The organism is Kocuria rhizosphaerae, from assembly GCF_044462265.1.
In the GTDB taxonomy this organism is placed as follows: Bacteria; Actinomycetota; Actinomycetes; order Actinomycetales; family Micrococcaceae; genus Kocuria; species Kocuria rhizosphaerae.
Genome location: NZ_JBISWL010000044.1, coordinates 57,672 through 111,622, shown reverse-complemented (window position 1 = coordinate 111,622; position 53,951 = coordinate 57,672). Strand labels below are relative to the sequence as shown.

Sequence of the window (53,951 nt, the reverse complement as noted above, 5' to 3'; positions counted from 1 at the left end):
TTCGCGGCTCCGCGCGGGGACGCGGGCGGCGGGGTGGCGGTCTGGTCAGCGGTTCCGGTCATCGGCTCACTCTCACGGCGGGTCGTCATCGGGTCGTCATCGGGTCGGTGCGGGGCCGTCCGGGGTCCCGGGCGGGGGCTCGTCCGCGGGTCCGGGCCACGGGTGCGGGGCTGCTCCCCATTCTGTCACCGTGTCCGCCGTGGTGCCCGCCATGGTGTCCGCCCCGGTGCCGGCCACGGCGCCGGGGCGGCGCCCCCGGTACCCCGTGGGACCCGCCGCTCACCGTGCTGGATGCGGCCCCGGCAGCCGGTCAGCCGGCGAGGCGGCGCTCGAGCACCGCGGTGCTCAGCACGCCCACGGGGCGCCCGTCGGCCGCGGTGACGACGTAGTAGGGGTGCTCCCGGCGGGCCACCGCCCGCAGGAGCTGCTCCTCCCTCAGGTCCGCGTCGAGCACCGCGTCCTCGGGCAGGCCGCGGAGCACGGCCGTGAGCGGGGTGGCCGCGCGCCGGTCGGCAGGCACGGCGTCCGCGGCGCCGGGGTCGAGCAGCCCGGCCGGGCGGCGGCCGCGGTGCAGGATCACGACGTGCGGCACCGGGCCCGGCGGGTGAGCGGCCAGGTGGTCCAGCACGACCCGGTCGGCGTCGGCGAGGGACGCCTCCGCGGGCAGCACCACGGCGGGCTCGGCGAGCGAGGCGGCGGTGAGGCCGCGAACCCTCGCCTGGACGGCGGCGTGGCGCAACGACGCGCCGGCGCCCTGCCACATGAAGCCGGCGACCAGCACCGTGAGCACGACCGCGGCGGTCTCCCGCCACAGCCCGGCCACGGCGACGGCCACGATCAGGCCCGCCGCGAGGGCCCGTCCGGCCCACGCGGCGACCACCGTGCCGCGGCTCTCGCGGCCGGTGGCGGCCCAGACGAGAGCTTCCACCACGCGGCCGCCGTCGAGGGGCAGGCCGGGCAGCAGGTTGAACAGTCCCACGATGAGGTTCGCCCAGGCGGTCAGGTCCAGCAGCACCCAGCCGAGCGACGGCTCGGGCTGAGCCGCGCGCAGCACGGCCCAGCCGGCCGCGCCGAGGGCCAGGTTGACGGCCGGTCCGGCGAGGGACACCGCGGCCGAGGCCAGCGGGGTGCCGCGAACGTCGCCGAAGTGGGTGTGCCCGCCCAGCAGGCTCAGCACGATCCGCCCGGTCGGCCAGCCGAACGCGCGCCCGGTCCAGGCGTGGGCCAGCTCGTGCAGGAGCACGGACAGGGCGAGGGTCACGGCGAAGCCCAGGGACGCCGCGTAGGCCTGGGCGCCGAGCCGCGGGTACTGCGCGGCCAGCACGGGCGTGTAGAGGACCACGGTGGCCGCCGCGATGACGAACCAGGACCAGGACAGGGTGACGGGCACTCCGCCGATGCGACCGAGGGGGATCCCGCGCGGGGCCGGGCTCACGCGGGCACCCCGGCCACGAGCCGGCCGAGGTCGTCGGGAGTCACGCCGGCCAGGCTCGGCAGCAGGTGGTCGGCGCCGGCGCCGTCGAGGGGGACGACGGAGGGCACCCCGACCGTGAAGATCCCGGCGGCGGTGGCCGAGCGGACCCCGGTGCGGGAGTCCTCGACCGCGACCATGCCGCGGGGGTCGGGCCGGCGGCCGTCGTGCGCGGGCAGCCGGGCGGCGCAGAGCAGGTACGGGTCGGGGGCGGGCTTGGCCGGGTGGCCGAGGTCCCCGGTGACCACGACGTCGAACACCCCCGGCCCGCCGAAGGCGTCGACGACGACCTCCGCGAGGGGCGCCTCGCTGCTGGTCACGAGGGCCAGCGGCACGCCGCGATCGCGCAGCGCGGCGACCAGCTCGAGCGCGCCGTCCCGGTGGACCGTGCGCTCGCGGGTGCGGGCCACGACCCGGGCGAGCAGGTGGTCGACGATCTCCCGCACGCCCAGGTCGGCGCCCGCGCGTTGGAGCACCGCGGCGCAGTCCTCGAGGCCGGAGCCCACCATGGCGAGGGCGTCCGCCTCGGTCCAGGCGCCCCCGAAGGAGCGCACGAGCTCGATCTCCGCCTCGATCCAGTACGGCTCCGTGTCCACGAGGGTGCCGTCCATGTCGAACAGGACAGCGGTGGGCAGGAGGGCGCGGGAGGGCGCGGAGGGGAGGACGGGCATGGCACCATCGTAGTGGCCGCAACACGGCCCAGGGCCCCGGCCGGACCTTGCTGTGGATGCGCCTGCGCGTAGTGTTGGCCTCGTGAGCAACTTCGACGAGACGTTCCCCCGACCCCAGCCCGGTCCGTTCGGGGTGGTCCGCGAGAGCGGAGACCACGAGCGCGTGACCGTGCTGGTGGCCGCGTTCGAGGGGTGGAACGACGCCGGGGACGCCGCCACGGACGCGGTGCAGTTCCTCGCCGAGCACTACGGGGCCAAGGACGTCTTCGAAGTGACCTCGGACGACTACTACGACTACCAGTTCTCCCGGCCGGTGGTGCGCCGCTCCGCCACCGGGGAGATGAAGATCGCCTGGCCCACCACGCGGCTGTCGACCGCCTCGGTGCCGGACACGAACCTCGATCTCGTCCTGCTGCACGGGTGGGAGCCGTCCTACCGCTGGCGGTCCTTCACCGCGGAGCTGCTCGAGCAGGCGACCCTGCTCGACGTCGACTTCGTGGTCATGGTCGGCTCGCTGCTCGCCGACGTCCCGCACACGCGGCCGATCCCGGTGACCAAGACCTCGGACACGGCGGAGCTGCAGGAGGAGCTGGGCATCGACCCGTCCCAGTACGAGGGGCCCACGGGGATCGTGGGCGTGCTCTCCCACATGGCGTCCCTCGGCGGGTTCCCCACGCTGAGCCTGTGGGCGGCGGTGCCCCACTACGTGGCGCAGTCCCCGTCCCCCAAGGCGGAGCTCGCGCTGCTGCGCGAGCTCGAGGAGCTGCTGCACATCACCCTGCCGCTGGACACCATCGCCGAGGACGCGGAGGCGTGGGAGCGCGGGGTCAACGAGCTCGCCGCCGACGACCCCGAGATCGCCGCCTATGTGCAGCAGCTCGAGGAGGCCAAGGACACGACCGACCTCCCCGAGGCCACCGGCGACGCGATCGCCAAGGAGTTCGAGCGCTACCTGCGCCGCCGCCGCGACGACAAGTGAGCCGTGCGGCGCGCCGGCCCCCGCGTCCCCGGCGGGGCCCGTACCGCGCCCGCCCGTCCCGGCGGGGGTCCGTGATCGGAGGACGAGTCAGAGGACGACGCCGAGGCGCGCCTCCACGAGGTCCCGGACGAGCCGGCCGTCCTCGGCGGAGGTCCGCCCGGTCCCGCCGGTGAGGGCTCCGGCGGCCCAGTCGTCCAGGGCCGACAGGGCGGCAGGTGTGTCGAGATCGTCGGCCAGGGCCGCGCGCACCTGCTGCAGCACCGGTGCCGCGCTGTCCTCGGGGGCGACCTGTGCCGCGCGCCGCCAGGCGTCCACGCGCGCGGCGGCGGCCGCCAGCCCCGGGGCCGTCCAGGACCAGTCCTCGGAGTAGCGGTGGGCGAGGATCGCGGCGCGGATCACGGCCGGGTCCACGCCCTCGGCCCGCAGCGCGGAGACGAGCACGAGGTTGCCCTTCGACTTGGACATCTTCTCGCCGTCCAGACCCACCATCCCCGTGTGCAGGAAGTGCTGGGCCATGGGCCGGCCGGTCAGCGCCCAGCAGTGCCCCGCGCCCATCTCGTGGTGCGGGAACACGAGGTCGGAGCCGCCGCCCTGGACGGTGAACGGCGCGGGCAGGTGCTGGAGGGCGATGAGCGAGCACTCGATGTGCCAGCCGGGCCGCCCCTCCCCGAGCGAGGCGCCGTCCCAGAACGGCTCGTCCGGTCGCCGGACGCGCCACAGGAGGGGGTCCAGCCGGTTCCGCTTGCCGGGCCGGTCGGGGTCGCCGCCGCGCTCGGCGAACAGCGGCAGCATCTGCTCCGGGGTGAGGTGGGAGACGTCGCCGAGCACCCACGCGTCGCCGTCGTCGGCGGGCAGGGTGCCGGCCGCCTCGACGTCGAAGTACACGTCGCCGTCGGGCTCGCCGTCCGTCCCGGGCACCGGGTAGGCGAGCCCGCGCGCCACCAGCCCCTCGACGGCGGGCACGATCCACGCCACGGACTCGGTGGCGCCCACGTAGTGCTGGGGCGGGAGGACGTTGAGCGCGCTCATGTCGGTGCGGAACAGGTCGGTCTGCTCCTCGGCCAGCACCCGCCAGTCGACGCCGGTGGCCGTCGCGCGCTCGAGCAGCGGGTCGTCGACGTCCGTGACGTTCTGCACGTAGTCCACGGGGGTGCCGGCGTCCAGCCAGGCGCGGTGCAGCAGGTCGAAGGCCACGTACGTCGCGGCGTGGCCCATGTGCGTCGCATCGTACGGGGTGATGCCGCAGACGTAGAGACTCGCCCGGTCCTGCCGCGGCAGCTCCGCCCGCCGTCGCAGCCGGGTGTCCTGCACCACCGGCAGGGGCGCCTCGCCGGGCAGGACGGGGACGGGACGGGCGGACCAGGCTTTCATGCTCACCTCGGCGGGGTCGTGGATCGGGCGCGTAGTCATCGGGGCGGAACCTTCGGGTCGGGGACACGGGGCCGGGAACACCGGGTCGGGGCGGCGCGGGGCTGCCTCCAACCTACCGGTCCGGCCGCGCCGCGCCCGACGGCCCGGCTCAGGCGCTGATCAGCCCGAGGCCCAACAGCACGAAGATGGTCAGGCCCAGCGCGATCCGGTACCAGACGAACAGGGTGTAGCTGCGGTTGGAGATGTAGTGCATGAACCAGCCGATGATCACGTAGGCCACGCTGAACGCGATGCCGGTGGCCACGAGGGTCTCGGCCATGCCGTAGGGGCCCGCCTGGGGTTCGCCCACGGTCTTCACGAGCTTGTAGAGACCCGAGGCGAACACCGCCGGGATCGCCAGGAGGAAGGCGTAGCGGGCGGCGGACTCGCGCGTGTAGCCCATCAGCAGGCCGGCCGTGATCGTGCCGCCCGAGCGGGAGACCCCGGGGATGAGCGCCAGCGCCTGGGCGAGCCCGTAGAGGATGCCGTGCCGGACCGTGAGGTCGTCGAGGTGCCGCGCCTGCCGCCCGACCCGGTCGGCGACGGCCAGGATCACGCCGAAGACGACCAGCATCGTGGCGGTGATCCACAGGGAGCGGAACTCCGTGTCGATGTAGTCCTCCAGGAGCAGGCCCAGCACGGCGATGGGCAGGGAGCCGAGGATGATCAGCCAGCCCATCCGGGCGTCGGGGTCCGAGCGCTCGACACGCCCCACCAGGGACTGGCTCCACCGCGCGATGATCCGTGCGATGTCGCGCCAGAAGTAGATGACCACGGCGGTCTCGGTGCCCAGCTGGGTGATCGCGGTGAACGCCGCCCCCGGGTCCGCCCCGTGGGGGAGGAACTCGCCCACGATGCGCAGGTGCGCCGAGGAGGACACCGGCAGGAACTCCGTCAGGCCCTGCACCAGGCCCAGGATGATGCTCTCGATCCAATTCACCCGGCCACCCTACGGCACCCGTCCCGCGCCCACGGAGCCCTCGGTGCACGGATGCCGGCCCGCGCCGCGGGCCGTGCGGGTGGCGGGCCCGGTCTCAGCGGGCCGCGCGCGCCCCGTCGGTGTCCTCGAGGTCCTCGTAGTCCTCGTCGTCCACGAGATCCTCGTCGAGCATCTCGTTGTCCTCCAGCAGCTCCCCCTCGTCGTCCTCGTCCTCGTCGGTGTCGTCGTCCTCGGCGAAGACGGTGAGCGGGGTCACCTCGTCGTAGGCCTCGTAGAGAGCCTCCTCGTAGGCGTCGAACGCGTCGGCGATCGCGATGTACGCCCCGTCGACGGCGGGATCGTCCTCACCACGACGGTTGGAGGCCGCGACGAGGTGTTCTTCGAAGGCGCTCACGAGCGCCTGCAGGGCGGAACGAGGATCGTTGCTCATGCTGTAGACGTTAGCGTCAATCCGTGCAGAATGGGGACCGATGAGAGAACAAGTCCGGACCAGTGGGGCGACCGTCACCCGGGACGCCGACCAGCGCTACGAGTACCTGCTGCTGACCGTCGCGCCGCACGAGCGGGTCAGCGAGGCCCGGGCTCGCCTGAGCGAGCACGCCGAGTACGGCAAGTGGGAGCTCACCCGCTCCGTGCTGCTGTACGGCGGCACCCGCAAGTACTGGATGCGCCGCCGTGTCATGCGGGTCGAGCGCACCATCTGAGCGCGGCGGGCGGCGCCGGACCTCAGTAGGCGCTCAGGAGCCGGTGCAGCACCCGCGAGCCGAACTCCAGGGACGCGGTGGGCACCCGTTCGTCCACCCCGTGGAACATGGCCGGGAAGTCCAGCTCGTCCGGCAGCCGCAGCGGCACGAACCCGTACCCGGTGATCCCCAGGGGGTCCAGGGACTTGTTGTCCGTGCCGCCGGAGAGCATGTAGGGCAGCACGACCGCCTCCGGGTCCTCGGCGTGCAGGGCCGAGACCATGGCGTCGACCACGTTGCCGGAGAACGGGACCTCGAGGGCGATGTCGTCGGACTCGAACTCGAAGCCCACCCCGTCCCCGGCCAGCTCCTTCAGCTTCTCGAGGACGATCTCGCGCTGGCCGGGAAGGTAGCGCACGTCCAGCCCCGCCTGCGCCGAGCCGGGAATGACGTTGACCTTGTACCCGGCCTCGAGCATGGTCGGGTTGGCGGTGGTCTGGAGGGTGGCGCCCACGAACCGGGCCACGGAGCCCAGCTCGGCCAGCAGCTTCTGCGGGTTCTCGGGGTCGAACTCCACACCGGTGAGCTCCGTGACCGAGTCGAGGAAGGCGCGGGTGGTCTTGGTCAGCTCGACCGGCCACCGGTGCTCGCCGATGTTGGCCAGGGCCCTGGACAGCCGTGTCACGGGGTTGTCGTCGTTGATCTGGGAGCCGTGTCCGGCCGTGCCCTGGGCGTTGAGCCTCAGCCACATGAGCCCCTTCTCGGCGGTCTGCAGCAGGTAGGCGCGGCGGCCGCCGATGGTCGCCGAGTACCCGCCGACCTCGCTGATGGCGTCCGTGACGCCGTCGAAGAGGTGCCGGTGGTGCTGGGCGATCCAGTGGGAGCCGTAGACCATCCCCGCCTCCTCGTCCGCGAAGAAGCCGAAGACGATGTCCCGCCGCGGACGCGTCCCGGTGCGCACCATGTGGCGCAGCACCGAGATCATCATGGCGTCCATGTCCTTCATGTCCACGGCGCCGCGGCCCCAGATCATGCCGTCCTCGACCACCCCCGCGAACGGGTCCACGGACCAGTCGGCGGCGATCGCGGGCACCACGTCCAGGTGACCGTGCACGAGCAGGGCGTCGGCGGAGGGGTCCGTGCCCTCGAGCCGCGCGAAGACGTTGGCGCGCCCGGGAGCCGACTCCAGTACCGTCGTCGGCAGTCCGACCTCCTCGATCAGGCCCGCCACGTACTCGGCGGCGCGCCGCTCCCCCTTGGCGTCCCCGCTGCCGTAGTTCGAGGTGTCGATCCGGATGAGGTTGCGGCAGATCTCGACGGTCTCGCCCTCCGGCGACGACGCGGCCGGCGCGGTGGGGACGGTCTGCGGGTCGGTCATGGCGGGTCCTTCCTGGGAGCCTGCGAGGTCTGTGCGGGTGGGGGCTCAGCGGAGGGCGGAGCGGCGGCCGGCGGGGACGCGCGCGGCGTGCCGGCGCAGCGGTCTCCTCTCCGGGCGGGCTCGTCCCAGCCTAACGGCACTCGTGGCCGGGGCGGTGCGGCCACCCGGGGACGGCCGGCGAGCACCACGCCGAGCGGGTAGGGGCTGCGCATCCGCACGACCGGCAGGGGCACCACGACGCTGAGCGGCAGTCCGGTCGTCGAGTGGACGAAGAGCGCGAAGCCGGCGTCGGCCGCCGGGAGGCCCTGGTCGGTGAGCTGAGGGGGCAGGCGCGCGAACATGGCGAGGGTGGTGGAGGACGTGCCCGTGGACACGAGCACCGGGCCCCACGCGATCGGGGAGCGCCACGGGCGCAGCCCGCCGACCGGGCGGGCGGGCGGGCGAGCGCGGCGCCGGGACCGCGGCAGGACGCCCCGGTCGCGATCCCCCGGCGGAGACGCGGTCGGGCCCGGCAGTGACGGGGGAAACGTCGTCGGGCGGCCCCCGCCCTGACGTGGGGCGTCGCGGGCGCACCACCCCACCCTCGCCATTTCGTAACAATTTCATATACTTCGCTTTCGTGATCGAAATTTCCTAAAGTAATGACAGGCCGCTCCGGCGGCCTACCCACCCCCCTCGGGCGCCTTCCCCAGCCCGTTCTGTCTCGCTGTCCACCCGGACGGCGTCAGCCCCCCGCCGCGCGGCCCCCCCTGATGTGCCGCGCGTGCAGACAGACCAGGAAGCAGAAGCACCCATGGCGAAACACCGCTGCGCGCCCGCACGTCGTCCCGGCCGGATGGCGGCCCTTGCTCTCTCCGCCGGCATCGGGTTCACCACCCTCGCCGGCACGGCCCTCGTCTCGGCCCCGGCCCACGCCGCGGCGCAGGACATCGTCACCATGGACTCCACGACGCGGCAGTCCGACGCCCAGCTGATCCTCGACGAGATCAATCGGTACCGGTCCTCCCTCGGCCTCAAGCCCCTGAAGTACTCCGCCACGCTCTCGCAGGTCGTGCAGAAGGAGTCGGACCGCCAGGTGACCGAGGAGAAGTTCTCGCACAGCACCAACTTCCTCACCGACCCCCGGACCGGCCCCTGGACCAGCGCCAACGAGGTGATCGCGCTCGAGCACCACCGCGACGTCCGGGCGCTCGTGACGTGGTGGAAGAACTCGCCCGCCCACGACAAGGCCCTCAAGGACCCCCGGCACGAGGTCATCGGCATCGGCCTGACCTACGCCGACGGCAAGCTCACGAACACCGGTCAGGCCTGGCAGGTGCTGTCCACCGTGAACCTCTACGGCTACGCCAACGGCGGCGCGCCGGCCGACGCCTCCACCCGGGTGGGAACCCCCCCGGCCAGCTACAGCTACGAGACCTCGGGCCCCGTCACCCCGGTGGAGTCCCCCGGCGGCTACGGCGTCGCCGGCGCCATCGGTGCCAAGTACCGGGCCCTGGGCGGGGCCTCCGTCGTCGGACAGCCCGTCACCCCCGAGTACGGGGGGCTGCGCTCCGGCGGCGTCTACCAGGAGTTCGAGCTCAACGGCCGCAAGACCACCATGTACTGGAGCCCCGCCACCGGGGCGAACTGGGTGGAGAACCCTACCTCGATCGGCAGCAAGTTCGTCGCGGCCGGGCGTGAGAACGGCTACGGCTACCCGACCACGGACGAGCGACGCCTGGCCGACGGCTCCTCCTACCAGGTGTTCTCCCGCGACGGTGTCATCACCAAGGTGCTGTGGACCCGGGCGCACGGCACCCGAGCGGTCCAGGAGTCCGGGGCCATCGGACGCGCTTGGAAGGCCGCCGGCTTCGAGCGCGGCTACGGCTACCCCGTCACCGACGAGATCCGCAGCGGCACCACCGTCTACCAGCGCTTCTCCAACGGCTACAAGGTCAACTGGTCCTCGGTCACCGGGCAGGTGTGGGTCTCCGGCTGGTGACCCGGTGAGGGGTCCCCTCCCCCGGGCCCGCATGCCGGACGTCGGCGCTCAGTGCGCCCCGACGGAACGGGCGCGCCGGACCGCGGCCTCGGCGCCCCGGGTCCACCGGTCACCGTGGTCCGGCAGCACCGTGCGTGCACCGGTCGCGGCGACCGCGTCCAGCGACGCGAGGGCCAGGGATGTGTCCCGGGTGCCGGTCACCGGCGCGGCCACGGCACGGCGGCGGGCCGGCCGGTCACTGCGCGAGGGCCTCCACGACGACCTGGGCCACGGCCTCGCTCGACTGCGGGTTCTGGCCGGTGACCAGGTTCGCGTCGCGGATCACGTGGCTGGACCACGCCGGGCCGGACTCCACGACGGCGCCCTGCTCGCGCAGCACGGTCTCCAGGAACCAGGGGGTGTTCTCGCCGGTCCCGCCGCTCAGTTCTTCCTCGTTGGTGAACGCGGTCATCCGGCGTCCCGCGAAGTGGAACCCGTCGCCGTCGCGGGCGCTGAGCAGCCCGGCGGGCCCGTGGCAGAACGGTGCGACGATCCGACCGGACCGGTCCGCGGCGACGAGGATCCGGCCGAGATCCGGGTCGCGGTGGAGGTCGGCCATCGGCGCGTGGCCGCCGGGCAGGACCAGTGCGTCGTAGTCGCTCCCGTCCACCTCGGCCAGCACCCGCGGCACGGAGAGCTCCGGGTCGATCCGCGCCAGGTAGGCCCGGAGCCGCTCCGCCCGGTCCGGGCCTCCGGTCTGCTCCGGCACGAGGCTGGCCGGGTCCACGGTGGGCCGGCGACCGCCCGGGGTCGCGACGTCCACGGAGTGCCCGGCCTCCCGGAGCGTGCGGTGGGCGACGACGAGCTCCTCGGCCCAGAAGCCGGTGGGGTGGGCGGTGCCGTCGCGCATCGTGAGGGAGTCGGCGGCGGAGACGATCATCAGGACACGGGCCATGGCGGTTTGCTCCTCGGCAGTGCTTCGGGACGGGGCTGCGGGACGGGGCGCCACGGCCGTGGCCGGGGCATCGTGGCGGCGGTGGGCGGTGCGGCGGGTCAGCCGGCGGCGGTGAGCTCGTCGTAGGTCGCGTCGTCGAGATCGAGGCGGGTGGCACCCATGTTCTCCTCGAGGTGCTCCAGCGAGGCCGTGCCCGGGATCGGCAGCATCACCGGGGAGTGCCGGAGCAGCCACGCCAGGGCGAGCTGCGACGTCGTCGCCCCGAGCCGCCGCGCGGCCCGGTCGAGGGGCCCACCGGGTCGTGCGAGCTCCCCCGCGGCGATCGGCGCCCAGGGCAGGAAGCCGATGCCGTGACGGGTCGCGTGGTCCAGGACGTCCTGGGACTTCCGGTCGGTGAGGTTGAAGCGGTTCTGCACCGTCGAGACGGTGAAGTGCCGCCCCGCGGCGGCGATCTGCTCCACGGTGACCTCGGACAGGCCGAGGGCCCTGACCTTGCCCTCCTGCTGCAGCTCCCGCAGCGCACCGAACTGCTCCTCGGCCGGCACGGCCGGGTCTATCCGGTGCAGCTGGAGCAGGTCCAGGGTGTCGACCTTCAGCTTGCGCAGGCTCAGCTCGGCCTGCTGGCGCAGGTACTCCGGGCGGCCCAGGGGAACCCACTGGCGCGGGCCCGTGCGGGCGAAGCCGACCTTGGTGGCGATCCGCAGCTCCGCCGGATACGGGTGCAGGGCCTCGGCGATGATCCGCTCGCTGACGTCGGGACCGTAGGAGTCCGCCGTGTCGATGAGGTCCACGCCGAGCTCCACGGCGCGGCGCACCACGCGAACGGCGAGATCGCGGTCGGCGGGCTCGCCCCACACGCCCTCACCGACGATCCGCATGGCGCCGAAGCCGAGGCGGTGGACCGTGCCGAGGTCCTTCAGGTCGATGGTCCGGGGCGCCGGTCGGGCGCCGGGTCGAGTGTCGTCGGTCATGCCCGCCGCAACCAGGCCGCACCCGGGGTTATTCCGGGACCCTGTCAGACCGCGGGAAGCGGGCCCGGCTGTGCGACGTCATCGACGCCGTCGTGATCGCCGAGGGCCCCGGACCCCCGCATCCCGCCGACCCGGAGGCGGGCGCTCCACCGTCCGGCGGGCCTCACCCGGGTGGGGCCCCGGCGGCCACCAGCGCGTCCACCTTCGCCCAGAGCTGCTCGACCGTCCCGTCGTTCACGATCGTGGCGCTGATCCAGCGCGGGTCGATGCCTGCCTCCGAGGCGTGCGGATCGGCTCCGGCGGCGGTGCCGGGGCGCAGGACGTGCACGACCCGCCCGCCCGCCGCCGCCACGGCGGCGGCCTCGACGTCGAAGCGCACGTCGGTGATCACGACGCGGCCGCCGAGACGCCGGGCGGTCTCCAGGCCGCGGTCGGCCCACACGGTCTCGCCGAACACGGCCTTGCCCGCCTCGTTGCCGACCTTCTGCAGGAGGGTGCGGATCTCGCGGTGCACCGGGTCGCGGCTCTCGTCCTTGAGCCGGTCCCAGTCGCCGCCGACCTCGGCCAGGACCGTGGACAGCCGCAGCCCCGCCCCGTCGCGCACGCCCACGAGCGGGTCGAGTGCGGTGAGGAAGACCCGCAGCGGGTCCGCGAACGCCACGCGGGCGTAGCCGTGGGCCGCGGCGAGGCGAGCGCCGCACGTGTCCTTGCCCGCCTGCTTCCGCCCGTGCAGGCCGATCAGGTCAGTGAGGGCGGCGTCGTCCTGATTTCTGGGCATGCGCTCCTCCGCAGGTCGTGGTACCGGCGCTCCCAGGGTACGGAGGGTTCGGCCAGGTGTCCCACAGACCCGGGAGGGTGCGGCGCCGGCGCAGCACGGGGACCACGCGGCGCAGGGAGCGGATGCCCTGCAGGGGCTCGCCGTGAACAGGAACAGGGCTCGAAGTGCGGGGACAATGGTGGAGAGTTTCCGGCGGGGCCTGCTCTCCACCCCGAACGCGGGGTGGGAACAGCGGTGCTGGAATGGCACCGTCCAGGGCTCCGCCCACCCACCGCTGGACGAGGTGTTCGAGCGGACGACGTCCTCCTCCGTCGCGGCACGGTGCGGATTCGCCGTCCCGAGGCAATGCGCCGCCGGCTGACGGGCCCACCACGGGCCGTCCCCGACGCCCGCTCTCAGCGCCGGGGCCGGTGTGCGAGGGTCTCGTCGTCAGGCGCCCTATGAGCGTCCCCTGCCGCTGTGGATCCGTTCACGCCGGGGACGTCGCACGCGGGCCGATCACGGCGCCGGCCCGCCGGCTCCTCAATGCTGTGTTGGTGTCGTGCCGTGCAGAACCCTGAGATGGCGCCAGCCGTGCCGGGCCCAGGCCACCGGGATCAGCGCGAGGAGCAGCAGGAGGACGGCGGTCCCCGCCCACCAGGAGGTCAGACGGACGGACGAGGTGGCGATCATGCCCGTGACGGCCGCCGGCATCAGCACCACCGCCCCCGGCTGTCCGCACGTCAGCGCCCGGCGGCGGTCCGGACGCGTGGAGCCTCCGGATGTGGCCGGGAGTCGGACGTGACGCCCAGACACCGTGGCAGTGCCTTGAGGTCCGCAAGGCGGTCGAGTCGGGGCCGCGGCGCCTGCACCAGATGCCACGGGACCAGCACCGAGCCCATCAGTAGGGCGGGGGCGAGCGGAAGCCACCCTCCGCGAGCGTCACCCTGCCTTCCAGACCCCAGGACGTCAGGAACGGCACGCCTGCCGCCAGCACGGCGGCCGACGGCAGGGTGCGAGTGAGCACGTGGTTGCCGGGGGCACCGGGGGTGTGCTAGGACGGTGCGTCGTCGTCACCGGGGCGGTGTGGGGACCGAGTCCATGCTCGTACAGTCCCGGCCGGGTCGTGGGAGCACCTGGAGTCGTCACCCGGCCGCAGGGCTCACAACGACGATCTGGAGATCTCGGTGACCCAGTACGTCGACTGGTTCAACTGTGAGACTGCACGGCGAGATCGAGCTGGTGCTCCCGGCCGGGTACGAGGACACTTACGGTCGTGACACCACCGCCTCGGCAACCGCCGAAGCGGCATTACCCAGCCACCATGAAGCCCGGCACGAGACGTCAGAGACGCCATGGGGTGCGCCGGGCAGGAAGATCCCACAGGTTTGCGAGGACATCACCATGAACCTGCTCAGCCAGATCATCACCGGCATATACGCCCTCGTCCTCATCGCCGTTTTCGTCATGGAGGCGTTCTTCTACCACCGCCAAGAGCTCTACAAGTTCACCCGCATCGAACCCGAGAATGTGGACGCGTTGCGGGTGTCGGCGATCAACATCGGGTTCTACAACCTCACCTACGCCCTGGGCCTGATCACCGGCCTGGTGCTGCTGCAGACCGAATGGACCGAAGCCGGCCGGGCGCTGGTCCTGTTCGGCTGCGCAGCCCACGTCCTTCTCGGCATCGTGCTCTACATCTCCGAACGCCGCCTGTGGCCCGGCGCCCTGCTGCAGTCCCTTCCGCCCATGATCGTGCTGGTGGCCTACTGGACGTGGGGATGACCGCCGCGACACACCACCAACTCTCCGGGAACCGGCCCGTGGAGCGGATAGGAGTTCTTGCCGTACGACTGCCGTACGACTGCCGCTGGGGCATGCCGATGGGCCGGGTTGCCATGCCCTACGGCAGGTCCTGCGGCAACCAGCCCGGTCCCATGACGGCCGTGACGGCGGCCGGCACCGCGGCCGCCGCAGTCATCCAGGTGACCCGGGGAATCCCGGGCCTCAAGCGGCGGGGACCGACCTTTCAGCCGGGTACTCCAGGGCCATCACCGCTCCCAGTTGGCCGAGGACCCGAGACGCTCGTCCGCGCGGGTGCACCGCCAGTTGGGCCGTGCATATGCCGTGCACCAGTCCCGTTCAGGCTCTCGCGAGCACGATCGGCTGGTGGTAGCCGTTCACGTCGGGCATGAGCCATTCGACGGCCGTGAACCCGGCCGACATCAGCAGGCTATTGAGCTTCTCGCGCGACAGGGCCCGGTAGCGCGTCGTACCCGAGCGCGCCCGCCATGATCCAGCCGCGTCTTCGGTGAAGGTGAACAGCTCGATGTCCACGTACTCCGCGTCCGCCGACCACTGCCAAGCCTGACCCGATCCATGTCGCGACCCGAATTCCCCATGGACCGAGATCGGCACCCCGTCAGGGCGAGTACGTCGCAACGCGTCGTAGTCACGAAGGGAGACGAGCAGCACCCCAGCCGGTCGAAGGCACGCATGGACACTGCGCAAGGCACGTTGCAGGTGCTCGTCGGTGAGTAGGTGCGGAAGTGCGTTGTCGCAGGAGACGACCACGTCGAAGGTCCCTTCGACGTGGTCGCGGATCTCGCGGACGTCGCAGACCCTGAAGTCAACGTCGATCCCTCTCGCGGCCGCCTCCACCCGGGCCCGCTCAACTGCCGCAGGGCTCACGTCGGCGGCTGTCACGCGGTATCCAAGCATCGCCAGCGGTAGACACTGGGTTCCGATGCCACACGTGCAGTCCAACAGGCGCCCCTCGGTGATCCCCCGCTGCGCCACGATGTCGGCGATGACCCGCCCATGCCACTGGGCAGCTGACCACCAGTGACCGAAGAGCAGATGATACTCGGACGCGAGGGCGTCATAGAACTCTGCCGGGGTATCCATACCTGTGAGACATCGGATTTTCGGCCTGCCGGACCCAGTTCCGCAGCGTCTCCGGGTTCAACCCGGACTGCTGGGCCACCCGGGCCAGTACGCCGGGCCTGGAGGACTGACCACGACGGGCCTCCACCGCCATGCGGGTCGCGTGCTCAAGCAACTCGTGGGGGCAGTTCTTCGGTGCGAACATGACTCTCATCCTTCCGTGGCACAAGAGCTTTTACCAGACCCGTCACGGGACACACCTCCGGCGGGACCCGCGCGTGCCCTTCCCCGTACCGTCCCTGTCACTCGGAGCAACCCGCCTCCCCGGCCCGGGCAACCCGGTGCCCCGGCAGGAGCTCGACTGTCGCCGTCGATCTCCTGCCGCCCGTCACGGCCCTGAGGAGGCGATCATTCCTGGCGTGCGGCGACGAAGCGGACCGCGACGGTCGTGCACAGCAGATAGACGAGCGTGGCGGCCAGCACGACGAGCAACGATGCCGACCAGGACGCCGTGCGCTCGTGCACGAACCCGAGGACGGTCGGGGCCAGCGCGCCGGAGCCGTACCCGACCGCCTGCACCGCCGCGGAGATCCGCCCGGCCGACGGCCCGTCGTGGGCCAGGCGCATGATGGCGATGAAGATGACGGTGATGCCGGCGCCCTGGGCCACTCCGCCGACGGCCGTCCAGACCCACCACTGGGCCGGGGCCAGGAGCATGCCCACCGGAAGGAACAGCCACATCACCCCGACCGAGGCCGCCACGGTGACCGTGCTCAGGCCGCGGGCCGCCAGCGGCACGCCCAGCGCGCCGGCGATCGCGAAGACGTGGAAGAACGACGACGCGGCGCCGGCCTCGACCAGCGACATCCGCACGACGTCGACCAGGAGCGTGGGAAGCCACGCGGTCATCCCGTAGAAGGCGAAGGCCTGCCCCGCGAAGCCCGCGGCCAGCCCGGCAGCCACCCACCGGCCGCCCGCGGGCGCGCCCCCGGTCCGGGCGGGGACTGGCGCGGGATCCGGCAGGAGGGATCGGCGGACCCCCACGGTCAGCAGCCAGACCACGAACCCGGCGACGACCGCGACGCTCGAGGAGGCCAGGGCCACCCGCCATCCGGCCAGCTCGGCGACCGGCGCCGTCAGGAGCGCCGCCAGGGTCGAGCCGATGTTCAGCGCCGCCGTGTAGATGCCCGTGGCCGCCGCCTGCCGGTGCGGCCGGAAGTCCCGGCGGATGAGGAGGGGCACCGCGATGTTCCCGAGCGTGATCGCGACGCCGACGACGACGGTCCCCAGCATCGTGGCCGAGGTGCCGCCGGCCGAGCGCACGCACATCCCGGCGAGCACGCCGAGCAGGGTCAGGGTGATCGACAGCTCGACCCCGAAGCGGCGGATGACGAGGGACGCAAGGGGTGACGCCACGGCGAAGCACAGCACCGGGATGGTGGTCAGCAGGCCGGCCCCGGCGGCGGAGATCCCCAGGTCCTGCTGCAGCTGTCCCAGGACGGGCCCGATCGCGACGAGGGGGCTGCGCAGCACGAGCGCCACCAGGGCGATGCAGGCCAGCAGCAGCCAGCCGCCGGGCACCCGTCCTCGGAGACCTCGGGCGGTCGGTGGTTCGGCACGGTGCATGGTCGTGGCACTCCGGCGGTCGTGGGCGGGGACGAGGCCCGCCGAGCGGAACGGGGGCACGCGGTCCATCATCACCCATCCAGGGGACGACCACCGCCGCGCGGCATAGCATGGAGGCAGGCGAGGACGGGAGGCACGGCGATGGGCCACCACAACCCCGGCGGCCGCACGGAGGTCGGCACGCGAGCGGTCGTCGTGCGGGGCGGCCCGGACCGCGGTCTCGAACGCCGTACCGTCGTCGACGAGGACGCCCGCACCGTCACCGTCGACGACGGCACCCGCTTCGACCGGGACTCCGGCCTGGTGTGGGCGCCGCCGGGGAACGACGGGCCCGAGGCCGGCCACGCGCCGACACGGCTGGTCACCGAGGGCAACCCGGAGTTCGAGCAGCTGTGGGCCGGCGCCGCGCTCTCGGCGTTCACGTCCACGGACCGGGCCGCCTGGGTGGAGGGGGTCATCGCGGCCGGCCGCCTCGCGCGCCGCGGCGACGTGCACGACCACTACGACGTCGCCGCCATCGTCGACGAGCTGGCCGCCGTGCACCCCGACCTGCAGACGATCCCGGCCGAGCTCGTGTGGGCGGTCGTCGACCGGCACGCGCGCCCGGACGACCGGGACGCGACGCCGTGACCGGCCGGGACCCCCGCCCGTGCGGAGCGCGGAGATGATCCCGGCCGTCGAGACCTGCGGGCTCGTGAAGGACTACGGGCGGACGCGGGCCCTGCGGGGCGTGGACCTCCGGGTCCTGCCGGGCGAGGTGTTCGGCTTCCTCGGGCCCAACGGCGCCGGGAAGTCGACGACGATCCGGCTGATCATGGACCTGCTGCGCCCGACGGCGGGCACCGTGGAGGTCTTCGGGGTGGCTCCTGCCGCGGGAGGCCCGCGCCTGCGGGCCCGCATCGGCTACCTGCCCGGTGAGCTCTCCTTCCCGGCGCGGACCACCGCCAGGGACCACCTGCGGTACCTCGCGGCGCTGCGCGGCGGCCGGGGGGTGGAGCGGGCGGCCGAGCTCGCCGAGCGCTTCTCCCTGGACCTCTCCCGCCCGCTGCGGTCGCTGTCCAAGGGCAACAAGCAGAAGGTCGGACTGGTCCAGGCGTTCATGCACGAACCCGAGCTGCTGGTCCTCGACGAGCCGACCGGCGGGCTCGACCCGCTGCTGCAGCGCGAGTTCCGGGCGCTGGCCCGCGAGTCCGTCGCCGGCGGCGCCACGATCTTCCTCTCCAGCCACGTGCTGGGCGAGGTGGAGGAGGTCGCCGGCCGGGTGGCGATCATCCGGGACGGACGCGTGGTCGACGTCGACGACGTGCGGGCGCTGCGCGCTCGAGCCGGCCAGGAGGTCCTGCTGCGCTTCGCCGACCCCGTGGCGCTCCAGGAGTTCGCCGGTCTCCCGGGCGTCCACGACGCCGCCGTCGACCCCGCCGACGGCAGGACGCTCACCTGCCTGCTCCGTGGCGATCCCATGCCTCTGCTCGGGGCCGCGACCCGACACCGGGTCGTGCGGTGGCAGGCGCAGGACCGCGAGCTCGAGGACCTCTTCATCGACTTCTACCGCGACCCCGAGCGGTCCGCGGCCACGACCGCGGTCCCGCCCGGTCCCCCGGCGGGCCCCCGGCACCGGGCTCCGGAGACACGGCGATGACCTCCCAGGGCGGGACGATCCCGACGGCGCGGGGCGGGACGATCCTGACCGCCGTGTTGCGCTCCCACCGGCGCTCCCTGCTGCTGTGGGCGCTGGCGGTCTCGGCGGTCGCGGCGCTCTACACGCTGTTCTACCCCAGCATCGGCGCCGAGAAGATGGAGGTGCTGCTGGAGTCGATGCCGCCCGAGCTCGTCACCGCCATGGGCTTCGACAGCCTCGCCACCGCGGAGGGCTACGTCACCGCCACCGTGTACTCGCTGCTCGGCGCCGTGCTCACCCTGGTGCTGGCCATCGGCCTGGGCGCGAGGCTCGTGGCAGGGCAGGAGGAGGACGGGACCCTCGAGCTGGAGCTCGGCGCCCCGGTCTCGCGCGCCAGGATCTACGCGGAACGACTGGCCGCGCTGTGGCTGGGGGTGCTCGTGCTCGCCCTGGTTCTCAGCACGGCACTCGTCCTCCTCTCGACGACACTCGAGCTCGGCCTGGACCCCCTCGACGTGCTGGCGGCGAGCACGGGGCTCCTGTTCTTCGGCGGGGCCCTGGGCACGGTGGCCTTCTCGGTGGGCGCCGCGAGCGGAAGGCGCGGTCCGGCGCTGGGGACGGCGGCGGCCCTTGCGGTGGTCTCCTACGTACTCAGCTACCTGGGGCCTCTGGTGAAGGCACCGTGGATGGAACGGCTCTCACCGTTCCACTGGTACATCGGCGCCGAACCGCTGGAGACCGGCTTCGACCTCCCGGGCCTGGCTTTGCTGGCCGCCCTGGCGACCGCTGCCGCGATGGGCGGGGCACTCGCCTTCGTGCGGCGCGACGTCATGGTCTGAGGCAGGCGCCCGCGGGCCCGCCGGTCGTCATGGTGCCGGCCACGCGGGTTCAGTCGATCTCCTCCCCGGCCGGTGCCCGTGCGGCCGGCCGCTCCTCCCCCGCCGTCTTCCCGCCACGTCCGTCGCGGCACCAGGATCGAGCATGACGATGAACGCCCCGAGCACCAGGTCCGGCCGGCGGCCGGTGCCGGCACGAGGATGACCACGGCCAGGTCGTGCCCGGCCAGGGCCTGCCGGTGCGGCGACCAGCTCAGGGCGACGGTGAGCTCGACGATGAAGCAGACCGGATTCAGCCCCGCCAGCAGCAGGACGGTGCGCCTCAGGGTCCGGCGGAGCATCGACGTCCCGGGCTCCTAGGGTGTCGGGGGTGACGCCGAGAATGGAGTCATGGCAAGGAGGGCGTCATGACGGCACGGGAGTGGCGGCGAGCGGTGGAGCCGGTGGCGTCCGACGATCTGGCGGCCCCCTTCCTGCCTCTGGGCCAGGAGCCGGCCGGAGGCCGGCGGGCGGAGATCCGGGCAGCGGCCGCCGACCTGGCCGAGGCAGCGGCCGCTGAGGCGCGGGCGGTGGGCGCGCAGGTGCGGGCGATCCACCGCCTGTGGGCGGCCGGCCTGGCCGCGCGCACCACCGCCCGCGTCGAGGCGATGGCCGAGATGGAGGCCGCGGGCGGGGCGGTGCGCCCTGACCCGTGCGGACCGTTCGCCGAGCCGGCCTACCAGCTGGTGGTGGACGTGGCCGCCGAGGTCGGTCCTGCCCTGTGTGTTCCCGCCGGGACCGCCCGGCGGCGGGTCGAGGAGGCGGTGGTCCTCGCCGAGGAGCTGCCCGAGGTCCTGGCCGCCCTGGAGGCCGGGCGCATCGGTCCGGCCCAGGCGGGCGTGATGGTGGAGCAGTGGCGCGAACTCGTCGTGGAGGCGGCGACCTGGACCTCGTCGCAACGCGTCCCCCCGCCCGTCGAGGCCGTGTGCCGCCTGATCGCGGAGCTTCTGGAACGCGCCCCTGGCTCCACGGCCGCCCAGCTGCGGGCACTGGCCCGCGCCCGGCGGGCGGTGCTGGTTGCCGACGCGGAGGAACGCGCCCGGCGGTACGCGCGGAAGAACCGCTCGGTGTGGGTGGAACCGGCCCCGAACGGCATGGCCTACCTGCACGCCCTGCTGGACGCCCCGGTGGCGGTGTCCGTCCACGACCGGCTCGAGGCCCTGGCCGGGGAGCTGGGCGAGGACGTGCCGGCCCCGGGTCACCCCTGCCTGGCCCTCCTGCCGCAGCTCGACCGAGCCGAGGACGTGGAGGACCGCTCGGCCGCAGAACTGCGCGCCGACGTGCTGGCCGACCTCCTGCTGGACGGGGTGCTGCCGGAGGAGCCTGGTTTCCCGCGCGGGGTCCGGGGACGGGTGAGCGTCATGGTGCCCGTGGGGCTGCTCACCGTCGAGCGCGTGGAGGGGACCGGCGCGGCGGTGACCGCCGGTGGGAGCGTGGTCGCCGGGGGCGCCGGGTGCGGTGCGGCAGTGCTCTCGGGCTACGGGCCGATCAGCACCGAGGTCGCCCGGCAGCTGGCGGCCGGGGCCGGGGCCTGGCACCGGCTGCTGACCCATCCGGTGAGCGGGGTGGTGCTGGACCACGACCGCACGGTCTACACGGTGCCGGCGGATCTGCGGCGGCTGGTGGAGCTGCGCGACGCCACCTGCCGGTTCCCCGGGTGCCGGCGGCGGGCCGATGCCTGCGACCTCGACCACACCGTGGCCTGGGCCGAGGATGGACCGACATCGGAGCAGAACCTCGCCGCCCTGTGCCGGCGTCATCATCGGGTCAAGCACCGGGATGGGCACCTCGGGCGCTGGACGGTGCGCCGCGTCACCACCCGGGAGGGCCCGCCGGCGACCGCGTCCGGCACCGGTGCCGGTTCCTGCGCCGGTGCACGAGGAGACGGCGGAGCAGGCGCCGGGGACGGGGCGGTCCTGGAGTGGACCTCCCCGGGAGGTCTCGTCCACCGCACGGTCCCCGAGCACCACCACCCCGCCGCCGTCGCGCCGGCCGAGAATCCACCGCCCTTCTGGCAGGACGACGATCCGGCCGGTGCCCCGCGACCCTACGATCCCGACCACGACCCGGCACCGTTCTAGGGGACGGTTCCACGTCCGCATCGGCAGACGTTCGGCGCGCCCCGACGGCCTGCCGTGAGCTCCCGCGTGGTCCCGGCGCCGGTCAGCCGTGGCCCCGGCCGCATGGCCGCCCGGCCTCCCGGGAACGCGGTTGCGGGATCGGTGGGCGGACCGGTGGCCACCGGCATCGGCCTGGCCGCCGTCGGCTCAGCGGCAGCAGCGTTCCTCCAGCTGCCGGTCGACCCCCTGCGCCCCGGCCTCGACCTCGGCCGCGAGGGACATCGCGCCGGCGAGGAGCCGATAGTCTGTGGGCCACGCCCCGGGGGTGCCCTGCGGCGCATGGCCACCGAGGAGGAGCGCCCGTGGAACCGACCGGGGAGTCCGTGCCGTCCTTCCTGGAGCGCGTCGCGCCCCGGAAGCGACGGACCGACGCCGTGACCATGCTCGACCTGATGTCCCGGGCCACCGGACAGCCTCCCCTGATGTGGGGGACGGTGATCGGCTTCGGCCGGTACCACTACCGGTACGCGTCCGGCCGCGAGGGCGACGCTCCCGCCGCCGGGTTCGCCCCGCGCCGTGCCGCGACGACCGTCTACCTGCCGGACGGCGTCGGCGCCCACGAGGGAGCCCTGCACCGGCTCGGACCCCACACGACGGGAGTCGGCTGCCTCTACCTCAAGGACCTCGGCGACGTCGATCTGGAGGTCCTCGAGGGCGTCGTCGCCGCGTCGTACCGGACGGTCACCGCCGGCACGTATCCGTGGCGTGCCCGGGAGGGCCGACCCTGACGGACGCCCGGCAGCCCCGGGGGACACGAGCTCAGGACACGAGCTCAGGGCACCGGGGCGGGCGAGCGGTGCCCGGCCGCCTCCGGAGCGCGCTCTCCCCCGGCGGGGCCGGGGGGACACTGGGCCGCCGGCAGGCGCAGCAGCACGTCGTCGGCACGGCGCTGCTCGGCGTGGTGGGTGACGAGCACGACGATCCGGTCCGACAGACCCGCCCGCAGGTCGGCGAGCAGGGCGTCGGCCGCGGGACCGTCCAGGTGGGCGGTGGGCTCGTCGAGCAGCACGACGTCGGCACGGGTGAGCAGCGTCCGGGCCACGGCGAGCCGCTGGCGCTGACCGCCCGAGAGCCGGCCGCCGCCCGGTCCCACGGGGGTGTCGAGCCCCTCGGGCAGCTCATCGAGCAGGGGCGCCAGACCGACGCTCGCCAGGACGTCGCGCATCTCCGCCTCGGTGGGCCGGTCCTCCCGCCCGCGCGCGAGCAGGAGGTTGCCGCGGACGGTGGAGTCGAACAGGTGCGCCTCCTGCGGGCACCACGCGATCCGGCGCCGCAGCGCTCGGGCGTCGAGGTCGCGGCTGTCGATGCCGTTCACCCGCCATGCGCCCTCCGTGACGGGCAGGTGGCCCAGCAGTGCGGTGAGCAGCGTCGACTTCCCGGCACCCGAGGGTCCCTCGACCACGAGCCACTGGCCCCGCCGCACGACCGCCCGGAGGCCCCGGAACGCGGTCGCGGAAGCATCGGGCCAGGCGACGCCCAGCCCGTCCAGGGCGAGCTCGCGGATCTCCGCCGGCACGGGACGGCGCGCTGGGGAGGACGACGTCGCGCGAGCGGGCGGCTCCGCGACGGCCCGGATCCGGCGCAGGGAGGCGCTGAGCGCGGGCCACTGCTGGAGCGCGTCCACCACGCCGAGCATCGGGTCGACCAGGGCCAGTGGCAGCAGCACCAGTGCCGCGACCACGGGCGGTGGGATCGTCCCGTCCGCCACCGCGGGGGCGGACACCGGGAGCATCAGTGCGGAGGCCACGGAGCAGGTCAGGACCACGAGGCCCTCGCCCATCCCCTGCGCCCGGGCGCTGCGGCGGCTCGCCGCGTCGGCACGGTCCTCCAGGGCGTCGAGGCGGGCCAGCACGGCGGCGGTCCGGCCGTTGGCGCGCAGCTGCCCGGCCGCGGCGACCGTGGCCGCGAACCGGCGCAGCACCCGCGAGCGCACCAGGACCGTGGTGCGCGCGGCGGACCGGTCGGCGAGCAGCGCCACGACGGGCCCGGCGCACAGGCCGCCGGCCAGCGCGACGGCCAGGGCCGGTAGCGCCTCGGGGAGCAGGAGGAGGACGGCGGCGAGGGCGCCCAGTGCGGTGCCGGCCCCGACCAGGGGCGGCAGGAGGACGCGGGGCACGAGGTCGCGGACCCGGTCCGCGCCGGCGACCAGGTGGTCGAGGGCCGCGCCGCCGGTGGCCAGGCCGCGGGAGCCCGGCCCCCGGGCGGCGAGGCCCGTCCACAGCCGGTCCCGGAGCCCCGTGGTGGCGGCGAGGACGGCGTCGTGGGTGGCCAGCCGCTCGGCGTAGCGGAGGACGGCGCGGCCGATCCCGAAGAACCGGACGCCGACGATGGCGACCATCAGGTACATGATGTTCGGCTGCTCGGCGGCCCGGACGATGAGCCAGCCCGAGAGCATGGTGAGAGCGGCGGCGAACAGGGCCGCGGCGGTGCCCAGGGCCGCGGCCCCGGCGATGCGCCAGGGGTGCCGGCGCAGGAACGCGGCCAGCTCGCGCAGGACGGGGGCGGCCGCCCCGCCCGGGTCCCGCTGCGCGGGGGGCCCGCCGGGCGGGGCCGGCTCCGGGGACGGCGCCTCGTCGGCCGAGCGGCGGGTGGCCGGGGCGCCGAGGAGCAGGCGCCGGTCCGCGAGCGCGGCCACCGCGGCCTCGTGCGAGGCGAGGACGACCGTGACCGTGCCGCGCAGCCCGGCGACGAGCTGCTCGACGCGCCGGGCATTGGCCGGGTCGAGGTGAGCGGTCGGCTCGTCGAGCAGCAGCACGCGAGCCCCGGCGTCCACCCGGGCGAGGCCGCGGGCCAGACCGACGCGGCGCAGCTCGCCGGGGCTCAGCTCGGCGGGGTCGCCGGCGGCGAGCGCGGTGAGGCCGACCTGGTCGAGGATGCGGCGCGCGGCGGCCGGGCCGGTGGCGTGCAGCAGCACCTCGTCGAGGACGGTCTCCCCCACAGTGTGCACGTGCTGGGGGACCCAGGCGAGCGCGGCGGGATCGATCCCGGACACGGTCCCCTCCTGGGCCTCGACGGTGCCCGCGAGGACGCCCAGGAGTGTGGACTTGCCGCAGCCGCTGGGTCCCTCGACGCTGAGCACGGAGCCGGCCGGGACCTCGACGTCGACTCCGGAGAGCGCGCTCACGGACCGTCCGGGGTGGCGCACCACGAGTCCGTGGACGTGCACCGCGGGAGCCGTCGTCGACGCGGTGGCGGGGCGGCGGACGTCGGCGGGCAGCGGCTCGGCGACGATCTCGTGGGAGCGGCGCAGCGCCGCCACGCCGTCCTGGGAGGCGTGGAAGGCGGCGCCGAGGTCCCGGAAGGGGGTGAAGCACTCGGGGGCGAGCACGAGGGCGACCAGGCCCACCACCAGGTCGAGCTCGCCGTGGACGAGCCGGACGCCGACGAACACCGCCACCACGGCGACGGAGAGGGTGGAGATGAGCTCGAGCACGAGGGAGGAGAGGAACGCGGTGCGCAGCGTCGTCATCGTGGTCGCCCGGTGCTGCTCGGAGACCTCGCGCAGCGCCGCTGCCTGCTCCTCGACGCGCCCGAGTCCGACGAGCACGGGCAGTCCGCGCGCGAGCTCGACCAGGTGGTGCGAGAGCCGCTGGAGGGCGGCCGAGGACTCGTCGGCCTGCGCCCGGGTGTGCAGTCCCACGAGGACCATGAACACGGGGACCAGCGGCACGGTGAGCACCACGACGAGGGCGCTGACCCAGTCCGCCGAGAGGACGCGGAGCCCCACCAGCAGCGGCACCACGGCGGTTGTCACGGCGGCGGGCAGCACGCGCGCGTAGTAGTCGTCCAGGGCGTCGAGCCCGACGGTGCCCACGGCGCTGGTGGCCCCGACGTCGTGGGTGCCGCCGGCGAGCACTCGCGTGGCGAGCTCCCGGCGCAGCCCCCGCTTGGCCCGGGTCGCGGCGCGGGCGGCCACGACCTGGACGGCCCACGTGGCGAGCGCGCGGAGGACCCCGGCGCCGATCCCCAGCAGGAGGGCCGGCCGCCAGGCGGAGGGGTCTCCGGCGATCACGCCGACGATCCCGCGGGCGACCGCCTCGGCCATGCCGACGAGGGCCAGGGCCTTGAGCGCTCCCAGGAGTCCGAGGGCGAACAGGGCGGGGCCGCCGCCCGGTCCCAGTGGTGGGCCGCTCATGCCCCGGGCGTCCCGTCGTCGCCGTGGGGGGCCGCCTCGGGCGGTGCCTGACCGGCGTCCGGCCGGGTGCCGGTGGCCGTGGCGCGGGCCGCGACGGCGGGCAGGACGGCGTGCGGCTCCGGCAGGTGGTCGGTCGACAGCCGCCGGCGGAACACCCAGTAGCTCCAGCCCTGGTAGAGCAGCACCAGCGGCAGGCCGAAGGCGGCGACGACGGTCATGACGCCCAGCGTGTAGTCGCTGTTGGACGAGTTCGTGACCGTCAGGTCGTGGGCGGCGTCGATCGTGGAGGGCAGCACCACCGGGTAGACGTCGGCGAAGACGGCCCCGAAGCCCAGGAGCAGGAACGCGGCGGTGCCGCCGAAGGAGCGGGCCTCGTGCCCGGCCCGTGCGCTGGTCCACGCGAAGAGTGCGGCCAGCACCGCCGCGACCAGCAGCGGCCACGTCCACGGCCGTCCCGTCATCAGGTGCACCGCCAGCACCCACACCGCCAGCGGGAGCAGCGCGACGGGGATCCAGCGGACGAGGATCCGCCGGGCCCGTGCCCGCACCTGGCCCTCGGCCTTCAGGCCCAGGAACGCCGCGCCGTGCGCGAGGCTGAAGCCGACCACGGCCAGCCCGCCCAGCAGGGCGTAGGGGCTCAGCCAGGCGAACGCGCCCCCGACCCGGTCACCGTTGGCGTCCAGCGGCAGGCCCGTGGTGGTCACGGCCAGCGTGGCTCCGAGTCCGAAGGCGGCGAGGAAGGAGCCCGTGCCGAGGGCGCGGTCCGCCCACCGACGCCACCGGTCGCTGTGGACCTTGCCGCGGTACTCGATGGCCACGGCCCGGAAGATCAGCCCGACCAGGACGAGCACGAGCAGGAGGTAGAGCCCGGAGAACAGGGAGGCGTACCAGTGCGGGAACGCCGCGAAGAGCCCGGCGGCGGCGGTGATCAGCCAGACCTCGTTGCCGTCCCAGACGGGCCCGATGGTGTTGAGCATCTGCCGGCGCTCGCGCTCGTCGCGGGTGCTCGTGAGCATGAGCATCCCCACGCCGAGGTCGAAGCCGTCGAGCAGGACGAAGCCGGCCCAGAGCACGGCGATGGCGATGAACCAGACGGTGGGGAGCAGTTCCATGGCGGGTGTCGTTCCTCGGGGTCTCAGGGGCGCGGGGTCTCAGGGGCGCTGGGTCTCAGGTGCGCTGGGTCTCAGGGGCGCTGGGTCTCAGGAGCGCAGGGTCTCAGGAGCGCAGGGTTTCGGCGGCGCGGGGGCGCAGGGGCGCGGAGTTCAGTAGGCGAAGGCCAGGACGTCGTCGCGCCCCGGGCCGTCGGTGGGACCGTGCTCCTCGTCCCGGTGGGCGAGTTCGGGCATCGCCGCGGCCACGCCGCCGCGCACGTAGCGGACGATGAGCACGGTCTCCACGACCAGGAGCACCCCGTAGATCAGGCCGAGCGTCGCGAGCGAGAACACGATCTCCTGGCCGCTGACCCCGGGCGAGACCGCGGCAGCGGTGAACATGTAGACCCCGTCCACGCCGCTGGGGTTCGGGTTGGGGACGACGACGAAGGGCTGGCGGCCCATCTCGGTGAACACCCATCCGGCGATGTTGGCCCCGAAGGGCGCGAGGATGCCGGCCACGGCGGTCCACATCAGGGGCCGGGAGTCCGGGACGGTGCCCTTGCGGGTGAGCCACAGGGCCAGGGCCGCGAAGGCGGCGGCGAGCATGCCGAAGCCGATCATCAGCCGGAAGCCCCAGTACGTGACCTCCATCAGGGGCAGGTAGTCGATCTCCTGGCCCGCGCGCTCGCCGTAGATCGGGTCGTCGGGCAGGTGCGTGCCGTAGGCCTCCCGGTACTCCGGGACGAGCGTGTTCACGCCCTTGACCTCGGTGTCGAAGTCGTTGTGGGCCAGGAAGGAGAGCAGGCCGGGGATCTCGATCACGGTGACGACCTCGTCGCAGTCCTGCCCGCCCAGCGGTCCGACGGAGAGGACGGAGAACCCGGTGCCGTCGTGGCAGGCGGCCTCGGCGGCGGCCATCTTCAGCGGCTGCTGCTCGAACATCAGCTTGCCCTGCACGTCACCGGTCGCGGCGACCCCGGCGAACGCGGCCACGGCCACGGCCGCGCCGATCCGCAGGCTCGTCAGCCACACCCGGTGGTCGGTGCGGTCCCGCCCGGGGATGTCGGCCCGTTCCCCGACGACCACGGCACCGCGGTCGTCGACGGTGTCGATGCCGTCACGCCGGCGCTGCCACAGGTGGTACCACGAGATGCCGAGCAGGAAGGCCGCGCCCACGGCGACGGCCCCGGCCAGGGTGTGCGAGTACGCGACGAGGGCGGTGTTGTTGGTCAGCACGGCCCACACGTCGTTCATCACCGGACGCCCGTCGACGAGCTCGACGCCCACGGGGTGCTGCATCCACGAGTTCGCCACGATGATGAAGAACGCCGAGACCACCGAGCCCACCACGGCGGTCCACAGGGTGGCGAGGTGCACCTTCTTCGGCAGCCGGTCCCAGCCGAAGATCCACAGGCCGAGGAAGGTCGACTCGAAGAAGAAGGCGAGCAGGCCCTCCATCGCGAGCGGGGCGCCGAAGACGTCGCCGACGAACCGGGAGTACTCGCTCCACGCCATCCCGAACTGGAACTCCTGCACCAGGCCGGTGGCGACGCCCATGATGAAGTTGATCAGGTAGAGCTTGCCCCAGAACTTGGTCATCCGCAGCCAGCGCTCGTTCCCGGTGCGCACCCACATGGTCTGCATGACCGCCACCAGCAGACCCAGGCCGAGGGTCAGCGGGACCATCACGAAGTGGTAGACGGTGGTGATGCCGAACTGCCACCGGGCGATCTCCAACGGATCCATGCGCCTGCTCTCTCCTCGGGCTCTGCGGCACGCCGTGACTTCTACGCGACGTAGAAACCATTTCTACACGATGGTAGAAGACAATGCGAGATCCGCTAGGATCGGAGCGTGGCAACAAACGACATGCACCGCGCGACATCCCTGGGCGAGCTCGAGCGCTCGGTCATGGAGATCCTCTGGCAGTCGGGCACCCCCCTCTCGGCGTACGACCTCCAGGACCGGCTCCCCGCGACGGCCGGCGGTGGAAGACCCCGTGCGGCGACCACCGTCCTGACCGTCCTCTCCCGCCTCGAGCGCAAGGGCTTCGTGCGCCGCGAGCGCTCCTCACGGCCGCACCGCTACCGGGCCGCGGCCTCTCGCGAGGAGCACATGGCGGACCTCATGCACGACGTCCTGGGCGAGGCGCAGGACCGTGCGGCCGTCCTGGCACGGTTCGTCGGCCGGGTCAGCTCCGAGGAGGCCGAGACCCTCCGGCGGCTGCTCGACGGCTGAGCGACCGTGCTCGCCGGCTCGGTCGCGCTCGCGGCGCTCGCCCTGGCCCTCGCGTGGCCCGTGCCGGTGCTGCTCTCCCGTGCCCGGTGGCCGGCGCGGGCCCCCGCCACGGCGCTCGTGCTCTGGCAGGCCGTGGCCCTGGCCGGCGGCCTGTCGATGCTCGGCTCCCTGTTCTCCTTCGGCCTGGTGCCCTTCGGAACGGACGTCGTCACAGGGGGCCTCGGCCTGCTCGCGAGCCTCCTGGAGGCGCACCCGCCGGTCCGCCCCGAACCGGTGCACGTCATCGCCCTCTCGGGCGCGTTCCTGCTCGGGGGCCACCTCCTGCTCAACCTGCTCGTGACGGTCGTGCGCGCCGAGCGGGAACGACGACGCCACGCCCAGTTGGTGCTGCTGCTCAGCACCCCCCTGCCCGACACCCCGGGGACACGGCTGCTCGACGACCCCGCCCCGGTGGCCTACTGCCTGCCCGGGGCCTTCACCACCATGACCGTCCTGTCCTCCGGCCTCCTGTCGCTGCTGGAGGAGGACGAGCTGCGCGCCGTGATCGAGCACGAGCGGGCGCACGCCTCGCAGCGCCACGACATCGTGCTCGTGCTCTTCCGCGCCTGGCGTGCCTCCCTCCCGTGGTTCCCCATCGCCCACCGCGCCGACCACCAGGTCGGGCTGCTCGTGGAGATGCTCGCCGACGACCTCGCCCGCCGCTGCGTCGACGACCGCTCCCTGGCCCGGGCCGTCGCCCTCGTCAGCGCCGGCGGGTCCGTGCACCGGACTGCCCGGGAGGAGGGCCCCTGGACCGGGCCGGACCGGCTCGCGGAGGCACATGCCCGGATCCAGCGTCTCGGCGCGCCGCCGCTGCCCCCGCTCCGGCGCGGCATCGTCGTCGGCGCGGCCCTGGCACTGCTCACCGTGCCCACGGTCCTGCTGCTCGCACCGGGCCTCACGACACTCCTGGGCTGAGCCGCGCCCCGATCCGGCGGCCCGTCGGCAGCCCCGATAGGGTGGCCGGATGGGCTGGCACATCGGCACCTCCGGGTGGAGCTACGACCACTGGGAGCACGTCCTCTACCCGCCGGGCACCCCTCCCGCGCGACGGCTGGAGATCTACACCCGGACCTTCTCCACGGTCGAGCTCAACGCGAGCTTCTACCGCTGGCCCCGGAACTCGACCTTCGCCGGGTGGAATACCCGCCTGCCACCGGGGTTCCGCATGTCGGTGAAGGCCCCGCGAGGCCTCACCCACGCCAAGAAGCTCTACTCCCCCGAGGTCTGGACGGAGCGCATCGCGGCGTCCTGGCACGAGCTGCACGACCGGCGGGCCGTCCTGCTCGTGCAGCTGCCGCCCACGCTGGCCCGCGACGACGCGCGCCTCGAGCACTTCCTCGCGGGCCTGCCCGGCTGGATCCGGGTGGCCGTCGAGTTCCGCCACGACAGCTGGGTGCACCCGGAGGTCTTCGCGCTGCTCGCCCGCCACGACGCGGCCTACTGCGTGATGAGCGGCGCGGGGCTGCCGTGCGTGCTGGAGGCGACGTCGGACGTCGTCTACGTCCGCCTGCACGGCCCCGACCCGCACCACCTCTACGCCGGTACCTACCCGGACGACGACCTGGCGTGGTGGGCCGAGCGGATCCGCGAGTGGGACCGTTCGGGTCACGAGGTCCACGCGTACTTCAACAACGACGGCGAGGGCCACGCCGTGCGCAACGCGCTCACCCTGCGCCGGTTCCTCGACCACGGCTGAGCTCCGGCCCGGCCCCGGACGGGCCCGGCCGGCGTCCGTCGCCGGGGCGACGCCGGACACACCGGTCCGCGCGTCGCGCACCCGTGACCGCATCGCTGGTAGGTTCGCCGCAGCAGGCACCGGACGAACCCCTCGCCCACCGCTTCCGACCCCCGAGGAGCACCCCCCGGCCATGGGGACCACCAGCATCCACACCGACCCCCCGCAGCGCTCGCCCCGCCCCGGGGCCCCGGCGGGGTCCGACGGCGCCGCCCGGGCGCACCGCAGGCCCTCCGCCACCGCTCCGGCGTGCCGGCCGACCGGCTGACCGGGACGGGACCGCGATGGACGAGCGCCAGATGCTCAACAAGGACGGTGCCACCTATGTGGGCGCCCGCGCCGTGGCCGTCCCCGCCCGGGTGGGGACCACCGGGGCCCGGCCCACCCGGCAGCGGGTCGTGGGCCAGGACCGTGACCGCTTCTTCCTCGACGACGGCCACGCCTACTGCCGGCTCACGGGCGTCGTGTGGGAGCAGCGCTCCTCGCCGGACCGGGGGACGACGCGCGTGCGCAACGCCTACACCGACGGCAGCGACCTGTTCGCGGGGCTGTGGAAGTCGGCCCTGGAACCGGAACGGACCACGGTGCGGGAGTCCGCGCGCCTGAGGGACGAGGACGTCGTCGCCGCCGTCCGCGCCGACCGGCGCGTCCCGCCGTGGTCCCGTGCGGACTTCTACTACGACATCGACCGGATCCGCCGGGCCGTGGACGCCCTCGAGGCGGACTGCCCCGGGGCCGGCCACGACGGGTTCTGGGCCGTCGTGGACGCCCACCGGCGCCCGGCGGAGGAGATCGCCGGGCTGACGCAGCCGGTGGGGCCGGAGTGCCTGACCGCCGGCCACGGAGTGTGCCACGAGTGCCGGCCGGTGCACGTCTGGGCGCGGATCGCCGAGCACCGCCGGACCCGCCACGGGGGCGACCCCTCCGCGCGCTACGACGCCGAGGCGATCATCGCCGCGCTCGACCGCATCGACCCCGACGTGTCCCGCATCCCCCTCGAGATCGTCACCCGCGTCCTCGACGCCCACTGCCGCCCCGGCGATCAGCCCGTGGCCTGACCCGGCGCGACGACGGCCACGGCGCCCGGTCAGGCGCCCACGTAGGCCGCGAGGTGCTCGCCGGTGAGCGTGGAGCGGGCGGCGACGAGCTCGGCGGGGGTGCCCTCGAAGACGACACGGCCGCCGTCGTGGCCCGCGCCCGGGCCGAGGTCGATGATCCAGTCGGCATGGGCCATGACCGCCTGGTGGTGCTCGATGACCACGACCGAGGTGCCCGAGTCGACGAGCCGGTCCAGCAGAGCCAGCAGCTGCTCGACGTCGGCGAGGTGGAGGCCGATGGTCGGTTCGTCGAGGACGTAGACGCGGCCCTTCTCGGCCATCCGGGCGGCCAGCTTCAGCCGCTGCCGCTCGCCGCCGGAGAGCGTGGTGAGCGGCTGGCCGAGCGCGAGGTAGCCGAGGCCGACATCGGCGAGCCTCGTGAGGACCGCGTGGGCGGCCGGCGTGCGGGCCTCACCGGCGCCGAAGAACTCCAGGGCTTCGGCGACGGGCATCGCGAGCACCTCGCTGATGTCCCGGCCGCCGAGGCGGTGCTCCAGCACGGCCGCCTGGAACCGTTTCCCCTCGCACTCCTCGCAGGTGGAGGTGACGCCCTGCATCATCCCGAGGTCGGTGTAGACGACACCGGCCCCGTTGCAGGCCGGGCACGCGCCCTCGGAGTTGGCGCTGAACAGCGCGGGCTTCACCCCGTTGGCCTTGGCGAACGCCTTCCGGACCGGTTCGAGCAGTCCGGTGTAGGTGGCGGGGTTGGACCGGCGGGAGCCCTTGATCGCGGTCTGGTCGACGACCACCACGCCGTCGCGCCCCGCCAGGTTCCCGTGGACCAGCGAGCTCTTGCCGGAGCCCGCGACACCGGTGACGACGGCGAGGACACCGGTCGGGACGTCGACGTCGACGTCGCGCAGGTTGTTCCGGGTCGCGCCGCGGATCTCCAGCGTGCCGGTGGGGGTCCGCACCGACTTCTTCAGGGCCGCCCGGTCGTCGAAGTGGCGTCCGGTGGTCGTGCCGCTCGTCCGCAGCCCCTCGACCGTGCCCTCGTAGCAGACCGCGCCGCCCGCCGCGCCGGCGCCGGGCCCGAGGTCGACGACGCGGTCCGCGATGACGATCGTCTCCGGTTTGTGCTCCACCACCAGCACGGTGTTGCCCTTGTCGCGCAGCCGCAGCAGCAGCTCGTTCATGCGCTGGATGTCGTGCGGGTGCAGGCCGATGGTCGGCTCGTCGAACACGTAGGTGACGTCGGTCAGCGAGGACCCGAGGTGGCGGACCATCTTCACGCGCTGCGCCTCGCCCCCCGACAGCGTGCCGGCGGCCCGGTCGAGAGCGAGGTAGCCGAGCCCGATCTCCACGAAGGAGTCCAGGGTCTCCCCCAGCGCCGCCAGCAACGGCGCCACCGACGGCTCGTCGAGCCCCCGGACCCACGCGGCGAGGTCGCTGATCTGCATCGCGCACGCGTCGGCGATGCTCGTCCCTCCGATCCTCGAGGACCGGGCCGCCTCGCTGAGCCGGCTGCCCCCGCACTCGGGACACACCGTGAACGTGATCGCCCGGTCCACGAACGCCCGGATGTGCGGCTGCATCGCCTCGCGGTCCTTCGCGAGGAACGACTTCCGGATCCGCGGGATCAGCCCCTCGTAGGTCACGTTCACGTTGTCGACCTTGATCCTGGTCGGCTCCTTGTGAAGGAGGTCCGCCAGCTCGGTCTCGCCGTACTCCCGGATCGGCTTGTCCGGGTCGAAGAAGCCGCAGCCCAGGAAGATGCGGCCGTACCACCCGTCCATGCTGTAGCCCGGGACGGTGATCGCGCCCTCGGCGAGCGACTTGGCGTCGTCGTACAGGGCGGAGAGGTCGAAGTCGCTGACGGTGCCGCGGCCCTCGCAGTGCGGGCACATGCCGCCGGTGACGCTGAAGCTGCGTCGCTCCTTCACGCTCTTGCCGCCGCGCTGGAACGTCACGGCACCCGCGCCGCTGACCGAGGCGACATTGAAGGAGAACGCCTGAGGCGAGCCGATGTGCGGCTGCCCGAGCCTGCTGAAGAGGATGCGCAGCATCGCGTGGGCGTCGGTGACGGTGCCGACCGTGGAGCGGGCATTGCCGCCCATCCGTTCCTGGTCCACGATGATCGCCGTCGTCAGCCCGTCGAGCACGTCGACGTCGGGCCGGGCCGGCGTCGGCATGAAGCCCTGCAGGAAGGCGCTGTAGGTCTCGTTGATCAGCCGCTGCGACTCCGCGGCGATCGTGCCGAAGACCAGGGAGCTCTTGCCCGAGCCGGACACCCCGGTGAACACGGTCAGCCGGCGCTTCGGGATCTCGACGCTGATGTCCTGGAGATTGTTCTCGCGCGCGCCGTGCACGCGGATCAGATCGTGGCGGTCCGCCGCGTGCTGCGCGGGCGACCGATCGCGCGAGGCGCTCAGCCCGTCCATCGTGGCTCCCTCCGTCGGGCGGGCCCCGGGTGCGGTCCCCGCCGGTGACCTCCCCGCCGGTGTGGCCCCGTGCGGCCGACGCCGCGCCGTGCGCCCGGACGTCCGGCACCGGCCCGCTCCCCACTGTATCCGCAGGGTCGGACGGCGCGGCCGGATCGGGGGTGTCGGAGGAGGCCATCGACCGGGGCCGGTCGGTGGCTGGGCCCCCGGGGGCGCACGCCGTCGACCACCGTCGTCGTCGCCGGACCGGCGTCCGCGCCGGCCACCGGCGCCAGTGGTCGCAGATTCCGCCTGAAGTGGTGCTTCCACGGCAATGGCCCCCGGAACTCCGGCAGAGGACTGACGTGCTGTGACGGAATAGCCGACCGGGCGATGCATGGCCGTTGATCGGAGCGTCCGCACACCTGCGCAGGGCCCGCAGCATGTGCACCACCGGGAAGGCCCCCTTGAGTGCCTCCGCCCCCGCCGCGTGCGCGCTGGACACCACGCCCTCCGCAGCGGCCGGCGGGGCAACGGTGCTCCCTGGCCGAGGAGCTGCCGAACCTGTCCCCGGAGGAGCCGAAGCCGCACGTCGTGCCGTTGCGGGCTGCCGCCGTGACCTTGGCGGCCTGAACGCCGTGGCCGCTTCGATCGCTTCGACGTGCAGACCTCCCCTGTCTGCAGCGCAGTAGCCGGCCCGTCGCCCCCGGTCCGAACCGGGGCGATGGGCCACCGTGGCGCGCCGCGGCTCGAGCCGGCACCAGCAGTCCGGCCAGCACGCAGTCCGCGCGGCCAGGTTCCCCACCATGAGCACCGCCTCCGTTCTCACCGCCTCCAGCCTCGTCGGACCCGGCTCTGCCACCGGCGCCTGAACGGCCCGACGGCGAGCGCCAGGGGCGGTTCACCTCCGTGCCGGTGGCTACGATCAGTGTCGTACCGTCCGGACCATCCGACCAGGAGGCACCCTCATGCCTGACGACGACGCCCTGCTCGCGTTCCTGCGGGAGCACTTGGAGCAGGACTGTGGCGGCGACATCCACGCCCTGCGCAACAGCGTCAGCCACGCGATCGAGGAGCTGGAGGAGGGCACCCGCACCCTCTACGCGCTGGTGGTGGAATGGGGTGGGGGCGCCGGCCCCGGGTGCGAGGGTCCCACCCGGTGGAGCATCTCCGAGAGCGAGACCGGCGACGGGCCGATCTACGCCACGGGCACCGTGTCCGGGTTCACCGGTGCGGACGAGGGCGAGGCGGAGATTGCCGAGGCGGTGCAGGAGGCCGGGTTCGAACTGGACGGGGCGTTCATGTACGGGATCGTCGCGGGCAACAGCGTCGCCATGGTCCGCCGGCTGCCGCGCGAGCACTGATCCGTCCGGTCCATCCGACGCAGGGTCCGGCCACTGGACGATGCCGTTGCCCGGCCGGCTCGGGGGCAGGCCTTCTGGGAACGGGGATCATCGCCGCAGTCTCTCCGCGCTCGGTCGAGGCGCCGGGTCGGATTGTCCCCTCGGACGAGCCGGCGGGCAATCCGGAGTCCCCTGCGTGTCAGGGTGAGTTGAGTCCAGTGGTTCACAGCAAGTCCGCCTGACGCTGGGCGAGATTGAGGATCGATCACCATGTCCGGTTCCGTTCTGTCCACCCCGGAGCAGAAGCCGGCCCATCTGGCCGCCTACGAGCAGGCCTGCCGAGAACAGCAGGGCGGGGCGTACCTGCGCCGGGAGGGCTTGTACTCCTCGTTGATCGCCGAGTGGCGCCGGTTGCGCGACGCGGGGGTGCTCGAGGGCAAGGCCGCCGGCGAGGCGGCGGGATGCCCGAGTGAGGAGCAGGCCGAGATCGCCCGGTTGCGACGCCAGCTGGCCGACTCTCAGCAGCGGTTGGCCACGACCGAGACCGCCTTGGACATCATGGGAAAAGCACACGCGCTCGTGGACCAGATCTCCGAGGGCGCGGACACCGAGCAGCCGCGCAAGAAGCGCTGATGGGCGCCTACACCGAGCTCACCACCGCGGGGACCACCACCCGGGTGGCCGCGGCCCTGACCGGGATGCCGCGGGCGACTGCCACCCGTCGACGGGCCAGGGCCGCTCCTGGACTTCGGGACGGCGTGGCCCCGGCCAACCGGCTCACCGGCCCGGAGCGGGACCGGGTGCTGGAGGCGCTCAACAGCGCCGAGTTCGTCGACCAGCCCCCGGCCCAGCTCTACGCCACGATGCTGGAGCGTGGGGTGTACCTGTGCTCGATCCCCACGATGTACCGCGTGCTGGCGGACGCGGCGCAGGTGAGGGAGCGCCGGCGCCAGGCCCGCCACCCGGCGAGGGCGGTCCCGGAGCTGGTGGCGGACGGGCCCGGGCAGGTCTACACCTGGGACACCACCAAGCTGCCCGGCCCCGCGAAGGGCATGTACTACGACGCCTACGTGATGATCGACGTCTACTCCCGCTACATCGTCGGCGCTCACGTGCACGCCCGAGAGTCCGGGCCGCCGGCCGAGGACATGATGCGCCGGATCTTCGGCGTGCCCGGGATACCGCAGGTCGTGCACGCCGATCGGGGCACCTCGATGACCTCCAAACCGGTGGCCGCGCTGCTGGCCGACCTCGGCGTCACCCGCTCCCACTCCGGGCCCAGCGTCTCGAACGACAATCCCTACTCGGAGGCGTGGTCCAAGACCTTGAAGTACGCCCCGGTCTTCCCCGAACGCTTCGGGTCGATCGGCGATGCCCGGGCGTTCATGGACCAGTTCGTCGAGGTCTGCAACCACGACCACCACCACGGCGGGATCGGGCCGCACACCCCGGCCGACGTGCACTACGCCCACGCCGCCGTCACCGAACAGCGCTCAGCGGCCCTGGCCGCGGCTCGGGCCGCTCATCCCGAGCGTTTCTCCACGACCGGGGGAGCCGAAGATCCTCGCGTTGCCCACCCATGCCTGGATCAACCCACCAGTCGCGACCGAACCGGCCGCCGCCTGACATCCTCTGGCCTCAAACCCCATGAAAATTTCCGACGGAGCATGGCTCGACCTTCACATCGCCAGTCGTCAGTGCCCGTGTCGCAGCGTGTCGGGGTGATGGGGGCCGCGCTAGGTTTTGTGGAAGCAGACTGTTCCGGATCAGCAGAGGAGCACGGGCATGTACGGTCGCACCGAAGACGAGTGGGAGCAGCTGCGGGAGTCGGCTGTCTACCACCTGGAGGCGGCTGCCAAGTCGCGGAGCACGATCGACTACAGCACCCTCAACCACCAGATCGCCGATGAGACAGGTCTGCCGCCCTTCGACTTCACCAAGCAGACCGGGCGGGACGCCATCGCGCAGCTCTTGGCCGAGATCTCGGAGGACACCCACGCCCGGCACGGGATCATGCTCTCCGCCCTGGTCACGCACAAGGGTTCGGCGAACCTCGGCGGCGGCTTCTACAAGCTGGCGTCCAAACTCGGGCAGATGCCCGCGAACCCGACGACAAACCAGAAAGATGAAGCGCTGTCCCGACTCACGGCCGAGGTGCACGATCACTACGCCAGGAGGGCGAGCGCACGTTGACGACCGGCCCCACAACGCCGGACTTCCAGTGCTCAGCGGGTGTGCCGGTCGATCCGGTACGTGAGCCCGGCCCGCGAGCGAGCTGCCGCGGCGGCCACGGTTCAGGCGGACGGTGACGTCTAGGAGCGCACCTCGTCCTCCAGGGTGCGCACCGCGGTGGCTTGCAGGGTGATGAGATCGGCGGCGTCGAAGGGCAGCACCGTGGCGGTCCGGGGCAGGAGTCGGTCGCTCAGCTCGATCAGGGTCCCGGAACGGATGGCTCCGGTGGCGGGTTCGTCCCACAGGACGGTGTCTCCGACGTTCACGGTGTGCTCCTCAGCGGGGGTGGGGTGGCGGTCACGAGGAGGCCGGCGAGGTGCTGGGCAGTGCGTCGAAGATGGCGTCGGCCAGGGCCCAGTCGTGGGGAAAGCCCCTCTTCGTGCAGGGACCTTGGAGCATCAGCTCGCGGGCCAAAGCTCGGGCCCCGGCCCGGTAGAGCGCGTCTTGGGTGATCGGGCGGTGGAAGTCCTCGTGGTCCAGGGCGGTGTGGTTAGCGATCTGGCTGTACTCGCTCAGCTTGGTCCGGAATGCTTCGTAGCCGGGGTCGATCTCCGCCATGTGGTGCAGGCGGGTCGCCACGTCGATGAAGCCTTCGCTGGTCTGGGACACCTCCAGCAACTTGTAGTGGCGGACGGTGAGCCGGGCCAGGATCCGGTCCCCGTCCTCGCGGCGCCTCGTCGGTGTCGACACCCGCCAGTATGTCCACTCGGTGTTGGCCGGGCAGCGCAGGACGTGGCCGACGTAGTCGGCCAGGACCCGCACGGTGTCTGCACCGGCCGGTGAGGAGAGCACCCCGGCAGCGGCCGGCTGAGCCATGGCGCGGGTCGGCACCCGGGGACGCGGCGGCCGCTGCGCCACTTCGTCCTCGGAGGCCAGCAACACCCAGCGGATCCTCTCGACGGTCTGCGCGTCGCGCACGGGGACGCCGTCCGGGCGCAGCGGCACCGCCTTGTTGTGCAGGTCGTTCTCCAGGGCCACCCCGGCGGCCTGGCGCTCGAAGATGGTCAGCACCTCGTTGAGCGTGGTCTGCAGGTAGAACATCTTGGCGACGTCGACCAGCACGATCCGCTGCTCCCACTCGCGCAGGTGCGTACTGATGCGTTTGGCCAGGTCGTCGGACATCCCGACGTACTGGGCGTCGTTGGCGCAGTGCAGCACCTAGATCCCGGGCCCGGAGATGCCCATCTCGCTCAGCTCACCCGTCGACTCGTAGCCGTAGATCTCGTGGGTGGCGAACTCCAGAGGGGGTTTCATGTCCGGATCCCAGACGGCGACCGGGGCCTTGATGGCCGGGTGCGGGTCGTAGGCGAGGACGTGGAGGTCTGTGAGCTCGTAGTCGAAGCTCGACGGGGCCGCATCCAACACCAGCGTCGGGTAGGGCCGGGGCTCACGGCTAAGCTGCTCGGTGACCTGCTAGCGGTGGTTGTCGTAGATGTGGCGGTGCCGCGCCGGTGCTCTCCGACGTCCAGCGCCAGGTGCTGCAGCACCTGGTTCCACGGGCGATCGGCCACCACCGCGGCCTCCAGCACTGCGGCGGTCAGTGCAGTGGTCTTCGGGTCCTCGTTGCGGTCGAGCACCTGGGCGGCGGCATAGCGCCGGCCCATCAGATTGCCGGTGACCGGGTTGCGCGTGGGCTCCGGCAGCTTCGGGTCGCGGGCGATCCGCCCGGCCTGGGTGCTGGCGGCTAAGTCGTCGACCAGCTCGGCCTAGGAGGAGCGCACCGCGGCGTCAAGATCGACCGGGGTCGGGGTCTGCCGGCCGGCCAGTCCCCGGTGCAGACTGGCGAGTTCGTGCTGGTATCCCTCCTCGGCGTCCTCGATCGACCGGGATGCGCCCAGGAAGCGCTACCGCTCGTGGTTCTTGTAGCCGTCCTCGTAGAAGACCTCGTCGAAGCTCTCCGCGTCCAGCGGGTCGGCCCGGCGCCACGATGCGTCGTCGCCGGCCATCCGGTCCAGGGCGGCGAGCATGTTCGCCTCGGCGGCGTAGCGAGTGGGGCCGGGGAAGTTCAGCGCGACCCGGCCGGCGGCCCGGATCGTCAGCACGGGCCGGCTCGGGCTCTCGAAGCAGTACTCCCCGTCCACCTCGTCTTCCGGTGCGGTGCTGAACTAGGTGCGGAACGCCGCGGCGGCGCGCGCGGAAGGGGTGTAGTCGTAGGCAGGTCGGGAGTCCATGTCGTGGAAGCGCGGGCCCAGTCACCGGTCGCCTCGCACAAGGTGACGGTCGGCGCCGTGAGCTCGAGCTACGCCTCGGGGTGGTCCTTGGCGGTGAAGCGTCCGTGGCCGGTGCGGGGATGCTGGTGCTCGGAGAAGGTCGTCATGACCCCCATGTGGGCGGCTCGGCTGCCGCTGGTGGCGCCCGGACATGGAGCCGCCCCGCTGCTCGCAGGGGGCGGCGGGGCGGTGAGCGCTCAGCGGGTGACGAGGCGGTCAGGCGGCGGTGACGGCCTCGTAGGCGCGGTCGGAGTGCTCCAGCTTGTCGGCTTGCTCGCGGGTGGCGACGTAGACGGTCTCGTTGCCCAGCAGACGCAGCTGCACGGGAACGGTCCGGGTGGTGGATGGTCTGGTCAGCACCTGCAGGAACTTCGGGTCGAGGGACAGAGCCTCGGCGGCGGCCTCGATGCGCTTGGTGGATACGGCCATGTTCTTGTTCCTCCTCTCAGAGGTTCGTGCGCCCATTATCGCTTGCCCTCATCGTGGCCGTCCACGTCCGGGGCGTCCTGGTGATCCACGTCGTCCTCCCTGATGGCGCGGATGGCCTCGGTGTCGGCGACGACCGAGTCGATGATGTCCGAGCGCAGGGTCTCCTTGACCTCTTCGACGAAAGAGGGCAGCTGCTCCCCGCGGGCCTCGGCGCTCTCCTCCAGGTCGTTGATCGCCTGGCTGGCGACACGTCTCTGCTGCTCATTTGCCGAGGTGGCCTTGTCGGCCGCCCACCGGGCCTGCTCGAGCTGCTGGGCGGACCGCTCGACGAGGTATCGGCGGTAGCTGACGACGGCGACCACGGCGGCGGTCACCCAGCTCATCACCTGCAGCCGGTCAAGGCTGCCGTCGAACCAGGCCCAGAAGGCGTCCAACCCGGTGCGCGCCCAGGGCACTCCGGCGGCGTAGAACACCGAGGCGATCACGACCAGCGCGAGGACGGCGACGGTCACCCACCCGGCAGGCTTGGGACCCCGCAGGCGGGTGGTCGCTGACGGACGGTCGGTCATGGGGCGTCCTCCGTGGTCAGGTCCGGGTCATCGTCGAACGTACCGGCGGGCCCGGACGCCGCTCGTCGCGTCCTGCACGGCGGTGCTCCACGCCCCATGCGTGCGGACGGTGCGCGGAGCTATACAGGGCGGCGCCCTCCACACCGAGATGGACTTGATCTAAACTTGATTTATGGCTGAGAGTCCCCTGGTTCCGCAACCCGACGCCCTGTCCTTCCGGCAGCAGTCCACCCATCACGAGGCGGTGCGCGCCGACTGGCAGGCCATCGTGCACGCGCTGAACACCAACCTCGGCAACGGGCTTCTCGCGCTGATCGCCGGGGTCCGACCGGAGACGGTCAGCCGTTGGGCGTCAGGGCAGAACAAGGACCCCCGGCCGGCGATGGAGCGCCGCGTGCGCGAGGCGTACACGATCTACACGGATCTGGTCCGCGTGGACTCCCCGCACACCGTGCGGGCCTGGTTCATGGGGTCCAATCCGCTGCTGGGCGACGACTCCCCGGCCGAGGCCCTGGCCGCCGACCGGTTCAAGGCCGTGCTGGCCGCCGCCCGCGCGTTCCGCGACGAGTGAGCACCCGCCGGCGGCTGGACCGCAACAACGTGATGGTGTGTGAGCCCGACACCGAACTGTGGCGGGTCGGCCGCTCCACCGGTCCGATGTACTTCTCCAGGATCGCCTCGGAGAACGCCGAGGACGACCGGGCAGGCAACCGCTTCGACGTCCTCGGCGGCGGCGTCCTGTACGCCGCCGCCGAGCCCGTGGGGGCCTACACCGAGACGCTGCAGGGATTCCGGCCCAGCACCGCCACGCGCGCCGCAGCCCAGGAGCACCAGCCGGGCCTGATGCTCGCCGGCGACGTCCCCCGGGACTGGCGCGAGAAACGGTCCCTGGCACAGTTTCTGGTCCAGAGCGCCACTCCCTTCGTGGACGTGGAGTCCCCGCAGACCCACCGGGCCCTGGAGCACCACCTGGCGAGCGAACTGGCCGGGCTGGGGGTCGCCAACCTCGACATCTCCGCGGTGCGCTCCGAGCGGCGGCTCCTCACCCGGCTGATCGCCACCTGGGTCTACCGCGCGGCGGACCCGAACACGGACTACGCGATGTACTGCGGCATCCGCTACGTGTCGAAGATCGGCAACCAAGAGTGCTGGGCGGTCTTCGAGGGCACCGAGCTCTCCCTGCTCGGCGCCACGCCCATCGACGGGAACGACCGAGCCTATCGGCAGGCCGGTGGCCAGCTGGGGCTGCGCCTCCACTGACACATCCGGGATCCGCCCACGGATGAGGGGCCAGACAGGCCCGGGAGTCCCGTGCCACCATGCGAGGACTGGGACGCCGAGGCCGGAGGGATCTGATGGAGGAGCAGAACCGCAAGATCCTGAAGTGGTGCCTGTCCCTCATGGCCTTCTTTGGGGCGCTCATGGTGCTGTCACAGGCGCTCCTGTGGCCCCCGGAGGGCGGCTTGGAGATCGTTACTGCTGTGCTCGTGGCGGCATCGGCCGCTTTCATCGTGGTCTTGAACGTCCGCTACGTCCGCGCCGGCCTGTGGCGGCGGGACACGGAGCAGAAATGACCGTGCAGTTGAACAGGACGCAGAAGACCGGCGTGGTGCTGTCGATCCTCGCCATCGTGTTCTCCGTGACGGGCCTGGTGGGCCACGTCGTGATCAAAGGCTCCCTCGAAATCGTCAGCCTGGTCCTGTCCGGCAGCACGGTGATTCTCGCCGCGATGATGTTGACCCACTTGGTCCGGCAGGGTTGGCGGGCGGCCCAGGGACATGAACCGGGGCAGGACGGGCGGTCGTGAGCGGGGAGCGGGAGTGGCCTGAGCGGGCGTGGTGGTCCGTCGTGCTGGTCGACATGCTGAGCATCTTCGTGATCGTCGTCGTCTGGCTGACCTGTGGGTGGGGCGTGGCCGCCTTCATCGGTGTGGTGGCCACGGCCTTGGGGCTCTGGTGGCAGGTCGGCCCGTTCTGGACCCGGGATCAGCGAGAGCGGATCCGTCGACAGGCCCGGCAGCGCATCGACCGGCAACAGGGGTAGCCGTGTCGCGGACGAAGCGGTGGAGTCTGGCCTTCCTGGGGATCATGTTCGCGGGCTGTGTGACGCTCGGCTTGATGGGCCAGTGGAGCGCGTGGATCACCGCCGTCGCCTTCGCGTCCTTGATCGCCTCCGTCCTCAACAGGGATCGCCGGGCCCGAGGGCGCCAGGACGGTCAGCCGTGACACGGGTCCGGGTCCTCGGGTACGCGGCGTGGATCGCGTTCTTCACCATCAGCGTCCACGTCGGGATACAGCTCGGTGAGACCGTGCTCGTCTGGGTTCTCGTCGGGCTGTTCGTGGTGTGGGCGGTCTCGTCATGGGTCGTGGAGAGGCAGGCGGCCGCTCGTCGCCGAGCCGACCGCGGGGAGCGCCGGTGAAGTGGAAGCCGCGGGGTCCGGCGTGATGTCTGTGTCGCGCGAACATCAAGGTGCGTCACGAACTCCAGCTCTCACCGACGCGGCAAAAGGCAGCCGTAAAGTCACCACATAATTGACGTAATTATTCGTATGAACGAAGATTAGTGGCATGGAACTGACCATCGCCGACGCGGCCGCCCGGCTCGGCGTCTCAACCCGCGAAGCCCAGCGGCTGGCCCAGGAGGGCCAGCTCCAGGTCATACGCCGGGTGGGTCGATCCCTGCTCGTCGACGACTCCTCGGTGGCTCAGCGGATCCACACTGCTCAGACCCGAGGCCGCCGGTGGAGCCCCGCCACCTTTTGGGCAGCGGTCGAGCTTCTCGAGCACGGGCACACCGACCGGCTCACCGGCAGCGCCCGCTCCCGCCTCAAGCGTCGACTGGCCTCGATCACGGCCGAGGACTTCGCACGCCTGGCCGCCGGCCGGGCCCGGACGCGGCGGATGACCCGGACCAGGCGTCGGCCGGCCGACCTGGAGGCGGCCCTGGTCGTCTCCGGCCGTTCGGCGCTGAAGGACCAGGGCACCGCAGCCCGCTTCGGGCTGGCCGCGGGCGGGACCGAGGACGTGGAGGGCTACCTGCGCCGAGCGGACCTCCAGGCGGTGATGTCCCGCTTCGGGCTGTTCGACGACGCCGACGGCGAAGTGTTCCTGCACGTGGGCGACGAAGACGCGGTGGCATCCGACATCACCGTGGCCCTGGACCTCATCGAGAGGGGCACCACCCGGGAGCGCTCGGCCGGCCTGGCCGTGCTGCGGGAGGCGCTGGGCCGGTGAGTGAGCCGGGCGGCCCTCGCCCGCGTCCCACCTGGGAGCTGGCCGAGCCGCCTGGCGGGTTCGCCCCGCCGTGGCCGCTGGCACTGGAGCTGGCCGAAGCCATGCCGCCGGGCTCTTGGACGCTGGTGGGCGGGCTCATGGTGCAACTGCACGCCTTGCACGCCGGCATTGACCCGCCGCGGGCGACCGTCGATGTGGACATCGTATGGCACATCGAGACCCACATGTCCTGGGTCAAGACTGCTCAGGTGCTGCAGGGCAGCGGATATCGGCTGCGGGAGCCCAACGACCGTAAGGGCGTGGCCCACCGCTACGTGCGCGGCGACGACATGGTGGACGTGCTGATCGCCGATCACGTCGCCCCGCGGGCCCTCCGCGAGCGCGCCGCGGGGCAGAATCTGATGCGGATCCCCGGGGCCACCAGCGCCCTGCGCAAGACGGTGAACTGCCGTATCACCCGGGAGGACGGATCGGTGTCCGTCATCAGCGTGCCGGATGTGCTGGGGGCGCTGACGCTCAAGGGCGGGGCCTATGTGGAGGACTCACGCGAGGCCGGCCGGCACCTGGACGACGCCGTGGTGCTGCTGCGCACCATCGAGGACCCCGACGAGCTGGTCGAGGACGTGAACGCCTGGACCCGCAACGATCCCCGCAGGATCCGAGCCCTGGCCAGGAGCCTGCCGGAGGACCACGAGGCCTGGGCTCAGATCCCCGACCGGAGGGAAAGGCGGCGAGCCCTAGTGGCCCTGGGCATCCTGGCCGAGGCCCGCCCCGGCGCCCACCCGTCCTGAGAGGGCACCAAGGCCAGGACGGACTTCGCCCTGGCGCTGGACCTACTGCAGCCGCGGATCGGCTGCCGCGAGCGCGACGGCCGTGCCGTGGCGGTTCCCGTCGCGGTGGCCGTAGCCGAGGTAGGAGAGCTGGATCTGGTAGTCGGCGTACTCGTCGCCGCACCAGGTGGGCCACCAGGTGCGCTTCTTCATCTCTTTCGGGTGCGCGGAGCGGGCGGTGACGGCCACTCATTCGACGGGGGCGAGGATGGGGACGACGGCGGCGGCGAGGTCGGAGGGGTCGGCGCCGAACCGGGTGGCGCGCACCGGGGAACCGTTGACGGCGCGCAGGTGTCCGAGCACTCCGGCCTCGCCGATCGTCGCCGGCAGGACGGCCGGGGAGACGCGCGCTCCGACGGCCTGGGCGATCTGCAGCTCGGCCCGGGAGGTGGCCGCCTCGGGGGTGATGGGCACGTAGTCGGCCACCGTCGTGGCGGTGGCGGTGACCAGCAGCGTGAACGGCCCCGAAGCGGTGGCGGCCGCGGGCGGCCTCTCCGCGCTCCAGCCCGACGGGAGGTGTCCGCGGTGTCACCGCTGCTGGTGGTCACCAGCACGGGGGCGGGCCACGGCCTGGGGTCCGGTGCGCCTGCACGCTGCTGGTCGCCACGATGTGGAAGCGAAGACTCTGCGAGTTCGGTCACCGGGGGTGGGCGTTCCGATGGCGCGGGACGGTCACCAGGATGGTCGACGGGACGGCCGATGGCCGGAGCACCAGTACGAGGAACGGCTGTCGGTTCGAGCACGCAGTGCGCCCTCTCCTCAGCCCAGCGGCTGGTGCTTCCAGGCTAAGCCTGCCGGTGCGGGAGCATCTGTCGGCGCGAGACTAAGACGACACCACGACCGTCGCCGACGTCCGGTCTGGGCCCCAGCAGAGCCTGAAGAACCACCTCGCCACCCGCCCGGGTGCACCGGACCAGCCCGCCCTGCAGGCCCGGATCGACACGTTCATCGCCTACTACAACACCGTCCGGCCCCACCGCGCCCTGGACCGGGCCACCCCCGCCAGCGCCTACCGTGCCCTGCCCAAGGCCACCCCCACCGGGTGGCGGATCCGCACTGACCGCGTCGACAAGACCGGCCGCGTCACCGTGCGCCTGCACTCGAGACTGCACCACATCGGCATCGGGCGGACCTACGCCCGAACCCCCGTGAAGATGTTCCTCCACGGCTCCCACGTGCTGATCATCGACCCGGCCCCCGGCCACATCCTCCGGGACTACATCCTCGACCCCACCCAGGACTACCAGCCCCGCTCCCTCGACCAGGACCAGCACCCGGACACGAAAAAACACCCCGGACCTTAGGTCCGGGGTGTTTCCGATGTCCTGAGACATCACACTGTGCGCGAGGGGGGACTTGAACCCCCACCCTCTAATACGAGGACTAGCACCTCAAGCTAGCGCGTCTGCCTATTCCGCCACCCGCGCGAGTGGATCCAGGAGGAACACGAGGCCGTTTCCGGCGGTCCGCCCTGAACGCAACAGGAAACAAGTTACCACATGACCGCCGCCAGTTCACGTCGGCGGTCGTCCGCGGACGGCGGCCCGGCGGTCGGGCGTCCGCGACCGCGAGGTGCGGGCAGAAAGTCCGGAAGACGGGAAGCCGACGGCTACCGCCGGGAGCCGTCATGGGGTTAGATGAACCTGAGCGTTGCCTGGATCATGTGTCTGACCTGGGAAAATGCTCTCCCGAGCACCGCATTGCGCGCACCGGAGCACGTCCCGTCCAGCCGGTGCGGCGGCGGCTCGGGATGGCCCGGGGACCCCCCTCACCTGTGCCGGCGGTGGTCGCCGTCGCCTCGTCCCCCGTCCCGCCCGGACCGCCCGCCGTCGCCCATGAGGCATGCGACGACCTCCACAGCGAACCGTCCGAGCCCGGGCCCGCCGCGACGGCTTCCGGTCCGACGACACGGGGCCCGGCCGTCTCGGCCGGGCCCCTCACGTCGCGTGCACGCCGGTGCTCACAGGACCGAGCGGTAGACCTCCACGGTCCGCTCGGCAATGGCTTCCCACGCGAAGTGCTCCTCGGCGCGCCGACGACCGGCGGCGCCCATCTCCCGGGCCCGGGCCGGGTCGGTCACGACGTCGGTGAGGGCCGCGGCGAAGTCCGCGACGAACTTCTCCGGGTCCAGCGGAGTACCGGTGCCGTCCTGGACCTGCTCCAGGGGCACGAGCCGACCGGTCTCGCCCTCGACCACGACCTCGGGGATCCCTCCGGTGGCGGAGGCGACCACGGCGGTGCCGCAGGCCATGGCCTCGAGGTTGACGATGCCCAGGGGCTCGTAGACGGAGGGGCACGCGAAGGCCGTGGCGCCGGAGAGGATCTGCACGATCTCGTGGCGCGGCAGCATCTTCTCGATGAGCACGACCCCGGACCGGGTGGCCTTCAGCTCCTCGATGAGCGCGTTGACCTCGGCGCCCAGCTCGGGGGTGTCGGCGGCACCGGCGCACAGCACCAGCTGGACGTCCTCGGGCAGCCGGGCGGCGGCGCGGAGCAGGAACGGCACGCCCTTCTGACGTGTCACCCGTCCCACGAAGGCCACGGAGGGCTTGGCGGGGTCGATCCCGTAGGACTCGAGGACGTCGGTGTTCTCGTCCGGAACCCACTGACTGACGTCGATGCCGTTGTGCACCGTGCGCACGCGCTCCGGGTCGACCTCCGGGTAGGAGCGCAGGATGTCCTGCCGCATGCCGTCCGAGACCGCGATGATCGCGGCGGCGGCCTCGTAGGCCGTCCTCTCCACGAACGAGGACACGGCGTAGCCGCCGCCGAGCTGCTCGGCCTTCCACGGCCGCAGCGGCTCGAGCGAGTGCGCGGAGAGCACGTGCGGGATGCCGTGCATGAGGGAGCCGAGGTGACCGGCCATGTTGGCGTACCACGTGTGGGAGTGCACCAGGTCCGCGCCGGCCATGTCGCCGACCATGGCGAGGTCCACCCCGAGGGTCTGGATCGCGGCGTTGGCACCGGCGAGGTCGGCCGGCACCGGGTACGCCGTGACCTCCACCCCGTTGACGCGCGGTTCCCGCGGCGCTCCGAAGCACCGCACTCTCAGGTCGACCAGAGGGGCCAGCACCCTCGAGAGCTCGGACACGTGGACTCCGGCGCCGCCGTAGATCTCGGGCGGGAACTCCTTGGACAAGATATCGACTCGCACGGTTCCGAGCGTACTGCAGGAGTGGCACCGCGCCAGGGGGGAATCGCCTGCGAAGCGCCACGGACGGTCACGAGAAGGACACAACGGGATTCGCGTGCCGGAGGTCACGACCGTCGGCGGCGGTTAAGACACAATGAAGGCGCCTGTCGAGCGGTCCCGCACCGTGAGGCGGGGCCGACGCGCCCGTTGCCGAAGTGTTGAGAGAGGTTCCCATGCCCCACCGTAAGAAGGTTCTCGCGATCGTCCTGGCCGGGGGGGAGGGCAAACGCCTCATGCCGTTGACGGAGGACCGCGCCAAGCCCGCGGTGCCCTTCGGCGGCGGCTACCGGCTGATCGACTTCGCCCTCTCCAACATCGTCAACTCGGGATATCTGCAGGTCGTGGTGCTGACCCAGTACAAGTCCCACTCCCTGGACCAGCACGTCTCCCAGACCTGGCGGCTGTCCACCCAGCTGGGCAACTACGTGGCGACTGTCCCCGCCCAGCAGCGCCGCGGCAAGGATTGGTTCCTGGGCTCCGCCAACGCCATCTACCAGTCGATGAACCTCATCGACGACACCAAGCCGGACATCGTCGTCGTGGTGGGCGCCGACCACGTCTATCGCATGGACTTCTCCCAGATGGTCGACTTCCACTGCGAGTCGGGCGCGCGCGCCACGGTCGCCGGCGTACGGCAGCCCATGGAGATGGTGACGTCCTTCGGCGTGATCGAGACCGACCCCGGTGACGTCACCAGGATCACCCGTTTCGTGGAGAAGCCCGAGTCGACCGCTCCCCTGCCGGACGACCCCAACGCCTTCCTGGCCTCGATGGGCAACTACGTCTTCGACACCGAGGCCCTCGTGGAGGCCCTCCGGGCCGACGAGGTCAAGGAGGGCACGAAGCACGACATGGGCGGGGACATCATGCCGTGGTTCGCCGACCGCGGCGAGGCCGCCGTCTACGACTTCACGCACAACGACGTCCCCGGTTCCACCGAGCGGGACCGGCAGTACTGGCGCGACGTCGGCACCCTGGACTCGTACTACGACTCCCACATGGACCTGATCCGCCCCCTGCCGGTGTTCAACCTCTACAACTACCACTGGCCGCTCTACACGCACGAGATCCAGGCCCCGCCGGCCAAGCTCGTGCGGGGCCCGCACGGCGAGGGCGGCATCGCCACCGACTCGCTCCTGTCGCGGGGGGTACTGGTGACGGGCGGACGTGTGTCCGAGTCCGTGCTCTCGCCCAAGGTGCTCGTCAACAACGACGCCACCGTGGACCAGTCCATCCTCCTGCCCAACGTCCTGGTGGGCGAGGGCGCGGTGGTCTCGAAGTGCATCCTCGACAAGAACGTGGTCGTGCCCCCGGGCGTGCGCGTGGGTGTGGACCGGGCCGAGGACGAGGCGCGCGGTCTCACGGTGACCCCCTCCGGGCTGACGGTGGCCCCGAAGAACTTCCGCTTCGAGGACTGAGGATCCCGCTGTCCCCGGCCACGGGAGAGCGGCGCCGAGCACCCTGACGGGAAGTTCGGTGCCGCTCTCGTGCCCGGACCGGGTCCCGCGCCCGATGACTGCCGGCATGACGCCCGAGGCGGGCAGGCAGGGTCGGCGCCGCTCACATTTCCGGGGACATGGTCGGCACCACCGGTGTAGTAGAGGGGACAGAGTTCAGGTCCGGAATCCGGGCCCCTGGCGGTGCGACACGCGTCACCGCAGGTGGGAGGCACCTCGCGCTCGTCCCCCGCACGGTGAGGAGACCTCGCCGCGCCCCTCTTGAGCGTACATGCATAAGCATGGATTCTCCGTACGGTGGGAACCGATCCACACATCGCTTCTCACCCTCCGGAGATGATCGTGAACACATCCATCCGGCGAGCTCTGCTCCTCGCTCCCATGGCCTCTGCCCTGACCGTCTGTGGATTCACCGGCGCTCTCGCCGCCGATCTCAACCCGACCGCAGCACCACCCGCGGTGCATCTCGCCGTCATTCCTGACGTCCCTCAGTCGACATCAGCGACGGAACCCGACCCCGGACGCGGCAACGGCACCCAGGGCAACGGCACCCAGGGCAACGGCGGCCACGGCAGCGACGGCACCATCCCCGGCAACGGCACCCAGGGCAACGGCACCCAGGGCAACGGCGGCAACGGCAGCGACGGCAACGGCAGCGACGGCACCATCCCCGGCAACGGCACCCAGGGCAACGGCACCCAGGGCAACGGCGGCAACGGCAGCGACGGCACCATCCCCGGCAACGGCACCCAGGGCAACGGCACCCAGGGCAACGGCACCCAGGGCAACGGCGGCAACGGCAGCGACGGCACCATCCCCGGCAACGGCCACGACGGCAACGGCACCCAGGGCAACGGCGGCCACGGCAGCGACGGCACCATCGCTCCAGAGCACACGGACGAGAGCAGGGGCGACGTCCTGCCGCCTCCGCCCCCGTTGGCGGAGCCGATCCCCGACGATCCGACGCCCCAGCACCGTCCGGAGCCGGAATCGATGGCGCCTGTCGCCCCTGCCCCCGAACCCCAGGCTCCCCGGCAGACCGACGTCGAGAGCCGGTCGGCCGCGCCCGTCCGGAAGGCGGTGCCGGACACGACGCGCGCGGTGAGCCCGGAGCTTCCGGCTGCGACCCTTGGTGCGGTGCTGAGCGATCCCACGGTCCCAGCGGCCGCTGCGGCGGCGCCCACGACTCCGATCGCCCGTGCGGAGGCCCACACGACGACGGTGCGCGTTGCGGACGTGCCGACTGCGACCGTGGCCGTCGCAGGAACCCGGGTGACCGCCTGGGAGGCGCCCGTGAGCGGAGCGGCACAGCCGGACTCCCTGGCGTACACGGGCGTTCGCGGTGAGGCCCTGGGCGTGGGCGGGCTCGGCGCCGTCCTCCTCGCGCTGGCCTCGGTCCTGCGTCTCCGGCGCGTCTGAGGCTGCCGAGCCGTGCGCGCAGCTCCCGGGACGCCCGCCCTGCGGCACCCGGCCCGACGCGTCCGAACCCGTGGCAGGGCCGCGGTGCGCCCAACACGCCCCGGGGCCTTGAGCCTGGTGACGGCCCTCGGCCTGGCACTGCTGCTGGCGCCGCTGTGGCACCTGTGGTGGTCCGACGTCGTCGCGGGGCGGGCCCAGGAGCAGGCGGTGGCCCGGATGACCGACCTGCTGGAGGAGTCGGGCTCCGCCGAGCGGCCGGTCGTGACCGGCGCGGGCGCAGGTCCACCTCCGGTGGCGTCCCGCCCGGCGTACGGGGAGCTGATCGGCATCGTCTACGTGCCGCGCTTCGGGCGGGACTACGCCCGCCCCGTCGCGGAGGGAACGGACCCGGACGTGCTGGACACCCTGGGACTCGGGCACTATCCCTCCACGGCGATGCCGGGAGAGCTCGGGAACTTCGCGGTCGCCGGTCACCGGCAGTCCAACGGGAAGGCGCTGGACCTGGTCCACACCCTGCGGCCGGGGGACCGCATCCACGTGCGCACGGCCGAGGCGTACTACACCTATTCCTACCGCGGCAGCGAGATCGTGAGACCGGAGGAGACACGCGTGCTCGCGCCTGCCCCCACGGATCCGGCCTCCGCCCCCACCGAACGGCTCCTGACGCTGACCACGTGCCATCCGCGCTACGGGGCCAGCGAGCGGTTCGTCGCCCGTGCCGTGCTGACGTCCTGGCGTCCCTCGTCGGCGGGCGCACCGGCCGAGATCGCCGGGGCGGTCACGGCGGCCGGCCGCGCCTGAGGGCCGCCGTCCGCTCCTGCGGCCGGCCGCGCGAACGTCTCCCTCGGTCAGGCCGTCTGAGTGATGTCGACCTGGACCAGCAGACCGGACGTGCCGCCGCCCCCGGTGACCATGCCCTTGAGCGGGGTGACGTCCGTGTAGTCGCGGCCGCGGGCCACGGTCACGTGGAAGTCCGTCAGCCGCGTGTGGTTGGTGGGGTCGTAGGCGTACCAGCGGTCGTTCCACCACTCCACCCAGGCGTGGGACTCCCCCGCCACCGTGGTGCCGACCGGCGCGTCGAGGTCGGGGTGGAGGTAGCCGGAGACGTAGCGGGCGGGGATGCCCACGTGCCGGAGCATCCCGATGGCCACGTGCCCGAGATCCTGGCACACGCCCTTGGCCTCGCGCCAGGCGGCCTCGGCGTCGGTGTGCACGCCGGTGACCCCGGGCACGTACTGCATGTGCTCGGCGATCGCCCGGAAGATCGCGGCGGCCGCCTCGGAGGGGTCCGCGGAGGCGGCCCGGATCTCGTCCGCGACCTTCTCCAGCTGCGGGCCGATCCGCGTGAGCGGGGTCTGCTGCACGAAGTCCGAGACGGGGTCCTGGACCCGCGGGTCGCCGAGGCGCTCCCAGCTCAGCCCGTCCGCGGCCTCGTCCCCTGCGCGCCGGTGCACCTCGACCGTGGCCGAGGAGCGGACCTCGAGGTGGCGGTGCCTGCCCTGGATGTCGAAGGCGGCGACCCGGCTGCCCCAGTAGTCCCGGTAGTTGCTGACCGTGGCGATGCCGGGGCTCAGCGTGAGCTCCGCGTCGAGCACGATCTGCTCGTCGTCGGAGATGGGCGTCATCCGGGCCTCGTTGTAGGACTTGGAGACGCTGTCGTTGTAGTCGTAGCGGGTGATGTGGTCGATCTTGAGCCGGGTCACAGCATGCCTCCGAACCATGACGCCTCGAGGGCGTGCGAGAAGTACTTCGCGCCCACGGCCTCGGACGCCTTCGCGCACGCCGCCTGGACGTTGTTGAGGTGCTCGGGGAGCACCGAGATGAGGTCCTCCGCGTGGTGGAACTCCAGCGCGGTGCGCGCCTCGCCGATGATCCGACGGGCGTCGTCCTTGAACCCCACGCGCTGGATACCGGGCTCCAGGTCCACGAGGATGCCCTCCGCGGTGGTGAGTGCGTGCAGGATGGAGCGCGGGAAGAGCCGGTCCAGGAGCAGGAACTGCGTCGCGGACTCGTCGCTGAACGTGCCGTAGCGGGTGCGCAGGAACGCCTCGTAGCCGCCCGCGCAGTGCAGGATCGACACCCAGGACATCCCCGTCGTGGACGTGGTCGTGGACCGCGTCCACAGCAGCCGGGAGGTCATGTCCGCCCGCTCGATCGCCGCGCCCAGGGACAGGAACATCCAGGACTCGTCGTGGGACATCGTCATCTGGATCTGCCCGCGGACCGTGGCCATCCGCTCGATCGCCCAGTGGCAGGCCCGGAACGTCCCGACGACGTCACGCCGGTGCTGGCCCAGCCCGTAGTACGTGGAGTTCAGCGACTCCCACACGGCCGAGGAAACGGTCTCCCGGGCGCGGCGGGCGTTCTCCCGCGCCGCGTGCAGGGACCCCGAGATCGAGGTGAGACAGGCCTTGTTCCACGCCAGCTCGTGGATCAGGGACCGGACGCTGTGCTCGCCGTCGGCCGGCTCCACCCCCATCACGGCCATGATCCGGCGGACCTCGGCCTCCTGCTCCTCGACGGGCATCTGGGCGATCCGCTCCAGGTGGACGTCGAGGATGCGGGCGACGCCGTCGGCGCGCTCGACGTAGCGGCCGATCCAGAACAGGGACTCGGCAATACGGCTCAGCATGGGGTGCCCTCTCCGGTGCGGGTCCGTCGGTCGGCGGGGCCGGGCCCCGGGGTGGTGCGGTCCTCGGACCGCCGCTGCTGTTGCTGCTGCTGTTGCTGGTCGCTGTCCCCCTCGTCCTGCCAGGACGCCGCGACGGGCCACGTGTGCACCGAGTCGTCGACGTCCGGGTGCGGGGCCTGACCGGGGTCGAGGTCCTGGGTCTGCGGCCGGCCGAGCACCCACGTGTCCTTCGAGCCCCCGCCCTGGGAGGAGTTCACGATGAGGGAGCCCTTCTGCATGGCCACGCGGGTCAGCCCGCCCGGCAGGACGTAGACCTCGTCTCCGCTGTTGACGGCGAAGGGCCGCAGGTCCACGTGCCGGGGGCCGAAGCCGCCCTCGGCGAAGGTCGGGACGGTGGACAGCT

General features: G+C 72.7%; 59 protein-coding genes, 1 tRNA gene and 3 pseudogenes (2 of these 63 cut by a window edge). 30 read left to right on the top strand and 33 right to left on the bottom strand.

The window, feature by feature from the left end:
• The 3 genes from ACH9EU_RS05895 to ACH9EU_RS05885 form a co-directional block, all read right to left on the bottom strand.
• Positions 1-62 carry the 5' end (the start) of a tRNA (adenine-N1)-methyltransferase gene (locus tag ACH9EU_RS05895; RefSeq protein ID WP_396413007.1) on the bottom strand. The gene continues 1,030 nt to the left of window position 1, outside the view, so the window shows 62 of its 1,092 coding nt (coding positions 1-62); it begins with the start codon at positions 60-62; its stop codon lies beyond the left edge, outside the window.
• A gap of 248 nt (positions 63-310) precedes the next feature.
• Positions 311-1,435: a site-2 protease family protein gene (locus tag ACH9EU_RS05890; protein WP_396413006.1), complete on the bottom strand. Its 1,125-nt coding sequence runs from the start codon at positions 1,433-1,435 to the stop codon at positions 311-313.
• Positions 1,432-2,142, bottom strand: a complete 711-nt coding sequence (locus ACH9EU_RS05885) for an HAD hydrolase-like protein (protein ID WP_396413005.1) — start codon at positions 2,140-2,142, stop codon at positions 1,432-1,434. The genes ACH9EU_RS05890 and ACH9EU_RS05885 overlap by 4 nt, the downstream gene beginning before the upstream one ends.
• A gap of 82 nt (positions 2,143-2,224) precedes the next feature.
• On the opposite strand from ACH9EU_RS05885, the gene ACH9EU_RS05880 reads away from it, so the two are divergent.
• Positions 2,225-3,121 (top strand): PAC2 family protein, encoded by an 897-nt coding sequence (locus tag ACH9EU_RS05880; RefSeq protein ID WP_396413004.1) that lies wholly within the window; start codon positions 2,225-2,227, stop codon positions 3,119-3,121.
• An 87-nt stretch (positions 3,122-3,208) separates the two neighbouring features.
• Here ACH9EU_RS05880 and mshC read toward each other — a convergent pair whose 3' ends face one another.
• The 3 genes from mshC to ACH9EU_RS05865 all read right to left on the bottom strand — a co-directional run bounded on the left by mshC (position 3,209) and on the right by ACH9EU_RS05865 (position 5,901).
• Positions 3,209-4,492 (bottom strand): cysteine--1-D-myo-inosityl 2-amino-2-deoxy-alpha-D-glucopyranoside ligase, encoded by a 1,284-nt coding sequence (gene mshC, locus ACH9EU_RS05875; protein WP_396413017.1) that lies wholly within the window; start codon positions 4,490-4,492, stop codon positions 3,209-3,211.
• A gap of 148 nt (positions 4,493-4,640) precedes the next feature.
• Positions 4,641-5,471: an undecaprenyl-diphosphate phosphatase gene (locus tag ACH9EU_RS05870; RefSeq protein WP_396413003.1), complete on the bottom strand. Its 831-nt coding sequence runs from the start codon at positions 5,469-5,471 to the stop codon at positions 4,641-4,643.
• Positions 5,472-5,565: 94 nt separating this feature from the next.
• Positions 5,566-5,901 (bottom strand): primosomal protein, encoded by a 336-nt coding sequence (locus ACH9EU_RS05865; protein WP_396413002.1) that lies wholly within the window; start codon positions 5,899-5,901, stop codon positions 5,566-5,568.
• Positions 5,902-5,941: 40 nt separating this feature from the next.
• Here ACH9EU_RS05865 and ACH9EU_RS05860 point away from each other — a divergent pair, with 40 nt between their 5' ends.
• A complete protein-coding gene (locus tag ACH9EU_RS05860) occupies positions 5,942-6,175 on the top strand; it encodes a DUF5703 family protein (RefSeq protein ID WP_396413001.1) in 234 nt (77 codons plus the stop codon).
• Between the two features lie 22 nt (positions 6,176-6,197).
• Here ACH9EU_RS05860 and ACH9EU_RS05855 read toward each other — a convergent pair whose 3' ends face one another.
• Positions 6,198-7,532 carry a M20/M25/M40 family metallo-hydrolase gene (locus ACH9EU_RS05855; protein WP_396413000.1) on the bottom strand — a complete coding sequence of 445 codons (1,335 nt, stop codon included), beginning with the start codon at positions 7,530-7,532 and terminating at the stop codon, positions 6,198-6,200.
• Positions 7,529-7,912 carry a hypothetical protein gene (locus ACH9EU_RS05850; RefSeq protein ID WP_396412999.1) on the bottom strand — a complete coding sequence of 128 codons (384 nt, stop codon included), beginning with the start codon at positions 7,910-7,912 and terminating at the stop codon, positions 7,529-7,531. The genes ACH9EU_RS05855 and ACH9EU_RS05850 overlap by 4 nt, the downstream gene beginning before the upstream one ends.
• Positions 7,913-8,325: 413 nt before the next feature.
• On the opposite strand from ACH9EU_RS05850, the gene ACH9EU_RS05845 reads away from it, so the two are divergent.
• Positions 8,326-9,513 (top strand): CAP domain-containing protein, encoded by a 1,188-nt coding sequence (locus ACH9EU_RS05845; protein WP_396412998.1) that lies wholly within the window; start codon positions 8,326-8,328, stop codon positions 9,511-9,513.
• A gap of 48 nt (positions 9,514-9,561) precedes the next feature.
• Here the strand turns inward: ACH9EU_RS05845 and ACH9EU_RS05840 are convergent, their stop codons facing one another.
• The 5 genes from ACH9EU_RS05840 to ACH9EU_RS05820 all read right to left on the bottom strand — a co-directional run bounded on the left by ACH9EU_RS05840 (position 9,562) and on the right by ACH9EU_RS05820 (position 12,898).
• Positions 9,562-9,714, bottom strand: a complete 153-nt coding sequence (locus tag ACH9EU_RS05840) for a hypothetical protein (protein ID WP_396412997.1) — start codon at positions 9,712-9,714, stop codon at positions 9,562-9,564.
• Positions 9,715-9,748: 34 nt separating this feature from the next.
• A complete protein-coding gene (locus ACH9EU_RS05835; protein ID WP_396412996.1) occupies positions 9,749-10,447 on the bottom strand; it encodes a DJ-1/PfpI family protein in 699 nt (232 codons plus the stop codon).
• Between the two features lie 98 nt (positions 10,448-10,545).
• A complete protein-coding gene (locus ACH9EU_RS05830) occupies positions 10,546-11,418 on the bottom strand; it encodes an aldo/keto reductase (protein ID WP_396412995.1) in 873 nt (290 codons plus the stop codon).
• Between the two features lie 163 nt (positions 11,419-11,581).
• Positions 11,582-12,196: a deoxynucleotide monophosphate kinase family protein gene (locus ACH9EU_RS05825; protein WP_396412994.1), complete on the bottom strand. Its 615-nt coding sequence runs from the start codon at positions 12,194-12,196 to the stop codon at positions 11,582-11,584.
• 522 nt (positions 12,197-12,718) lie between these two features.
• Positions 12,719-12,898, bottom strand: a complete 180-nt coding sequence (locus ACH9EU_RS05820; RefSeq protein WP_396412993.1) for a hypothetical protein — start codon at positions 12,896-12,898, stop codon at positions 12,719-12,721.
• Between the two features lie 681 nt (positions 12,899-13,579).
• Between ACH9EU_RS05820 and ACH9EU_RS05815 the strand changes: the two genes are divergently transcribed.
• Positions 13,580-13,960, top strand: a complete 381-nt coding sequence (locus ACH9EU_RS05815; protein ID WP_396412992.1) for a DUF1304 family protein — start codon at positions 13,580-13,582, stop codon at positions 13,958-13,960.
• Positions 13,961-14,317: 357 nt separating this feature from the next.
• Here ACH9EU_RS05815 and ACH9EU_RS05810 read toward each other — a convergent pair whose 3' ends face one another.
• From ACH9EU_RS05810 to ACH9EU_RS05800, 3 genes are all read right to left on the bottom strand, one after another.
• On the bottom strand, positions 14,318-15,082 hold the full coding sequence (locus ACH9EU_RS05810; protein WP_396412991.1) for a methyltransferase domain-containing protein: 765 nt from the start codon (positions 15,080-15,082) through the stop codon (positions 14,318-14,320).
• On the bottom strand, positions 15,057-15,215 hold the full coding sequence (locus ACH9EU_RS05805) for a transposase (RefSeq protein WP_396413016.1): 159 nt from the start codon (positions 15,213-15,215) through the stop codon (positions 15,057-15,059). The genes ACH9EU_RS05810 and ACH9EU_RS05805 overlap by 26 nt, the downstream gene beginning before the upstream one ends.
• Positions 15,216-15,469: 254 nt before the next feature.
• The gene (locus tag ACH9EU_RS05800; RefSeq protein ID WP_396413015.1) at positions 15,470-16,687 is read right to left on the bottom strand and encodes an MFS transporter; all 1,218 of its coding nucleotides are present in this window, start codon (positions 16,685-16,687) and stop codon (positions 15,470-15,472) included.
• 141 nt (positions 16,688-16,828) lie between these two features.
• Between ACH9EU_RS05800 and ACH9EU_RS05795 the strand changes: the two genes are divergently transcribed.
• From ACH9EU_RS05795 to ACH9EU_RS05775, 5 genes are all read left to right on the top strand, one after another.
• Complete coding sequence (locus tag ACH9EU_RS05795) at positions 16,829-17,317, top strand: hypothetical protein (RefSeq protein WP_396412990.1); 489 nt, start codon at positions 16,829-16,831, stop codon at positions 17,315-17,317.
• Positions 17,318-17,351: 34 nt separating this feature from the next.
• Positions 17,352-18,326: an ATP-binding cassette domain-containing protein gene (locus ACH9EU_RS05790; protein ID WP_396412989.1), complete on the top strand. Its 975-nt coding sequence runs from the start codon at positions 17,352-17,354 to the stop codon at positions 18,324-18,326.
• Positions 18,323-19,144, top strand: coding sequence for an ABC transporter permease subunit (locus ACH9EU_RS05785; RefSeq protein WP_396412988.1), 822 nt, complete (start codon positions 18,323-18,325; stop codon positions 19,142-19,144). Before ACH9EU_RS05790 ends, ACH9EU_RS05785 begins: the two co-directional genes overlap by 4 nt.
• A 404-nt stretch (positions 19,145-19,548) precedes the next feature.
• Positions 19,549-21,261, top strand: coding sequence for an HNH endonuclease signature motif containing protein (locus ACH9EU_RS05780; RefSeq protein WP_396412987.1), 1,713 nt, complete (start codon positions 19,549-19,551; stop codon positions 21,259-21,261).
• 341 nt (positions 21,262-21,602) lie between these two features.
• Entirely contained in the window at positions 21,603-22,028 is a 426-nt protein-coding gene (locus ACH9EU_RS05775; protein WP_396412986.1) for a DUF1801 domain-containing protein, read from the top strand.
• A 44-nt stretch (positions 22,029-22,072) separates the two neighbouring features.
• Here ACH9EU_RS05775 and cydC read toward each other — a convergent pair whose 3' ends face one another.
• From cydC to ACH9EU_RS05760, 3 genes are all read right to left on the bottom strand, one after another.
• Positions 22,073-25,435 carry a thiol reductant ABC exporter subunit CydC gene (gene cydC, locus ACH9EU_RS05770; protein ID WP_396412985.1) on the bottom strand — a complete coding sequence of 1,121 codons (3,363 nt, stop codon included), beginning with the start codon at positions 25,433-25,435 and terminating at the stop codon, positions 22,073-22,075.
• Positions 25,432-26,547, bottom strand: coding sequence for a cytochrome d ubiquinol oxidase subunit II (gene cydB, locus ACH9EU_RS05765; RefSeq protein WP_396412984.1), 1,116 nt, complete (start codon positions 26,545-26,547; stop codon positions 25,432-25,434). Before cydB ends, cydC begins: the two co-directional genes overlap by 4 nt.
• 150 nt (positions 26,548-26,697) lie before the next feature.
• Positions 26,698-28,275, bottom strand: a complete 1,578-nt coding sequence (locus tag ACH9EU_RS05760) for a cytochrome ubiquinol oxidase subunit I (RefSeq protein ID WP_396412983.1) — start codon at positions 28,273-28,275, stop codon at positions 26,698-26,700.
• A 123-nt stretch (positions 28,276-28,398) separates the two neighbouring features.
• On the opposite strand from ACH9EU_RS05760, the gene ACH9EU_RS05755 reads away from it, so the two are divergent.
• From ACH9EU_RS05755 to ACH9EU_RS05740, 4 genes are all read left to right on the top strand, one after another.
• Positions 28,399-28,767 (top strand): BlaI/MecI/CopY family transcriptional regulator, encoded by a 369-nt coding sequence (locus ACH9EU_RS05755; protein WP_396413014.1) that lies wholly within the window; start codon positions 28,399-28,401, stop codon positions 28,765-28,767.
• 6 nt (positions 28,768-28,773) lie between these two features.
• Entirely contained in the window at positions 28,774-29,724 is a 951-nt protein-coding gene (locus ACH9EU_RS05750) for a M48 family metalloprotease (RefSeq protein WP_396412982.1), read from the top strand.
• 49 nt (positions 29,725-29,773) lie between these two features.
• The gene (locus ACH9EU_RS05745) at positions 29,774-30,505 is read left to right on the top strand and encodes a DUF72 domain-containing protein (protein ID WP_396412981.1); all 732 of its coding nucleotides are present in this window, start codon (positions 29,774-29,776) and stop codon (positions 30,503-30,505) included.
• A gap of 323 nt (positions 30,506-30,828) precedes the next feature.
• Complete coding sequence (locus tag ACH9EU_RS05740) at positions 30,829-31,602, top strand: hypothetical protein (protein WP_396412980.1); 774 nt, start codon at positions 30,829-30,831, stop codon at positions 31,600-31,602.
• A gap of 29 nt (positions 31,603-31,631) precedes the next feature.
• Here ACH9EU_RS05740 and ACH9EU_RS05735 read toward each other — a convergent pair whose 3' ends face one another.
• Positions 31,632-34,022 carry an ATP-binding cassette domain-containing protein gene (locus ACH9EU_RS05735; protein WP_396412979.1) on the bottom strand — a complete coding sequence of 797 codons (2,391 nt, stop codon included), beginning with the start codon at positions 34,020-34,022 and terminating at the stop codon, positions 31,632-31,634.
• Positions 34,023-34,969: 947 nt separating this feature from the next.
• Here ACH9EU_RS05735 and ACH9EU_RS05730 point away from each other — a divergent pair.
• The 3 genes and pseudogenes from ACH9EU_RS05730 (at position 34,970) to ACH9EU_RS05720 (ending at position 37,537) form a co-directional block, all read left to right on the top strand.
• Positions 34,970-35,365: a hypothetical protein gene (locus ACH9EU_RS05730; RefSeq protein ID WP_396412978.1), complete on the top strand. Its 396-nt coding sequence runs from the start codon at positions 34,970-34,972 to the stop codon at positions 35,363-35,365.
• 270 nt (positions 35,366-35,635) lie between these two features.
• A pseudogene (locus ACH9EU_RS05725) lies at positions 35,636-36,970 on the top strand (transposase); the annotation flags it as partial.
• 159 nt (positions 36,971-37,129) lie between these two features.
• Positions 37,130-37,537, top strand: coding sequence for a hypothetical protein (locus ACH9EU_RS05720; protein ID WP_396412977.1), 408 nt, complete (start codon positions 37,130-37,132; stop codon positions 37,535-37,537).
• A gap of 119 nt (positions 37,538-37,656) precedes the next feature.
• Here the strand turns inward: ACH9EU_RS05720 and ACH9EU_RS05715 are convergent, their stop codons facing one another.
• The 6 genes and pseudogenes from ACH9EU_RS05715 to ACH9EU_RS05690 form a co-directional block, all read right to left on the bottom strand.
• Entirely contained in the window at positions 37,657-37,842 is a 186-nt protein-coding gene (locus tag ACH9EU_RS05715) for a hypothetical protein (RefSeq protein WP_396412976.1), read from the bottom strand.
• 31 nt (positions 37,843-37,873) lie between these two features.
• Positions 37,874-38,734 (bottom strand): hypothetical protein, encoded by an 861-nt coding sequence (locus tag ACH9EU_RS05710; RefSeq protein WP_396412975.1) that lies wholly within the window; start codon positions 38,732-38,734, stop codon positions 37,874-37,876.
• Positions 38,735-38,977 (bottom strand): annotated as a pseudogene (locus tag ACH9EU_RS05705) (thymidylate synthase); the annotation flags it as partial.
• A 443-nt stretch (positions 38,978-39,420) separates the two neighbouring features.
• Positions 39,421-39,657: a hypothetical protein gene (locus ACH9EU_RS05700; RefSeq protein ID WP_396412974.1), complete on the bottom strand. Its 237-nt coding sequence runs from the start codon at positions 39,655-39,657 to the stop codon at positions 39,421-39,423.
• A 345-nt stretch (positions 39,658-40,002) separates the two neighbouring features.
• Complete coding sequence (locus ACH9EU_RS05695; RefSeq protein WP_396412973.1) at positions 40,003-40,215, bottom strand: hypothetical protein; 213 nt, start codon at positions 40,213-40,215, stop codon at positions 40,003-40,005.
• 35 nt (positions 40,216-40,250) lie between these two features.
• Positions 40,251-40,784, bottom strand: coding sequence for a hypothetical protein (locus tag ACH9EU_RS05690; RefSeq protein WP_396412972.1), 534 nt, complete (start codon positions 40,782-40,784; stop codon positions 40,251-40,253).
• A 172-nt stretch (positions 40,785-40,956) separates the two neighbouring features.
• On the opposite strand from ACH9EU_RS05690, the gene ACH9EU_RS05685 reads away from it, so the two are divergent.
• From ACH9EU_RS05685 to ACH9EU_RS05645, 9 genes are all read left to right on the top strand, one after another.
• On the top strand, positions 40,957-41,355 hold the full coding sequence (locus tag ACH9EU_RS05685; protein WP_396412971.1) for a hypothetical protein: 399 nt from the start codon (positions 40,957-40,959) through the stop codon (positions 41,353-41,355).
• Positions 41,352-42,044 carry an RES domain-containing protein gene (locus ACH9EU_RS05680; protein ID WP_396412970.1) on the top strand — a complete coding sequence of 231 codons (693 nt, stop codon included), beginning with the start codon at positions 41,352-41,354 and terminating at the stop codon, positions 42,042-42,044. Before ACH9EU_RS05685 ends, ACH9EU_RS05680 begins: the two co-directional genes overlap by 4 nt.
• Before the next feature lie 95 nt (positions 42,045-42,139).
• On the top strand, positions 42,140-42,358 hold the full coding sequence (locus ACH9EU_RS05675; protein WP_396412969.1) for a hypothetical protein: 219 nt from the start codon (positions 42,140-42,142) through the stop codon (positions 42,356-42,358).
• A complete protein-coding gene (locus ACH9EU_RS05670; protein WP_396412968.1) occupies positions 42,355-42,591 on the top strand; it encodes a hypothetical protein in 237 nt (78 codons plus the stop codon). The genes ACH9EU_RS05675 and ACH9EU_RS05670 overlap by 4 nt, the downstream gene beginning before the upstream one ends.
• Positions 42,588-42,827, top strand: coding sequence for a hypothetical protein (locus ACH9EU_RS05665; RefSeq protein WP_396412967.1), 240 nt, complete (start codon positions 42,588-42,590; stop codon positions 42,825-42,827). The genes ACH9EU_RS05670 and ACH9EU_RS05665 overlap by 4 nt, the downstream gene beginning before the upstream one ends.
• A 2-nt stretch (positions 42,828-42,829) precedes the next feature.
• A complete protein-coding gene (locus ACH9EU_RS05660; protein WP_396412966.1) occupies positions 42,830-43,009 on the top strand; it encodes a hypothetical protein in 180 nt (59 codons plus the stop codon).
• Entirely contained in the window at positions 43,006-43,203 is a 198-nt protein-coding gene (locus ACH9EU_RS05655) for a hypothetical protein (protein ID WP_396412965.1), read from the top strand. Before ACH9EU_RS05660 ends, ACH9EU_RS05655 begins: the two co-directional genes overlap by 4 nt.
• A 148-nt stretch (positions 43,204-43,351) precedes the next feature.
• Entirely contained in the window at positions 43,352-44,017 is a 666-nt protein-coding gene (locus tag ACH9EU_RS05650; RefSeq protein ID WP_396412964.1) for a helix-turn-helix domain-containing protein, read from the top strand.
• Complete coding sequence (locus tag ACH9EU_RS05645; RefSeq protein ID WP_396412963.1) at positions 44,014-44,808, top strand: hypothetical protein; 795 nt, start codon at positions 44,014-44,016, stop codon at positions 44,806-44,808. The genes ACH9EU_RS05650 and ACH9EU_RS05645 overlap by 4 nt, the downstream gene beginning before the upstream one ends.
• 42 nt (positions 44,809-44,850) lie before the next feature.
• Here the strand turns inward: ACH9EU_RS05645 and ACH9EU_RS05640 are convergent, their stop codons facing one another.
• Complete coding sequence (locus ACH9EU_RS05640) at positions 44,851-45,000, bottom strand: hypothetical protein (protein ID WP_396412962.1); 150 nt, start codon at positions 44,998-45,000, stop codon at positions 44,851-44,853.
• Between the two features lie 36 nt (positions 45,001-45,036).
• Positions 45,037-45,273, bottom strand: a complete 237-nt coding sequence (locus ACH9EU_RS05635; RefSeq protein ID WP_396412961.1) for a hypothetical protein — start codon at positions 45,271-45,273, stop codon at positions 45,037-45,039.
• A gap of 449 nt (positions 45,274-45,722) precedes the next feature.
• Here ACH9EU_RS05635 and ACH9EU_RS05630 point away from each other — a divergent pair.
• Positions 45,723-45,836, top strand: a pseudogene (locus ACH9EU_RS05630) (integrase core domain-containing protein); the annotation flags it as partial.
• Positions 45,837-45,935: 99 nt separating this feature from the next.
• Positions 45,936-46,151 carry a hypothetical protein gene (locus ACH9EU_RS05625; protein ID WP_396412960.1) on the top strand — a complete coding sequence of 72 codons (216 nt, stop codon included), beginning with the start codon at positions 45,936-45,938 and terminating at the stop codon, positions 46,149-46,151.
• Positions 46,152-46,188: 37 nt separating this feature from the next.
• On the opposite strand, the gene ACH9EU_RS05620 is transcribed toward ACH9EU_RS05625, so the two are convergent.
• Positions 46,189-46,274: transfer RNA gene (locus ACH9EU_RS05620), tRNA-Leu, on the bottom strand.
• A gap of 533 nt (positions 46,275-46,807) precedes the next feature.
• Positions 46,808-48,001 carry a glycogen synthase gene (gene glgA, locus ACH9EU_RS05615; RefSeq protein WP_396412959.1) on the bottom strand — a complete coding sequence of 398 codons (1,194 nt, stop codon included), beginning with the start codon at positions 47,999-48,001 and terminating at the stop codon, positions 46,808-46,810.
• A 212-nt stretch (positions 48,002-48,213) separates the two neighbouring features.
• On the opposite strand from glgA, the gene glgC reads away from it, so the two are divergent.
• The 3 genes from glgC (at position 48,214) to ACH9EU_RS05600 (ending at position 51,717) form a co-directional block, all read left to right on the top strand.
• Entirely contained in the window at positions 48,214-49,458 is a 1,245-nt protein-coding gene (glgC, locus tag ACH9EU_RS05610) for a glucose-1-phosphate adenylyltransferase (protein ID WP_396412958.1), read from the top strand.
• A gap of 375 nt (positions 49,459-49,833) precedes the next feature.
• Positions 49,834-50,916 carry a hypothetical protein gene (locus ACH9EU_RS05605; RefSeq protein WP_396412957.1) on the top strand — a complete coding sequence of 361 codons (1,083 nt, stop codon included), beginning with the start codon at positions 49,834-49,836 and terminating at the stop codon, positions 50,914-50,916.
• A gap of 117 nt (positions 50,917-51,033) precedes the next feature.
• Entirely contained in the window at positions 51,034-51,717 is a 684-nt protein-coding gene (locus ACH9EU_RS05600; RefSeq protein ID WP_396413013.1) for a class E sortase, read from the top strand.
• 47 nt (positions 51,718-51,764) lie between these two features.
• Here ACH9EU_RS05600 and ACH9EU_RS05595 read toward each other — a convergent pair whose 3' ends face one another.
• The 3 genes in view from ACH9EU_RS05595 to ACH9EU_RS05585 are tightly spaced (each overlapping or abutting the next) and all read right to left on the bottom strand, a layout consistent with a single transcriptional unit that may run on beyond the window.
• Positions 51,765-52,619 carry a transglutaminase family protein gene (locus ACH9EU_RS05595; RefSeq protein WP_396412956.1) on the bottom strand — a complete coding sequence of 285 codons (855 nt, stop codon included), beginning with the start codon at positions 52,617-52,619 and terminating at the stop codon, positions 51,765-51,767.
• On the bottom strand, positions 52,616-53,548 hold the full coding sequence (locus ACH9EU_RS05590) for an alpha-E domain-containing protein (protein ID WP_396412955.1): 933 nt from the start codon (positions 53,546-53,548) through the stop codon (positions 52,616-52,618). Before ACH9EU_RS05590 ends, ACH9EU_RS05595 begins: the two co-directional genes overlap by 4 nt.
• A protein-coding gene (locus ACH9EU_RS05585) for a circularly permuted type 2 ATP-grasp protein (protein WP_396412954.1) crosses the window boundary here: on the bottom strand, positions 53,542-53,951 show its end. It continues 1,243 nt past the right edge of the window; 410 of the gene's 1,653 nt are visible here — the last part of the coding sequence; the start codon falls outside the window, past its right edge; the stop codon is at positions 53,542-53,544. The genes ACH9EU_RS05590 and ACH9EU_RS05585 overlap by 7 nt, the downstream gene beginning before the upstream one ends.

What these genes read in the sequence shown, in the direction of transcription:
- ACH9EU_RS05695 (WP_396412973.1), bottom strand. Translation starts at nt 40,215, where the DNA reads ATGGCCGTATCCACCAAGCGCATCGAGGCCGCCGCCGAGGCTCTGTCC.
- ACH9EU_RS05735 (WP_396412979.1), bottom strand. Translation starts at nt 34,022, where the DNA reads ATGGACGGGCTGAGCGCCTCGCGCGATCGGTCGCCCGCGCAGCACGCG.
- ACH9EU_RS05685 (WP_396412971.1), top strand. Translation starts at nt 40,957, where the DNA reads ATGGCTGAGAGTCCCCTGGTTCCGCAACCCGACGCCCTGTCCTTCCGG.
- ACH9EU_RS05865 (WP_396413002.1), bottom strand. Translation starts at nt 5,901, where the DNA reads ATGAGCAACGATCCTCGTTCCGCCCTGCAGGCGCTCGTGAGCGCCTTC.
- ACH9EU_RS05830 (WP_396412995.1), bottom strand. Translation starts at nt 11,418, where the DNA reads ATGACCGACGACACTCGACCCGGCGCCCGACCGGCGCCCCGGACCATC.
- ACH9EU_RS05675 (WP_396412969.1), top strand. Translation starts at nt 42,140, where the DNA reads ATGGAGGAGCAGAACCGCAAGATCCTGAAGTGGTGCCTGTCCCTCATG.
- ACH9EU_RS05800 (WP_396413015.1), bottom strand. Translation starts at nt 16,687, where the DNA reads ATGCACCGTGCCGAACCACCGACCGCCCGAGGTCTCCGAGGACGGGTG.
- ACH9EU_RS05855 (WP_396413000.1), bottom strand. Translation starts at nt 7,532, where the DNA reads ATGACCGACCCGCAGACCGTCCCCACCGCGCCGGCCGCGTCGTCGCCG.
- ACH9EU_RS05670 (WP_396412968.1), top strand. Translation starts at nt 42,355, where the DNA reads ATGACCGTGCAGTTGAACAGGACGCAGAAGACCGGCGTGGTGCTGTCG.
- ACH9EU_RS05825 (WP_396412994.1), bottom strand. Translation starts at nt 12,196, where the DNA reads ATGCCCAGAAATCAGGACGACGCCGCCCTCACTGACCTGATCGGCCTG.
- ACH9EU_RS05640 (WP_396412962.1), bottom strand. Translation starts at nt 45,000, where the DNA reads ATGAAGAAGCGCACCTGGTGGCCCACCTGGTGCGGCGACGAGTACGCC.
- mshC (WP_396413017.1), bottom strand. Translation starts at nt 4,492, where the DNA reads ATGAAAGCCTGGTCCGCCCGTCCCGTCCCCGTCCTGCCCGGCGAGGCG.
- ACH9EU_RS05885 (WP_396413005.1), bottom strand. Translation starts at nt 2,142, where the DNA reads ATGCCCGTCCTCCCCTCCGCGCCCTCCCGCGCCCTCCTGCCCACCGCT.
- ACH9EU_RS05690 (WP_396412972.1), bottom strand. Translation starts at nt 40,784, where the DNA reads ATGACCGACCGTCCGTCAGCGACCACCCGCCTGCGGGGTCCCAAGCCT.
- ACH9EU_RS05730 (WP_396412978.1), top strand. Translation starts at nt 34,970, where the DNA reads ATGCCTGACGACGACGCCCTGCTCGCGTTCCTGCGGGAGCACTTGGAG.
- ACH9EU_RS05755 (WP_396413014.1), top strand. Translation starts at nt 28,399, where the DNA reads ATGCACCGCGCGACATCCCTGGGCGAGCTCGAGCGCTCGGTCATGGAG.
- cydB (WP_396412984.1), bottom strand. Translation starts at nt 26,547, where the DNA reads ATGGAACTGCTCCCCACCGTCTGGTTCATCGCCATCGCCGTGCTCTGG.
- ACH9EU_RS05785 (WP_396412988.1), top strand. Translation starts at nt 18,323, where the DNA reads ATGACCTCCCAGGGCGGGACGATCCCGACGGCGCGGGGCGGGACGATC.
- ACH9EU_RS05650 (WP_396412964.1), top strand. Translation starts at nt 43,352, where the DNA reads ATGGAACTGACCATCGCCGACGCGGCCGCCCGGCTCGGCGTCTCAACC.
- glgC (WP_396412958.1), top strand. Translation starts at nt 48,214, where the DNA reads ATGCCCCACCGTAAGAAGGTTCTCGCGATCGTCCTGGCCGGGGGGGAG.
- ACH9EU_RS05835 (WP_396412996.1), bottom strand. Translation starts at nt 10,447, where the DNA reads ATGGCCCGTGTCCTGATGATCGTCTCCGCCGCCGACTCCCTCACGATG.
- cydC (WP_396412985.1), bottom strand. Translation starts at nt 25,435, where the DNA reads ATGAGCGGCCCACCACTGGGACCGGGCGGCGGCCCCGCCCTGTTCGCC.
- ACH9EU_RS05845 (WP_396412998.1), top strand. Translation starts at nt 8,326, where the DNA reads ATGGCGAAACACCGCTGCGCGCCCGCACGTCGTCCCGGCCGGATGGCG.
- ACH9EU_RS05780 (WP_396412987.1), top strand. Translation starts at nt 19,549, where the DNA reads ATGACGGCACGGGAGTGGCGGCGAGCGGTGGAGCCGGTGGCGTCCGAC.
- ACH9EU_RS05740 (WP_396412980.1), top strand. Translation starts at nt 30,829, where the DNA reads ATGGACGAGCGCCAGATGCTCAACAAGGACGGTGCCACCTATGTGGGC.
- ACH9EU_RS05795 (WP_396412990.1), top strand. Translation starts at nt 16,829, where the DNA reads ATGGGCCACCACAACCCCGGCGGCCGCACGGAGGTCGGCACGCGAGCG.
- ACH9EU_RS05605 (WP_396412957.1), top strand. Translation starts at nt 49,834, where the DNA reads ATGATCGTGAACACATCCATCCGGCGAGCTCTGCTCCTCGCTCCCATG.
- ACH9EU_RS05745 (WP_396412981.1), top strand. Translation starts at nt 29,774, where the DNA reads ATGGGCTGGCACATCGGCACCTCCGGGTGGAGCTACGACCACTGGGAG.
- ACH9EU_RS05760 (WP_396412983.1), bottom strand. Translation starts at nt 28,275, where the DNA reads ATGGATCCGTTGGAGATCGCCCGGTGGCAGTTCGGCATCACCACCGTC.
- ACH9EU_RS05790 (WP_396412989.1), top strand. Translation starts at nt 17,352, where the DNA reads ATGATCCCGGCCGTCGAGACCTGCGGGCTCGTGAAGGACTACGGGCGG.
- ACH9EU_RS05720 (WP_396412977.1), top strand. Translation starts at nt 37,130, where the DNA reads ATGTACGGTCGCACCGAAGACGAGTGGGAGCAGCTGCGGGAGTCGGCT.
- ACH9EU_RS05805 (WP_396413016.1), bottom strand. Translation starts at nt 15,215, where the DNA reads ATGGCGGTGGAGGCCCGTCGTGGTCAGTCCTCCAGGCCCGGCGTACTG.
- ACH9EU_RS05590 (WP_396412955.1), bottom strand. Translation starts at nt 53,548, where the DNA reads ATGCTGAGCCGTATTGCCGAGTCCCTGTTCTGGATCGGCCGCTACGTC.
- ACH9EU_RS05815 (WP_396412992.1), top strand. Translation starts at nt 13,580, where the DNA reads ATGAACCTGCTCAGCCAGATCATCACCGGCATATACGCCCTCGTCCTC.
- ACH9EU_RS05860 (WP_396413001.1), top strand. Translation starts at nt 5,942, where the DNA reads ATGAGAGAACAAGTCCGGACCAGTGGGGCGACCGTCACCCGGGACGCC.
- ACH9EU_RS05810 (WP_396412991.1), bottom strand. Translation starts at nt 15,082, where the DNA reads ATGGATACCCCGGCAGAGTTCTATGACGCCCTCGCGTCCGAGTATCAT.